Annotated in this window: 47 protein-coding genes (2 of these 47 only partly in view); 26 read left to right on the top strand and 21 right to left on the bottom strand. The window is 71.6% G+C overall.

What is annotated here, in order from left to right; genetic code table 11:
• A protein-coding gene (locus tag ACWEQG_RS07715; RefSeq protein WP_452282694.1) for a serine/threonine protein kinase crosses the window boundary here: on the bottom strand, positions 1 to 1,132 show its 5' portion. Its footprint begins 407 nt before the window's first position; 1,132 of the gene's 1,539 nt are visible here — the first part of the coding sequence; the start codon lies at positions 1,130 to 1,132; its stop codon lies off the left edge, out of view.
• A gap of 36 nt (positions 1,133 to 1,168) precedes the next feature.
• Positions 1,169 to 2,482 carry an SGNH/GDSL hydrolase family protein gene (locus tag ACWEQG_RS07710; RefSeq protein WP_452282692.1) on the bottom strand — a complete coding sequence of 438 codons (1,314 nt, stop codon included), beginning with the start codon at positions 2,480 to 2,482 and terminating at the stop codon, positions 1,169 to 1,171.
• A gap of 280 nt (positions 2,483 to 2,762) precedes the next feature.
• Between ACWEQG_RS07710 and ACWEQG_RS07705 the strand changes: the two genes are divergently transcribed.
• From ACWEQG_RS07705 to ACWEQG_RS07680, 6 genes are all read left to right on the top strand, one after another.
• Entirely contained in the window at positions 2,763 to 3,062 is a 300-nt protein-coding gene (locus ACWEQG_RS07705) for a hypothetical protein (RefSeq protein ID WP_363470621.1), read from the top strand.
• A 450-nt stretch (positions 3,063 to 3,512) separates the two neighbouring features.
• Complete coding sequence (locus tag ACWEQG_RS07700) at positions 3,513 to 4,043, top strand: MauE/DoxX family redox-associated membrane protein (RefSeq protein ID WP_452282690.1); 531 nt, start codon at positions 3,513 to 3,515, stop codon at positions 4,041 to 4,043.
• A 46-nt stretch (positions 4,044 to 4,089) separates the two neighbouring features.
• Positions 4,090 to 4,653, top strand: coding sequence for a hypothetical protein (locus ACWEQG_RS07695; RefSeq protein WP_452282688.1), 564 nt, complete (start codon positions 4,090 to 4,092; stop codon positions 4,651 to 4,653).
• Between the two features lie 3 nt (positions 4,654 to 4,656).
• Positions 4,657 to 6,477, top strand: coding sequence for an ABC transporter ATP-binding protein (locus ACWEQG_RS07690; protein ID WP_452282686.1), 1,821 nt, complete (start codon positions 4,657 to 4,659; stop codon positions 6,475 to 6,477).
• A complete protein-coding gene (locus tag ACWEQG_RS07685) occupies positions 6,474 to 7,040 on the top strand; it encodes a S26 family signal peptidase (protein ID WP_452282684.1) in 567 nt (188 codons plus the stop codon). Before ACWEQG_RS07690 ends, ACWEQG_RS07685 begins: the two co-directional genes overlap by 4 nt.
• 137 nt (positions 7,041 to 7,177) lie before the next feature.
• Positions 7,178 to 7,975 (top strand): tyrosine-protein phosphatase, encoded by a 798-nt coding sequence (locus tag ACWEQG_RS07680; RefSeq protein WP_452282682.1) that lies wholly within the window; start codon positions 7,178 to 7,180, stop codon positions 7,973 to 7,975.
• An 88-nt stretch (positions 7,976 to 8,063) separates the two neighbouring features.
• On the opposite strand, the gene ACWEQG_RS07675 is transcribed toward ACWEQG_RS07680, so the two are convergent.
• Both ACWEQG_RS07675 and ACWEQG_RS07670 read right to left on the bottom strand, forming a co-directional pair.
• Positions 8,064 to 9,143 carry a Gfo/Idh/MocA family oxidoreductase gene (locus ACWEQG_RS07675; protein WP_452282680.1) on the bottom strand — a complete coding sequence of 360 codons (1,080 nt, stop codon included), beginning with the start codon at positions 9,141 to 9,143 and terminating at the stop codon, positions 8,064 to 8,066.
• Between the two features lie 119 nt (positions 9,144 to 9,262).
• Positions 9,263 to 10,168 (bottom strand): proteasome assembly chaperone family protein, encoded by a 906-nt coding sequence (locus ACWEQG_RS07670; protein ID WP_363470640.1) that lies wholly within the window; start codon positions 10,166 to 10,168, stop codon positions 9,263 to 9,265.
• Positions 10,169 to 10,310: 142 nt separating this feature from the next.
• On the opposite strand from ACWEQG_RS07670, the gene ACWEQG_RS07665 reads away from it, so the two are divergent.
• Complete coding sequence (locus ACWEQG_RS07665; RefSeq protein WP_452282678.1) at positions 10,311 to 10,703, top strand: ankyrin repeat domain-containing protein; 393 nt, start codon at positions 10,311 to 10,313, stop codon at positions 10,701 to 10,703.
• 163 nt (positions 10,704 to 10,866) lie between these two features.
• Positions 10,867 to 11,754, top strand: coding sequence for a 4-epi-cubebol synthase (locus ACWEQG_RS07660; protein ID WP_363470646.1), 888 nt, complete (start codon positions 10,867 to 10,869; stop codon positions 11,752 to 11,754).
• Positions 11,755 to 11,802: 48 nt separating this feature from the next.
• Here the strand turns inward: ACWEQG_RS07660 and ACWEQG_RS07655 are convergent, their stop codons facing one another.
• Positions 11,803 to 13,911 carry an ATP-binding protein gene (locus tag ACWEQG_RS07655; protein WP_452282676.1) on the bottom strand — a complete coding sequence of 703 codons (2,109 nt, stop codon included), beginning with the start codon at positions 13,909 to 13,911 and terminating at the stop codon, positions 11,803 to 11,805.
• A 205-nt stretch (positions 13,912 to 14,116) separates the two neighbouring features.
• On the opposite strand from ACWEQG_RS07655, the gene ACWEQG_RS07650 reads away from it, so the two are divergent.
• Complete coding sequence (locus ACWEQG_RS07650; protein ID WP_363470658.1) at positions 14,117 to 14,284, top strand: hypothetical protein; 168 nt, start codon at positions 14,117 to 14,119, stop codon at positions 14,282 to 14,284.
• Between the two features lie 16 nt (positions 14,285 to 14,300).
• On the opposite strand, the gene ACWEQG_RS07645 is transcribed toward ACWEQG_RS07650, so the two are convergent.
• Both ACWEQG_RS07645 and ACWEQG_RS07640 read right to left on the bottom strand, forming a co-directional pair.
• Positions 14,301 to 14,495 (bottom strand): DUF5999 family protein, encoded by a 195-nt coding sequence (locus tag ACWEQG_RS07645; protein ID WP_452282674.1) that lies wholly within the window; start codon positions 14,493 to 14,495, stop codon positions 14,301 to 14,303.
• Between the two features lie 39 nt (positions 14,496 to 14,534).
• Positions 14,535 to 15,677, bottom strand: a complete 1,143-nt coding sequence (locus ACWEQG_RS07640) for an alpha/beta fold hydrolase (protein WP_452282672.1) — start codon at positions 15,675 to 15,677, stop codon at positions 14,535 to 14,537.
• 173 nt (positions 15,678 to 15,850) lie between these two features.
• Between ACWEQG_RS07640 and ACWEQG_RS07635 the strand changes: the two genes are divergently transcribed.
• Positions 15,851 to 16,216 carry a LytR/AlgR family response regulator transcription factor gene (locus ACWEQG_RS07635; RefSeq protein ID WP_452282670.1) on the top strand — a complete coding sequence of 122 codons (366 nt, stop codon included), beginning with the start codon at positions 15,851 to 15,853 and terminating at the stop codon, positions 16,214 to 16,216.
• 38 nt (positions 16,217 to 16,254) lie between these two features.
• Here ACWEQG_RS07635 and ACWEQG_RS07630 read toward each other — a convergent pair whose 3' ends face one another.
• The gene (locus ACWEQG_RS07630; protein ID WP_452282668.1) at positions 16,255 to 16,899 is read right to left on the bottom strand and encodes a response regulator transcription factor; all 645 of its coding nucleotides are present in this window, start codon (positions 16,897 to 16,899) and stop codon (positions 16,255 to 16,257) included.
• A gap of 220 nt (positions 16,900 to 17,119) precedes the next feature.
• On the opposite strand from ACWEQG_RS07630, the gene ACWEQG_RS07625 reads away from it, so the two are divergent.
• Complete coding sequence (locus tag ACWEQG_RS07625) at positions 17,120 to 18,979, top strand: sensor histidine kinase (protein ID WP_452282666.1); 1,860 nt, start codon at positions 17,120 to 17,122, stop codon at positions 18,977 to 18,979.
• A gap of 25 nt (positions 18,980 to 19,004) precedes the next feature.
• On the opposite strand, the gene ACWEQG_RS07620 is transcribed toward ACWEQG_RS07625, so the two are convergent.
• The 3 genes from ACWEQG_RS07620 to ACWEQG_RS07610 all read right to left on the bottom strand — a co-directional run bounded on the left by ACWEQG_RS07620 (position 19,005) and on the right by ACWEQG_RS07610 (position 23,830).
• A complete protein-coding gene (locus ACWEQG_RS07620) occupies positions 19,005 to 19,991 on the bottom strand; it encodes a sensor histidine kinase (RefSeq protein WP_452282664.1) in 987 nt (328 codons plus the stop codon).
• A 255-nt stretch (positions 19,992 to 20,246) separates the two neighbouring features.
• A complete protein-coding gene (locus tag ACWEQG_RS07615) occupies positions 20,247 to 21,194 on the bottom strand; it encodes an ABC transporter permease (RefSeq protein WP_452282662.1) in 948 nt (315 codons plus the stop codon).
• A complete protein-coding gene (locus ACWEQG_RS07610) occupies positions 21,191 to 23,830 on the bottom strand; it encodes an alpha/beta fold hydrolase (RefSeq protein WP_452282660.1) in 2,640 nt (879 codons plus the stop codon). The genes ACWEQG_RS07615 and ACWEQG_RS07610 overlap by 4 nt, the downstream gene beginning before the upstream one ends.
• A gap of 163 nt (positions 23,831 to 23,993) precedes the next feature.
• Here ACWEQG_RS07610 and ACWEQG_RS07605 point away from each other — a divergent pair, with 163 nt between their 5' ends.
• A complete protein-coding gene (locus ACWEQG_RS07605) occupies positions 23,994 to 25,289 on the top strand; it encodes a hypothetical protein (protein WP_452282658.1) in 1,296 nt (431 codons plus the stop codon).
• A gap of 252 nt (positions 25,290 to 25,541) precedes the next feature.
• Here ACWEQG_RS07605 and ACWEQG_RS07600 read toward each other — a convergent pair whose 3' ends face one another.
• Together ACWEQG_RS07600 and ACWEQG_RS07595 are read right to left on the bottom strand one after the other, a co-directional pair.
• Positions 25,542 to 26,588 carry a copper resistance D family protein gene (locus tag ACWEQG_RS07600; protein ID WP_452282656.1) on the bottom strand — a complete coding sequence of 349 codons (1,047 nt, stop codon included), beginning with the start codon at positions 26,586 to 26,588 and terminating at the stop codon, positions 25,542 to 25,544.
• Positions 26,585 to 27,391, bottom strand: coding sequence for a copper resistance CopC family protein (locus ACWEQG_RS07595; RefSeq protein WP_452282654.1), 807 nt, complete (start codon positions 27,389 to 27,391; stop codon positions 26,585 to 26,587). Before ACWEQG_RS07595 ends, ACWEQG_RS07600 begins: the two co-directional genes overlap by 4 nt.
• A 221-nt stretch (positions 27,392 to 27,612) precedes the next feature.
• On the opposite strand from ACWEQG_RS07595, the gene ACWEQG_RS07590 reads away from it, so the two are divergent.
• Positions 27,613 to 28,842, top strand: coding sequence for an MFS transporter (locus ACWEQG_RS07590; protein ID WP_452282652.1), 1,230 nt, complete (start codon positions 27,613 to 27,615; stop codon positions 28,840 to 28,842).
• A 162-nt stretch (positions 28,843 to 29,004) separates the two neighbouring features.
• Here the strand turns inward: ACWEQG_RS07590 and ACWEQG_RS07585 are convergent, their stop codons facing one another.
• From ACWEQG_RS07585 to ACWEQG_RS07575, 3 genes are all read right to left on the bottom strand, one after another.
• A complete protein-coding gene (locus ACWEQG_RS07585) occupies positions 29,005 to 31,569 on the bottom strand; it encodes a chitinase C-terminal domain-containing protein (RefSeq protein WP_452282650.1) in 2,565 nt (854 codons plus the stop codon).
• A gap of 143 nt (positions 31,570 to 31,712) precedes the next feature.
• Positions 31,713 to 33,551: an alpha/beta fold hydrolase gene (locus tag ACWEQG_RS07580; RefSeq protein ID WP_452282648.1), complete on the bottom strand. Its 1,839-nt coding sequence runs from the start codon at positions 33,549 to 33,551 to the stop codon at positions 31,713 to 31,715.
• A 320-nt stretch (positions 33,552 to 33,871) separates the two neighbouring features.
• Positions 33,872 to 34,882, bottom strand: coding sequence for a LacI family DNA-binding transcriptional regulator (locus ACWEQG_RS07575; RefSeq protein ID WP_169980060.1), 1,011 nt, complete (start codon positions 34,880 to 34,882; stop codon positions 33,872 to 33,874).
• A gap of 244 nt (positions 34,883 to 35,126) precedes the next feature.
• Between ACWEQG_RS07575 and ACWEQG_RS07570 the strand changes: the two genes are divergently transcribed.
• From ACWEQG_RS07570 to ACWEQG_RS07560, 3 genes are all read left to right on the top strand, one after another.
• On the top strand, positions 35,127 to 36,503 hold the full coding sequence (locus tag ACWEQG_RS07570; RefSeq protein ID WP_452282646.1) for a glycoside hydrolase family 5 protein: 1,377 nt from the start codon (positions 35,127 to 35,129) through the stop codon (positions 36,501 to 36,503).
• A 109-nt stretch (positions 36,504 to 36,612) separates the two neighbouring features.
• Positions 36,613 to 39,558 carry an endo-1,4-beta-xylanase gene (locus ACWEQG_RS07565; protein ID WP_452282644.1) on the top strand — a complete coding sequence of 982 codons (2,946 nt, stop codon included), beginning with the start codon at positions 36,613 to 36,615 and terminating at the stop codon, positions 39,556 to 39,558.
• 165 nt (positions 39,559 to 39,723) lie between these two features.
• Positions 39,724 to 41,292, top strand: coding sequence for a glycoside hydrolase family 43 protein (locus ACWEQG_RS07560; RefSeq protein WP_452282642.1), 1,569 nt, complete (start codon positions 39,724 to 39,726; stop codon positions 41,290 to 41,292).
• Positions 41,293 to 41,304: 12 nt separating this feature from the next.
• On the opposite strand, the gene ACWEQG_RS07555 is transcribed toward ACWEQG_RS07560, so the two are convergent.
• The 3 genes from ACWEQG_RS07555 to ACWEQG_RS07545 form a co-directional block, all read right to left on the bottom strand.
• Positions 41,305 to 42,096: an SDR family NAD(P)-dependent oxidoreductase gene (locus ACWEQG_RS07555; RefSeq protein WP_452282640.1), complete on the bottom strand. Its 792-nt coding sequence runs from the start codon at positions 42,094 to 42,096 to the stop codon at positions 41,305 to 41,307.
• On the bottom strand, positions 42,093 to 42,512 hold the full coding sequence (locus ACWEQG_RS07550) for a diiron oxygenase (protein ID WP_452282638.1): 420 nt from the start codon (positions 42,510 to 42,512) through the stop codon (positions 42,093 to 42,095). Before ACWEQG_RS07550 ends, ACWEQG_RS07555 begins: the two co-directional genes overlap by 4 nt.
• Positions 42,513 to 43,012: 500 nt before the next feature.
• Positions 43,013 to 43,690, bottom strand: coding sequence for a DUF998 domain-containing protein (locus tag ACWEQG_RS07545; RefSeq protein ID WP_452282636.1), 678 nt, complete (start codon positions 43,688 to 43,690; stop codon positions 43,013 to 43,015).
• Positions 43,691 to 43,999: 309 nt separating this feature from the next.
• On the opposite strand from ACWEQG_RS07545, the gene ACWEQG_RS07540 reads away from it, so the two are divergent.
• Entirely contained in the window at positions 44,000 to 44,593 is a 594-nt protein-coding gene (locus ACWEQG_RS07540; RefSeq protein WP_452282634.1) for a TetR/AcrR family transcriptional regulator, read from the top strand.
• Positions 44,594 to 45,004: 411 nt separating this feature from the next.
• Here the strand turns inward: ACWEQG_RS07540 and ACWEQG_RS07535 are convergent, their stop codons facing one another.
• The gene (locus ACWEQG_RS07535; protein ID WP_452282632.1) at positions 45,005 to 45,508 is read right to left on the bottom strand and encodes a MarR family winged helix-turn-helix transcriptional regulator; all 504 of its coding nucleotides are present in this window, start codon (positions 45,506 to 45,508) and stop codon (positions 45,005 to 45,007) included.
• A gap of 109 nt (positions 45,509 to 45,617) precedes the next feature.
• Between ACWEQG_RS07535 and ACWEQG_RS07530 the strand changes: the two genes are divergently transcribed.
• The 6 genes from ACWEQG_RS07530 (at position 45,618) to ACWEQG_RS07505 (ending at position 53,735) form a co-directional block, all read left to right on the top strand.
• Positions 45,618 to 46,058 carry a MarR family winged helix-turn-helix transcriptional regulator gene (locus ACWEQG_RS07530; protein WP_452282630.1) on the top strand — a complete coding sequence of 147 codons (441 nt, stop codon included), beginning with the start codon at positions 45,618 to 45,620 and terminating at the stop codon, positions 46,056 to 46,058.
• A 74-nt stretch (positions 46,059 to 46,132) separates the two neighbouring features.
• Entirely contained in the window at positions 46,133 to 46,546 is a 414-nt protein-coding gene (locus tag ACWEQG_RS07525; protein WP_452282628.1) for a nuclear transport factor 2 family protein, read from the top strand.
• Between the two features lie 69 nt (positions 46,547 to 46,615).
• Entirely contained in the window at positions 46,616 to 47,275 is a 660-nt protein-coding gene (locus ACWEQG_RS07520) for a recombinase family protein (RefSeq protein WP_452282888.1), read from the top strand.
• Positions 47,276 to 47,372: 97 nt separating this feature from the next.
• A complete protein-coding gene (locus ACWEQG_RS07515) occupies positions 47,373 to 48,248 on the top strand; it encodes an SDR family NAD(P)-dependent oxidoreductase (RefSeq protein ID WP_452282626.1) in 876 nt (291 codons plus the stop codon).
• Between the two features lie 9 nt (positions 48,249 to 48,257).
• Positions 48,258 to 48,743 (top strand): MerR family transcriptional regulator, encoded by a 486-nt coding sequence (locus ACWEQG_RS07510; protein WP_363464395.1) that lies wholly within the window; start codon positions 48,258 to 48,260, stop codon positions 48,741 to 48,743.
• Between the two features lie 891 nt (positions 48,744 to 49,634).
• Complete coding sequence (locus ACWEQG_RS07505) at positions 49,635 to 53,735, top strand: hypothetical protein (RefSeq protein WP_452282624.1); 4,101 nt, start codon at positions 49,635 to 49,637, stop codon at positions 53,733 to 53,735.
• A gap of 303 nt (positions 53,736 to 54,038) precedes the next feature.
• Here the strand turns inward: ACWEQG_RS07505 and ACWEQG_RS07500 are convergent, their stop codons facing one another.
• Entirely contained in the window at positions 54,039 to 54,383 is a 345-nt protein-coding gene (locus tag ACWEQG_RS07500; RefSeq protein WP_452282622.1) for a hypothetical protein, read from the bottom strand.
• A 630-nt stretch (positions 54,384 to 55,013) separates the two neighbouring features.
• On the opposite strand from ACWEQG_RS07500, the gene ACWEQG_RS07495 reads away from it, so the two are divergent.
• The 3 genes in view from ACWEQG_RS07495 to ACWEQG_RS07485 are tightly spaced (at most 55 nt apart) and all read left to right on the top strand, a layout consistent with a single transcriptional unit that may run on beyond the window.
• Positions 55,014 to 55,262, top strand: coding sequence for a hypothetical protein (locus tag ACWEQG_RS07495; RefSeq protein ID WP_452282621.1), 249 nt, complete (start codon positions 55,014 to 55,016; stop codon positions 55,260 to 55,262).
• A gap of 55 nt (positions 55,263 to 55,317) precedes the next feature.
• Positions 55,318 to 56,286 carry a hypothetical protein gene (locus ACWEQG_RS07490; RefSeq protein WP_452282619.1) on the top strand — a complete coding sequence of 323 codons (969 nt, stop codon included), beginning with the start codon at positions 55,318 to 55,320 and terminating at the stop codon, positions 56,284 to 56,286.
• Positions 56,286 to 57,201, top strand: the 5' portion of a protein-coding gene (locus ACWEQG_RS07485) for a hypothetical protein (RefSeq protein WP_452282617.1). Its footprint extends 83 nt past the window's final position; 916 of the gene's 999 nt are visible here — the first part of the coding sequence; its start codon is at positions 56,286 to 56,288; its stop codon lies beyond the right edge, outside the window. Before ACWEQG_RS07490 ends, ACWEQG_RS07485 begins: the two co-directional genes overlap by 1 nt.

The following is a 57,201-nucleotide window of genomic DNA, read 5'->3' as shown; positions in this document are numbered from 1 at the left end:
CCGCGGCGTACGTGCTCCGCGCGGGGGCGCTCGCCGTAGGCGCCGGGGACGGGCCGGCCGACAGCGCGGCCAGGCGCGGGACCAGCAGCGCCGCGGTGATCCCGAGGGCCGCCACTACCGCGCCGGCCCCGGCCAGGACGCGGGCGCGGGATCTCCCGCGGCCGCCTCCGGGAACGGTCTCCTCTCCACCCCGGCCCGCCGACGGCGACGTCACCGGCGACAGGGACGGGCCGTGCGGCGGCGCGGGCGCGGCGGGCGGACCGACGTGCGCGCTCGCGCCCGCAGGCGCCGGCCCGGGCGGGACGCCGTACGCGCTCGCGCCGGCAGGCAGCGGCCCGGGCGCGGTGCCGACCAGTTCGAGCAGCAGGTCGCGGGCGGCCGGGCGGGCGGCGGGGTCCTTGGCGAGGCAGCGGCCGACCAGCGCGCGCAGGGGCGGGGGCAGCGGTGTCAGGTCCGGGAAGGTCGTCATGATCCGGTGCAGCACGGCGGCGACGTTGTCGGCGCCGAACGCCGCCCGGCCGGTCGCGGCGAAGACGATCGTCGCCCCCCACGCGAACACGTCGGAGGCGGGTGTGGCCGGATGACCCGCGATGTGCTCGGGCGCCAGGTAGGCCGGGGTGCCCACCGGGCCCGCGGTGATCGTCTCGCTCTCGCCCTGGCGGGCGATGCCGAAGTCGACCACGCGGGGACCGTCCGGCCCCAGCAGCACGTTGCCCGGTTTGAAGTCGCGGTGCACGATGCCCGCGCCGTGGATCGCCGCCAGCGCGGTCGCCGTTCCCACCGCGAGCCGTTCCAGCTCGCCTCCGCGCAGCGGCCCCGACGCGCTCACCCGCTGCTGGAGCGAGGGGCCGTCGACGAACTCGCTCACGACGTACGGCTCGCGCCCGTCCACCATCGCCGTGATCACCCGGGCGGTGCAGAAGGGAGCGACGCCGCGCAGGGCGTCGAGTTCACGCGACAGCCGGGCCCGGACGACGGGATCAAGCCCGGTCTTGAGCACCTTCACCGCGACCGGTGCGCCGTCGGGCGCGTGGCCCAGGTAGACGACGCCTTGGCCGCCCTCGCCGAGCCGTCCGCTGATACGGAACCCGCCGAGCGTTCGCGGGTCGTCTGGCTCAAGGGGGGCGACCATGGGTCACACCGTAGCGATCCCGCGGCCGGTCCGAAATTAGAGGAGGCGCAGGTTCACCGCGTCGGCGAGCGCACGCCGCCCGGCGTCGCTCAGGTGCAGATGATCACCCGAGTCGTACGACAGGGCCAGCTGCTCGGGGAACTCGGGGTCGCGCACGGCCCGGTCGAAGTCGAGGACCCCGTCGAACGCCTTGCTCGTGCGGATCCAGGCGTTCAGCCGCTGCCTGACCTCCTCGCGCTCCGGAGTCCAGGTGCTCCAGCCGTAGAAGGGGGTGAGCGTGGCGCCCAGCACCTTGACCTTGCGGGCGTGCGCCTCGCGGATCAGCCGCTTGTACCCGTACACGATCGGCTTGATCGAGGTGTACTCGCCCCGGGCGATGTCGTTGATCCCCTCGTAGACCACCACCGTGCGCACCCCCGGCTGGGACAGCGCGTCGCGGTAGAACCGGGTGACGCCGCTCGGGCCGACGTTGGGCCGCAGCAGCCGGTTTCCGGAGATGCCGGCGTTGAGCACCCCCAGCCGCCGCGACGGCGCCTCATGGGCCAGCCGCTGCCGCAGATAATCGGTCCACCGGCGGTTGGCGTCGACGGCCTGGCCGGCGCCGTCGGTGATCGAGTCGCCGAACGCGACCACGGAACCGACGGTGGCCGCGCCCGCCTCCACCGCGAGGCGGTCGAGGAAGTACCACTGCGTGCTGGTGTAGGTGAAGCCCTCACCGCTCTCCTCGGCCGCGTGGTCACCCGGGTCGGACAGATACGTGGTGCTGTAGGCGCGTTCGTGCCCGGTGACCCCGTTGACCGTGCCGGGGAGGTGGAGGCTGACGACGACGGCGGAGCCGCCGGCGACGCGGCCCGGGATCGGGTCGCTCCAGACGGCCTGGCGCGGCGCCACCTTCACCGAGGCGCGCCCGCGGAAGGTCACCGGCCGGTTGGTGCCTGTGAGGATCTCCGCGCCGTACGCCTGGACGCCCACGTGGACGTTCGCGAACGTCACCGGGGCCGCGCCGAAGAGGTTGGACAGGCGCAGGCGCATGCCGCTGCCGCCGATGCTGGCGCGCACGACCATCCGCACGGTCTGTCCGCCGAGTGCCGCCGGGACCCGGTCGGTCGAGGTGGTCCACGCGCCGACCAGGCGCCGCCGTACGGGCGCCTCGCCGCCCGGCCCCGGCGCGGCCTTCCGGTGCCCGCCGGCCGCCGCGGGCTTCGGCGCGGCGGAGGACGCGGGGTGCCGCAGGGCGGTCGCGGACGTGGAGGACTCCGCCTGGACGGGCGCCGTGGCAAGCGCCATGGTCGTGCCGCTGACGGCGAGGGCGAGAGCGGCCATGGTCAACCGGTGAGCCGGCCGTGCCATCCGGGTCCTCCATGTGGGGTGTCGCTGCCTGGTGCGGGGTCCGTGGCGGCGGCGCTCCCGATCGTCGCACCGGATCCGATGATCGAGAAGCGCCCGCGACGCCATACATTACGGCTCTTTGCCGCGCACTGGGTGTGAACTTGACCGTCAAGTGACATCGGCCGGGGTGCTCTGGTCATGTTCTCGCACCATGCCGGTTCCATGCACATGATCCCTACGTTGGCCGTGTCGCAGCACTTCGGCTCCCGTGAGGGGCCGCCGGAAGAGAGAAGGCCATGTGATGATCGGAACTGTTCGGTCGCTCGCCGACCGACTGCTGGAGCGCCTGGTGCCCGCCACGCAGGCTGGGGCGGCGCCGTGCACCGAGTACTGGACGGTGGAGCCGTGCTACACCAACAGCAGCCTCCCCTACGCCACGTCGAGCAGCATGAAGAAGTTCAGGAAGTGCGGTAGCACGGTGACCCTGCTGGAGACCCGGCCGTGTGGCACGTCGGTCTGCGGTGGATACAACCAGTACGGAGACTTCACTCCCTGGTACCCGTGCCCGTGCGTGCCCGGACCGTACAACACCTGCCCCTGATCGGGTCCGCCCCGGTCGATTCCGTCCGGGGCCGGTTCCCGTCGGGCAGACCGGGTCACAGGGTGTTCCGCAGGGTGACCGCCGCAGACCTGTCCGTCTCCTGGTCCGGTCGGTGCGTGCCGGACGCCTCCGGGCGCGCGCCGTACTGATCGGTTGAGGAGCCGGCCGGATGACCTGACGGTCCGGGGCTGACCGGGTTCGGGAGCCTTCCGACGCGCAGAGGGCGCCGTGACCGTTGAAACGGTCACGGCGCCTTCCTCGTTTCCCGCGCATTCCGTCGATCTCCGTGATCGAGGGGGCGGGGTCCGGGATCCCGGCGTTTCGGTAGCAGCCGCCGGACACGAGGGGTGACTGTCCCCTATGCGATCGGTCATGGTCTCGGGCCATGCCGTTTCCATGCGCGAGGTTTCTAGATTGACCGAAAAGTCGCGGCACCTATTAGGGGTTTTCATGGAGTATGTCCTGGTCTGCTGCCGTCTTCTGATCGGCGCGGTCTTCGTGGCGTCGGCGGTGAGCAAGGTGCGCAGCCGCAGCGCGTACACCTCCTTCCGCATCGCCGCCGGGGAACTGACGCCCAAGGCGCCGCTGATCCCGCGGGCACTCGTGCCGCCCGCGGTCATCGCCGGTGAGCTCACCGCGGCCCTCCTGCTCGCCGTTCCGGCGACGGTCGGCGTCGGGTTCGTGATCGCGATGGTGCTGCTGGCCGCGTTCACGGCCGCCATCACGATGGCGGTGCGCTCTCGGCGGCGGGTGGCCTGCAACTGCTTCGGCACCTCGTCCACGCCGGTGGGACCGGCTCAGCTCATCCGGAACGGCGTGCTGCTGGCCGCCTCGTCGACCGGGGCGGTACTCGCCTTCAGCACCACCTCGCTGACCCTGGAGCCGATCGGTGTCTTCACGGCGACGGTCGCCGGCCTGCTGGGAGCCGGCCTGGTGCTGCTCACCGAGGACATCGCCGAACTGTTCCAGCCGTTCGCCTGATCCGTCGCCGAGAGCGGCGACATGACCGTTGAATCTGGGGGTTGTCGTGTTGAACATCGTGGCGGTGCTCGTCGTCGTCGTCGGCGTGCTGTGCGTCCTTAACACCGTCCTCACCCTGGGCATGGCCCGGCGGTTGAGGACCCAGAACGAGCTGTTGGCGAACCCCTCCGGGTTCATGCAGGGAAATCACTTCCCGCCGGTGATGCGGGTGGCGGGGGAGCGGACGAGCGCGTTCAGCACCACCACCGTGGACGGCGCGCCGGTCGATGAGACGTTCTTCGATGAGACCTCCACGCTGGTGGCGGCGTTCTCGATCGGCTGCTCCGCGTGTGAGGATCGGTTTCCCGAGTTCCTCCGGTTCGCCGAGGCCTTCCCCGGAGGGCGGGAGCGCGTCCTGGCCCTGGTGATCGGCGCCGAAGGCACCGAGGAGAAGGCCGAGTTGCTGAAGCCGGTCGCCACCGTGGTGGTGGAGGACACCTACGGCGGTCCGCTCTGCACGTCGCTGGGGGCCAAGGCATACCCGGCGCTGGGAATCATCGAGCCCGGCGGTGTGGTGCGCGCCTCGGGCACGCTGATCCAGGACGTGGCGATCGCCCTGGAAAAGGTCTGATCGATGCGCGGAATCGTCGAAGCGCTGCGGCTGACCTGGCGCGCCAGCCCGTGGTTCACCATGGTGTTCGTCGCGCTCACCCTGCTGACCGCGCCGATGCCGGTGGTGACGGCGTGGCTGACCAAACTGGTGCTGGACGACATCATCGCCGGAGCCGGGCCCGGCGCGGTGCTCGGCAAAGCCGTCGGACTCGCCGCCGCCGGCCTGGTGACCGGTCTGATCCCGAATCTCACCCAGTACGCCTCCCGCGAGACCGAACGCCGCGTCGGACTCCTGGCCCAGGAACGCCTGTTCACGGCGACCGAGCGGTTCGTGGGGATGGCCAGGTTCGAGGACCCGGTCTTCCTCAACCGGATCCAGATGGCCATGCAGCACGGAGGCACCACCCCCGGCGTGCTGGTCTCGGCCATCCTCTCGACGGTCAGCTCCGTCGTCACCGGCCTGGGCTTCCTCGGCTCGCTGCTGGTCATCTCCCCCTGGATGCCGGTGGTGATCCTGGCCTCGGCCGTCCCGGTGCTGGCCACCGAGTTGTGGCTGGCCCGCAGCCGGGCGAACCTGTCGTGGCGGTTGAGCCCGATCGAACGCCGGGAGATGTTCTTCCGCGACCTGCTCACCAGCACCCAGGCCGCCAAGGAGATCCGGCTGTTCGGCATCGGCGCCTACCTGCGCGAGCGCATGACGACCCAGCGGCGCAGGTCCAACGTCGAGAACCGGCGGATGGACCTGCGCCAGATCAGCGCCCAGGCGCTGATCGGCCTGCTCGGCACCGCGGTGGCGAGCGGGACGCTGTTCTGGTCGGTGCTGGCCGCAGCCGGCGGCGACATCAGCATCGGTGACATCTCTTTACTGGTGGCCTCGGTCGGCGGCGTGCAGAGCGCGGCCACGTCGCTGGTGCACACCATCGCCGGTTTCCACCAGCAGTTGATCCTGTTCGACCACTACCTCCAGGTCGTCGCCGCCGGGCCCGACCTGCCCGTCGCCTCCCCGCCCACGGCCATCACTCCGCTGGAGCAGGGCATCGTCTTCAAGGACGTGTGGTTCCGCTACTCTCCCGACCACCCCTGGGTGCTGCGCGGCCTGAACCTCACCATCCCGAACGGACGGACCGTGGGGCTGATCGGCCGCAACGGCGCGGGCAAGAGCACCCTGATCAAGCTGCTGTGCCGGATGTACGATCCCGAGCGCGGCGCCGTACTGTGGAACGGCGTGGACCTGCGCGACCTCGATCCCGCCGAGCTGCGCGCCCGCATCGGCGCGGTTTTCCAGGACTACATGGAGTACGACCTGACCGCCGCGGAGAACATCGGCCTGGGCGACCTGGCGTACGTGACCGACCGCGACCGCATCGCCGCCGCCGCCGAGCGGTCCGGGGCGCACACGTTCGTCGAGCGGCTGCCCCGCTCCTACGACACCCTGCTGTCCCGGCTGTTCTTCCAAGGGGACGACGTCAACGGCGCCGACGACGGTGCCGGCGTGGTCCTGTCCGGAGGCCAGTGGCAACGGCTGGCGCTGGCCCGCGCGCACCTGCGGTCCGGGCGCGACCTGATGATCCTGGACGAGCCCAGCTCCGGTCTGGACGCCGAGGCCGAGTACGAGATCCACCACAAGCTGCGGCAGTTCCGGACGGGCCGCACCAACGTGCTCATCTCGCACCGGCTCAACACGGTGCGCGACGCCGACATGCTGGTCGTGCTCGACGAGGGGGTCGTGGCCGAGCGAGGCACCCACGAGGAGCTGATGGCGTTGCGCGGCGTCTACGCGAGCCTGTTCTCCATGCAGGCCGAGGGTTACCTGGACGCCCTTCCCGAGCGGGCCTCGCGGTGACCGGTCCGCTCCTCCTGGTCCTCGTGCCGCTCGCGGCCGTCGCCGCCGCGACGGTCTGGGCGCGCAGGACCCTGCTGGCGGCGGACGTCCTGGGCTCCAGCATGCACCCCACCTACCGGCCCGGCGACAAGGTGCTGGTGCGGCGCGTGCCCGGCAACCGGGTGCGCCCGGGGGACATCGTGGTGGCCGACATCGCGGTCGTCCCGGACGACGGACCGGCGCTCCCACCGGGGGAGATCGCCCGGCAGCCGGGGGAGACCGTCTGGGAGGAGCACCGCGAACCGCGGCTCCGCCTGGCCGACATGGGCGGCCGGTCCGCGTGGCCCCCGGGCGCCGAGGACACCGTCAGCCGGATCGTCAAGCGGGTCGCCGCCGTCCCCGGGGATCCGGTCCCCGACGCGGTGCCCCGGCGGGCGGGGGAGACCCTGGTCCCGGCGGGGTGCCTGGTCCTCCTCGGCGACAACCCCGATGAAAGCGTGGACTCCCGCCATTTCGGCTATGTTCCGGCGAACAGCATGGTCGGGAAGGTGATCCGTCCCCTCTCCGGGGCGATCGGGCGCTGAGCCGCCGCCGGGCACTTCCCCGGGTCGGCGGCGTCCGCCGGTCGGCACCAGGAGCAACGGGATCGATACGACAGCGGGTGCGTGGCTTCACCCTGCACTCATCTTTCCGTCATAGAGGGACGGATAGGCTCGGCACGATGAATGCAAACGAGCGTTGGATTGTTCTGCGAGGCGCCGCTAACGTACGCGACCTCGGGGGCCTGCCGACCGAGGACGGCGGGACCACGGTGTCCGGCCGGATCCTGCGGTCCGACAACCTGCAGGGCCTGACCGAGGATGACGTCGCGCTGCTCGTAAGCGACCTCAAGCTGCGGCACGTGGTCGACCTGCGGTCGGAGACCGAGGTGCGCCTGGAGGGGCCCGGACCGCTGACCCTGCTGCCGGAGGTGGGCATCCACCACCACAGCCTGTTCGCGGAGGGCGGGCGCCTCACCGACGTCGAGGCCGACACCGTCGACGACAGGGCGCTGCCCTGGCAGGGGGAGCGCGACGAGAAGGACCTGGCCGAGCTCCGTGTGACCGGCTACTACTACGGCTACCTGCGCGATCGGCCCGACTCCGTGGTGTCGGCCCTGCGGGTGCTCGCCCGCGACGACGGCATGGCCGTGGTGCACTGCGCGGCGGGCAAGGACCGCACCGGCGTGGTCTGCGCCCTGGCGCTCGCCGTGGCGGGCGTGACGCGGGAGGCGATCATCGAGGACTACGTCGCCACCGGCGAACGACTGGAGGGCATCCTCGCCCGGCTGCGCGCCAGCCGCACCTACCGTGCGGACCTCGACGCTAAGCCGGCCGACAGCCACCTTCCACGGCCCGAGTACATGGACCAGTTCCTGACGACGCTGGACGCCCGGTTCGGCGGCGCCCTCGGCTGGCTGCACACCCACGGCTGGACCGACGCCGACACCGAGGCCCTGCGCGGCCGCCTCCGCGACTGACGTCGTTGACGTGGACGGGCCCCGGGGGTCTCCACCGCCCCGGGGGTTCCGCGGTGACAGCGGCCGGCGGCCCCGGAATCCTCGGTGGTTACCCCGTGCGCTCGGGGAGGGCCACCACCTGGCCGCGGGTGGCCGACAGGACCGCGGCCTCGAGGACGGCGATGGTCTCGGCGGCGTCGTCCGGCTCGACCGGGGGCGCCGCGCCGTCCCGCAGACAGGCCACGACGCCCTCGTAGAACCGCTGGTACGCCCCGGGTTCGGTGCGGACCGGGCGGGCGTCGCCCTCCACCCCGAGCGTGCCCCAGCGCTCGGAGGGCTCGGCGCCCCAGCCCGACTCCTCGCCGGAACCCCCGCCCGGGCGCCCGCCCGCGCGCAGGCGCTCCTCCTGCGGGTCCAGCCCCCACTTGACGTACGACGCGCGGGAGCCGAGCACCCGGAACCTCGGGCCGAGGTTCGCGGCGACCGCGCTCATCCACAGGTGGGACCGGGTCCCGTTCCGGTGGGTCAGCGCGACGAACGCGTCGTCGTCGTTGCGCACCCCGGTCCGCCTGACGTCGGTCTCCGCGTACACGTGGGAGACCGGCCCGAACAGCCGCAGCGCCTGATCCACCAGATGACTGCCGAGGTCGTAGAGGGTGCCGCCGATCTCCTCGGGGCCGCCCGACTCGCGCCAGCCGCCCTTGGGCACCGGCCGCCACCGCTCGAACCGCGACTCGAACCGGTGGACCTCGCCCAGCTCGGGCAGCAACCGGCGCAGCGTCAGGAAGTCGCCGTCCCAGCGCCTGTTCTGGAAGACCGTCAGCATCAGCCCGCGGTCGCGCGCGAGCCGTACGAGGTCGCGGGCCTCGGCGGCGGTGCCGGCCAGCGGCTTGTCGACGACCACGGGGAGTCCGGCCTTGAGCGCCTCGGCCGCCAGGGGCACGTGGGTGCGGTTCGGCGTCGCGATCGCCACGAGATCGCAGCGGTCCCACAGGGCCTCCGCGGCCGGGACGACGTCCACGCCGGGATAGCCGGCGCGGACGAGCTCGGCTCTCGCCGGGTCGCGGGTGACGACGGCGGTCAGGCGCAGTCCCGGCGTGGCGGCGATCAACGGCGCGTGGAAGAAGGATCCGGCCGGACCGAAACCGGCCAGCCCGACACGGATGGCGGGGGCGTCGGAGAGCGACATGGAGGGAGGGTGGTCCTTTTCGTGCGGATTATTGCTCAGGCGTCGATCGGGCACTCGAGCGACGATCGGGCACTCAGGCGTCGATCGGGAAGGGCGCCGCAGTCGCGGTTTCCCGGCGCTCAGCCGTCGCGGTCGTCCCGCTCGGCGAGGAACGCCTCGAACTGGGCGGCGAGCTCGTCACCGGTGGGCATCTGCGTCTCCTCGGCCAGCAGGCTCTCCCGCTCGGCGCCCGACTGGAACGCGTCGTACTGCTGCTCCAGGCCGCGGATCGCGCCGGCCAGCTCCTCGGACGCCGCGATCTGCTCCTCGATCTCGACGTTGGTCTTGTCGGCCGCGTCCCTGAGGGTGTCCATGGGGAACACCAGTCCGGTGCCCCGGGTGACGGCCTCCAGCGCGGTCACCGCGGCCTGCGGATACTCCGCCTGGGCGAGGTAGTGGGGCACGTGGATCGCGTAGCCGAGCGCGTCGTGGCCCTTGGCCCCGAGCCGGAACTCGATGAGCGCGGCGAGGCTCCCCGGCACGCGGACCTTGCCGAAGGGGCTGGTCTGCCCGTGGACGAGGTCGGGACGCGTGGCGTGGGCCGTCAGGCCGAGGGGCCTGGTGTGCGGGACGCCCATCGGGATCCCGTGCACGGTCACCAGCCTGCCGGCGTTGAGCCGGGTCACCAGCATGCCGACGGCCTCGGTGAACAGCTCCCACTCCCGGTCCGGCTCCGGGCCGCTCATGATGAGGAACGGCGTGCCGGTGACGTCCTTGGTCAGGTAGACGGCCAGCTCGGGAGTGTCGTAGTCACTCCAGTGATCGGTGTCGAAGGTCATCGGCGGGCGGCGTGACCGGTAGTCGATCAGCCGGTCCACGTCGAAGGTCGCGATGACCCGGTGCTCCAGTTCGGCGAGGAGGTGCCCCAGGGCCAGCCGCCCGGCGGAGCCGGCGTCGACGAACCCCTCGAAGTGGTAGAGCAGCACCGGATCGGTCAGCTCGGGCAGGTCCCCGTCGAGCCGATAGAGATCCGTGGGGTCGGACACGTGTCCCAGCCTTTCTCACGAAGTCTTTACCTACTGAACCTACGGGACCCCCGGTCGATTCCGTGCTCGGCACCTTGCTCAGCACCGCGTTCGGCACCGTGCTCGCTACAGGGGGCGGTAGCGGCGACCTTACCGTTGGACTATGGGGAACATGGAGCCGGACCCGGAGCTGGAGGAGTTCGCCACCAGGCTTTTCGACCTCGCGAGGTCGGGTCGGACCGAGGCGCTGTGCGCCTACGTCGACGCGGGCGTGCCGGTGAACCTGCGCAACCAGAAGGGCGACACCCTGCTGATGCTGGCGGCCTATCACGGGCACGCCGCCACGGTGCGCGCCCTGGGCGAGCGGGGCGCGGACCCGGACCTCGCCAACGACCGCGGGCAGACGCCGCTCGCCGGGGCGGTGTTCAAGAAGGAGCCCGAGGTGGTGCGGGCGTTGCTGGAGCTGGGTGCCGACCGCTACGCCGGGACCCCGTCGGCCGTCGACGCCGCACGCATGTTCGGGGACGCGGAGATCGTCACGCTCCTGGAGGGCTGAACTCGCCGAGCCGACCCGGCTGACTGGTGTGTCCGTAATTGGGGGAGGTCTGGCGTCGTTCAACCACTAGGACCATGCTTGTCGGATGGCTACTGCGAAAGCGGATTCCCTCAACGGGCGCCCCCTCCGCCTTCCCTCCCTCACCTGCCCCTTCCCGAGTGCGGTGAATCCGCACGTCGACGAGGTGAACCGGGACACGCTGGCCTGGCTGGCCGCCTCCGGCATGATCGCCGATGACGACCAGCTCGAGCGTTTCCGGCTCGCCCACTACGGATGGCTCGGCGCCCGGACCTACCCGTACGCCTCCCGGGAGCTGTGCCAGCTCGTCACCGACTGGTGCGTGTGGCTGTTCGCGTTCGACGACGCCTACTGCGAGTCGGACCGGCGGGCGGCCGAGATCGCCCGGGCCCTGCCTCAGCTCTACGGCGTCGTCGAGGAGCACGCGGAACCGGTCGACAACGTCTTCGCCCGGGCGCTCCTCGACATCAGGACCAGGATCGCCGCCCACGCCACCGCCGACCAGCTCGACCGCTGGTGCGCGATGACCAAGGACTACCTGTTCGCGCAGGTGTGGGAGGCCGCCAACCGGGAGGACGACGTCGTCCCCACGATCGACGACTACATCTTCATGCGCCGCAGGACCGGCGCGATGCTGACCGTCTTCGCCCTGATCGACGTGGCCGCCGAGGTCCGCCTCACCGTGGACGAGTGGCGTCACCCGGTCGTGCACGAGATGACCGAGCACGCCAACGACGTGGTCGTCTGGGACAACGACCTCATCTCGTACGCCAAGGAGCGGAGTGAGGCGAACATCCGCAACAACCTCGTCAGCGTGCTCGTCGGGCACACCGGCTGCACGGTCCAGGAGGCGATGGACCGCATCGGCGCGATGCGCGACGAGGCGGTGGCCGCGATGGCGGCGCTCACCCCCGCGACCGAGGCGCTCGGCTCGCCCGCGGTCGACGCGTACGTGAACGGCCTGAAGTACTGGATCAGCGGCAGCGTGGACTACTCGCTGACCAGCTCACGGTACGTCGGCGCGTGGCAGTGATCTCCGCCGGTTCTCTGCCGTGATCTCTGCCGGTGCTCCGGGGCCCGGTCAGTCGAGGTCGAAGCCGTCGAGGTCGTCCAGCGCGTACTCGACGAGGTCGCCCAGGCTGTACCGGGTCCCGACGGTGTACGCCTCCTCGTAGGCGGCGTCGCCGATCAGCTTCTTGCACTCCTTGACGCACTGCTCGTGCTCGGTCGTGAAGAACGGCGACCCGAACTGCGGCAGCCCGAAGGTCCGCCAGTTGGCCTGTGCCGCCCCGAGAAGGACCGCGGTCCGCTCCGGGTCGCCGGCCTCCAGGCTCAGCGTGGCGAGGTTGTCCACGCACAGGACGATGCCGAGCACGTCGTGGAAGTGCCTCTTGATGCGCAGCGACTCCTTGCAGGCCACCAGCGCCTCGTCGCGCCGGCCGGTGGCCCGGTGGACCAGCGAGGAGACGTACCAGGCGTAAGAGCGCAGCCACAGCTCACCGCGTTCCTGGCAGACCTGCAGGCAGTCGACCAGCAGCGTCTCCGCCTCCGTGAAATCGCCCTGCGCGAGCAGCACCATGGACAGCTCGACGATCGCCGGCAGCAGGCCCGGGTTCAGCTCACGGCCGCCGCGGTGGAACTCGATCGCGACGCCGAGCAGCGCGGTGGCCTTCTTCGCGTCGCCCTGCAGCATGGCCGCGGTGCCCTGCATCTTGGTCGCGAGCAGCACCGCGCCCGAGTCGCCGACGCGTACCGCGTCGGTGCTGCACTGCTCGGCCGCGGCGAGCGCGCCCGCCATGTCGCCCTGGGCGCTGCGGATGTAGGCCAGCACCCACAGGGCCTTGCAGCGCTCCTTGCTCGGCGAGGGGCTGGCCTTGAGCGCGCGGTCCAGGTAGACCACGCCCTCGCGGGCGAAACCGCAGGCGACCCACAGGAACCACAGGGCCGACAGCAGTTCGAGGCCGACGCGCTCCTCGCCCGGGGTCGACAGGCAGTAGTCGAGCGCGACGCGGATGTTGTCGTGCTCCTGGCGCATCCGGGTGTACCAGTGGACCTGGCGCGGGCCCGACCACGAGTGCTCGCTGCGCTCGGCGAGCTGGAGGTAGTAGTCGCGGTGACGGCGCCGCAGGTCCTGCGTCTCGCCGAGCTTGTCCAGCCACTCGCCGCCGTACTGCCGCAGCGTGTCGATCAGCCGATAGCGCTGGCCGGCCGGAGTGGGGAAGCTCAGCAGGACCGACTTGTCGACCAGGCCGCCGATCACGTCGAGGATCCGCTCGGAGGGCAGGGCGTCGCCGGCGCAGACATGGCGGGCCCCGTCCAGCTCGAAGTCGCCGGCGAACACCGACAGCCGCGCCCACAGCAGCCGCTCGGCCGGCTCGCACAGCTCGTGGCTCCAGCCGATCGCCGCGCGGAGCGTCTGGTGCCGCGGCAGCGCCGTACGGCTGGCCCCGGCGAGCAGGCTGAACCGGTCGGCGAGCAGGGCGAGGATCTGCTCGACCGACAGCGTGCGCAGGCGGACGGCGGCCAGCTCGATGGCCAGGGGGATCCCGTCGAGGCGGCGGCACAGCTCGGCGACGGCCGTGACGTTGTCCTCGTCCACCACGAAGTCGGGCACGACGGCGGAGGCCCGCGTGCCGAACAGTTCGACGGCCTCGTTGGTGAACGGGCTCTCCGAGGGGTTGTCGCCGGGCACCGACAGCGGTGGCACGGCGGCCGTGTACTCGCCCGGCGCGTTCAGCGACCGCCGGCTCGTCGCGAGGATGCGCAGGTGCGGCGCCGTGTCGAGCAGGTCCTGCGTGAGCCGGGCGCACGCGTCGACCAGGTGCTCGCAGGTGTCCAGGATGAGCAGGAGCTCCCGGTCGGCGAGCCACTCGGTGAGGGTGTCGGAGCCCTCGCGCGGCGACTGGTCGGCGATGCCGAGCGCGGCGGTGATCGTGTGGTACACCATCGCCGGGTCCTGCAGCCGGGCCAGGTCGACGTACCAGACGCCGTCCCGGAACTGCCGCCGCACCTGGTGGGCGAGACGCAGCGCCGTGCGGGATTTGCCGACCCCGCCGATGCCCGTGACGGTGACCAGCCGGTGCTCCTGCAGTTTCTGCCTGAGCGACGCGAGCAGTCGCGTCCGCCCGACGAAGCTGGTCAGCTCCACGGGCAGGTTGCCCTCTTGCCGCCATCCTGCTGGCGTTGCCATGCCGCCTCACGGGGGGTTCGTCCGGCGTGCTCCCTGCTCCCGCATCGTACCTTTGGGTGTGGTTGGCTGTCTGGTGGTACGGGCGTGACCTTTGCCCGGCGGCGAGACGGGGCGAATCTCCCCTTCCGGGAAGGGGGACCGGCGCGCCGCCCCCGGCGGCCGCACCGGCTCCACGGGACGCGGCGATGCCAGTAGCATTGGGCGCGTGAGTGCGCAGCATCCGGATGACATGCGTCCGGTGGACCTCTTCGACGAGGGGCTGCCGGTGCTGCCTGACCAGACGAGCGACGACACCGACCTGGGGTGGGGCGAATGGCGCTCCGACTCCAATGTCTCCCGCCTGCTCGAGGAACGCCCCCCTCACTGGGAATAGGTCGCGACCACCCGGCTCACGCGGCCTGCGCGCAGCAGCCCCGGTGCGCGGGGAGACTCCGGCCGTCGGGCAGCAGTTCGCCGGTGTCCTCGAACACCACGACGCCGTTGCAGAGCAGTCCCCATCCCTGCTCGGGATGGAAGGCCACCAGACGGGCCGCGTCGTGATCGCGAGCGTACGCCGACGGGCACGGCGGGTCGTGCGGGCACATGCGGGTCACCTCGATCCTCGTGGCACGGGAACTGTCAGCTCAGCAGGCGACGGCCGCGTCGCGGGCGGCCGGTTCCCGGGCGGACCGCTCCGGCCGGGCGCCCCGGCGCGGCACCCGGCGCACCAGGCGGCCGAGTGCGGCGTTCACGCTGAGCGGGCGTTCGAGCATCGCGGCATGTCCGGTGCCGGGGAGGACGGCGAACTCGGCCGACGGCAGTGCCGCGGCGATCGCCGCGCTGTGCGGGGCGGGGGTGACCAGGTCGTCCCCGCCGACCATGATCAGTGTGGGCACCGCGCGCAGGACGGCGAGCGCCGCGAACTCGTCGTGGGCCATCAGGGCGGGGTAGAAGTCCCGCACCACCCCGACCGAGGCGGAGCTGATGATCCGGGTGGCGGCGAGGCGCACATCGGCGGGAACCGCCGACGCGAAGGAGTAGTGCAGCACCATCGCGCGGAGGAGAGCGTCGACGATGTGACGCCCGCGGCCGGCGGCCGCGCCACGGTGGAGACCGCAGAAGCCGAACAGGCCTCCCCACAGGCCGCCGGAACCGCCCGCGCACAGCAGCCGGAGCGCCGTGGGAACGAAGGGCCGCAGGAGGCTCGCGCCGTACGCCGGCAGCCCGAAGGTGAGCCCGGCGAGGCCGCCCGCCGCGGTCGACAGCAGCGCCACCCCGGCGATCCGGCGGCCGAACAGCTCCGGGTGCCGCCGGGCCAGCGCCATGATCGCCATGCCGCCCATCGAGTGCCCGACCAGAATCACCTGTCCCGGGGGGACGACCTCCTCCAGGACCAGCCGGAGGTCCTCGCCGAGCCTGCGCATGGTGGCGGTCCCGGGGAGGCATCGGCCCGAGCGGCCGTGCCCGCGCTGGTCGTACAGGACGACCCCGGCCCGGCTGACGAAGGCCCTCCGCTGGTTCTCCCAGCAGTCGAGGCTGAGGGACAGGCCGTGGCAGAACACCAGTGTGAGGCCTGTGCCGACGGGGCCGTCCACGACGACGTGCAGTTCCTGGCCGTCGTCGGCGATGAGGATGGAGGAGGTGCCGGCAGCCTTCCGCGGACGCGGATCCGTCAGATCGGCGCGAGAGCTCGTGGCGGTGCCGGAGACGGTCTCCCAGGCCGGAGCGAGGTACCGGGCGCCGGCGCGCCCTCCTGCCGGTGGATCCTGGCGAAGACTGCCGGGCATCTCGTCTCCTCTCCCTCCCAGGGCGGGCTCCACGCCCCCTTGCTCTACCAGGATCCCGGGCGCGACGGCGCGCGTCTGCGCGGGCAGCCGCCATCTCAGCCGGCGGGTTCCACGCCCCGCACATGCCCGCTAGCTGCAATGACGGAGCGGCCCCCGGTTGCGATGCTGGGTCCGTGCCCCTGAGATGCCTCATCGTCGACGACAGCGATCACTTCAAGGAAGCGGCGCGGCTGCTGCTGGAGGCGGACGGGCTCGCGGTCGTCGGCACGGCCTCGGGGAGCGCGGAGGCGTTGCGCCGCCTGGAGGAGTCGCGGCCCGACGTGGTGCTGGTCGACATCGATCTCGGCGTGGAGAGCGGGTTCGACCTGGCCCGGCTGGTGGTGCGGGTGACCGATCCGCCGCACGTGATCCTGATCTCGGCCTACGAGGAGAGCGACTTCTCCGAGATGATCGCGGCGAGCCCGGCCGCGGCCTTCCTGCCGAAGCCGGCGCTCTCGGGCAGGGCGATCGCCGAGATCGTGGCCGCAGGCCCGCGCTGAGCGCCCGCGCCGGCCGCGCGTGGCGGATGCGTGCCGCCTCAGCGGGCGTCGAGATAGGCCAGTACCGCGAGCACGCGACGGTGGTCGTCCTCCGATTCGGGCAGCCGCAGCCTGGACATGATGCTGCGCACGTGCTTTTCGACCGTGCCCTCGGTGATCCAGAGTTTGTGCGCGATCCCGGAGTTCGACCGGCCCTCGGCCATCAGCGCGAGCACCTCCCGCTCGCGTTCGGTGAGGTGCTCCAGCGGGTCGTGCCGGTGACGCGCCGAGAACAGCTCGGTGACGAGGCTGGGATCGACCACGGACCCGCCGTGCGCGATCCGCTCCAGCGCCTCGACGAGGTCGGCCACGCTGGTCACCCGGCGTTTCAGCAGGTAGCCGATCCCGTGACCGGTGGCGAGCAGTTCCAGCGCCTCCTCCACCTCCACGTGCGCCGACAGCAGGAGAACGCCCGTCTCCGGGAACTCGGCGCGGATCGCCGACGCGGCCTCGACGCCCTCGGCGTCGTACGTGGGAGGCATCCGTATGTCCACGACGGCGAGATCCGGACGATGCCGGCGGACCAGGGCGAGCAGCTCGTCCGCGGCGCCCGCCTGACCGGCGATCTCGAACCCCTCCTGCCGCAGCAGGCTCGCCAGTCCTTCGCGCAGCAGGACGTCGTCGTCGGCGATCACCACTCGCATCCGGGCCTCGTCCACCAGTCACGCCGCCCTTTCGCTTCGGTCGCGCGCCTCGCCCCTCACGCGTGGGCGGCGGCCCCGGGTGAGGGGCGGTGAGGCATGCCGCCGGCCGCCCGTGTGGCGCGGAGGCCACCGGCTCCGTATGGTCGGCGTCCCGTGGATCCTCCGAGGGGCCGTGGTCCGGACGCGGGTGTCCGGGGCGTTCGTGGCGTAGCCTGGAGATATGCGCATGCGGCTGTTGCCGCTGCTACCCGCGAGGCGCCCGCCATGGCCGCTGGGCATCCTCGTCAGCGCCCTGTGCGTAGTGGCGGAGACCCTGCTGACCTTGTGGCTGAGACACGTGGCGCCCGGCAGCCCTTTCGGCGTAGTCTACCTGCTCGGCGTTCTGGCGGTCTCGTACGGCTGGGGGCCGGTCCTCGGGGTGGCCACGGCGCTGGCGAGCGGTCTCGCCTACGACTTCTTTCAGGTGCCTCCTTTTCACAGGGTGACGCCGCTCAACGACCTGTCCTGGGCGCGCATCCTGGTTTTCCTGGTCGTCGCACTGCTGGTGAGCGCCGCCGCGTCGTTGCTGCGATCCCTCGTGATCGAGGCGGAGGAACGCCTCGGGGAAGCGGATCTCGGCGCCGCCGTGGCACGGGCCCTGCTCGGCGCCGCGCACCTGAGCTCGGCGCTGCCCACCGTGACGCGACGCCTGGCCGAGGGACTGGGACTGCCCGGGCTGTCGATCGAGGCCGGGGAGGTGGCCGGCGACGGGGACCACATCGCCCTGCCGCTCGGGAAGGACGGCGAGCGGCTCGGCACCCTCGTCGTGCCCGCCGGGGTCGACGAGTCCGTGACCCGCCGTCTCAGGCGCCACGTCGTGCCCTCCCTGGAGGCGCTGCTGCTCGCCGCGGCCGAGCGCGAGAGAGTCGGGCGGGCGCTGGAGGCGAGCCGCGACGAGCTGTGCCGGGTCGTCACGGAGCAGGCCGCCCTGCGGCGCGTCGCGACGCTCGTCGCCCGCGGGCTCTCGTCGGTCGGGGTCTTCGACGCCGTGACCGAGGAGATGGGCCGCATGCTGAACGCGGACTACGCGCTCATCGAGCGATACTCACCCGACGGCACGATGATCCTGGTCAGCTCCTGGAGCGAACGCCGCTCGGACCCGAGGCCGGACAGGGACGCGGCGCGGCCGATGCGCGAGGGCAGCATCTCCGACCTGGTGCTCCGGACCGGGCGGCCGTGCCGTCTGGAGGCCGGTCACGGGTCGCCTCCAGGGCTCGCGGCGTGGGCCCCGGACCCGGGCATCTCCTGCGCCCTGGGCGCGCCGATCACCGTCGAGGGCCGTCTGTGGGGCGTGATGGTCGCGCTCTCCCGCACAAGCTTCGCCGCCGTCAACGGCGTCGAGAGGCGCATGACGAACTTCACCGAGCTGCTCGCGACGGCGATCTCCAACGCCCAGGCCCGCGACGATCTCGCCGCCTCCCGGGCCCGCGTCGTCGTGGCCTCCGACGAGGTCAGGCACCGCATCGAACGCGATCTGCACGACGGCGTCCAGCAGCGTCTCGTCTCGCTCGGGCTGGAGCTGCGCAGCGCGCGGGCCGCCGTGCCGCCGGACCTCACGGAGGTGAGATGGCGGCTGTCCCGCACGGCCGACGACCTCAACGTCGTCCTCGACGACCTGCGGGAGCTGTCCCGCGGCATCCACCCCGCCGTCCTGTCCAAGGGAGGCCTGGGACCCGCACTGAAGATGCTGGCCCGCCGCTCCGCCGTGCCCGTGGAACTGCGGATACGGACCGACCGGCGCCTGCCCGAGCGCGTCGAGGTCGCGGCCTACTACGTCGTGTCCGAGGCGCTGACCAACGTCGCCAAGCACGCCGGGGCCGGCGTGGTGCGGGTCGAGGCCGGGACGGACGACGGGTGCCTGCGCATATCGGTCCAGGACGACGGAATCGGCGGCGCCGACTGCCGGCGAGGGTCGGGTCTCATCGGCCTGCGGGACCGCGTCGAGGCGCTCGGCGGCAGGATGGAGCTCGACAGCCCTGTCGGCGGCGGCACGAGGCTGACGGCCGTCATCCCCGTGCCGGCCCGGGCCGAGGCGGCCTGACCCTGATCCTGACCCCGGGGCTCGCTCAGGCGATCAGCGCCTGCTCGGCGAGGGGAAGGCGGAGGAGGAAACGTGCCCCGCCCGCCGCCGAGTCGGTGACCCCGACGCTTCCGCCGTACGACTCGGCGATGTCGTGCACGATCGCGAGGCCGAGCCCGGTGCCCCCGTGGACGCGGCTGCGGGCGCCGTCCGCCCTGGTGAACCACCCGAAGACCCGCTCGCGGTCGGCCGGCGCGACGCCGTCGCCGTCGTCGTCGACGCTCAGCTCGGCGAACTCGCCGTCCCGGTGCGTCTCCACGAGCACCAGGTCGATCGCGTGGCACTGCGCGTTGTCCAGGAGGTTGCGGACCAGGCGGCGGACCTCGTGGTCGGCCGCGCCGACCGGCAGGTTCGCGGCGAGCCGTGTCGTGATGCACGGCCGCGGGCGGCGGCCGGCGACCTCGGCCAGAACCACCTCGGCGAGATCCGTCCCGACCGGCGCGCCCGGCGGACCACTCCCGATCCTCGCGAGGACGAGCAGATCGGCGACGATCGCCTGGAGGCGGTCGAGATCCTCCAGCGAGTCGCGGAGCAGCTCCTGCAGCACCGTCTTGTCGGGGTGCAGCCGGGCCTCCTCCAACTGCAGCCGCAGTGCCGCTATCGGCGTGAGCAGCTCGTGCGAGGCGTCGGAGGCGAACCGGCGCTGCGTTTGGAGCAGGTGATCGAGGCGGACGCGGTGGGCCTTCAGCTGCCGCAGCGCGCCGGCCAGGGCCCGGGAGAGCCACTCGGCGTCGACACCCGGCTCCCGCCCGGCCTCCTCAACCGGCCCTCGGTCCTGGGGAAGGGCGGGCCGGTGGAGGACGTGCGGCGCGTCCGCCGGCGCTCCGGGCGGAAGGATCTCCGCGACGCCGGGCGCGGCGTGCTCCTCGGCGGGAGGGAGACCCTGCCGCTCGGGCGACGTCACCGGAGCGGCCACCAGGGAGAGGGGATGGGCGGGCCCCATGCCCGCCCCGTTCCCGGGGATGCCTGACATGCCTTCACCTCCGCCCGGCCGAGGCCGCGTCGCGCCGTGGAGCAGATCGTGGACCGGGCCGGAGCGGCCCCGGTCACCGTGTGCGGGCCGGAGGCCGGTGTCGACGTCTCGGCTTCGCGCACCGGCATACATCACTGTCGCCCGGCCGCGCCGGCCCCGTCTGCGCCGCCAGCCTCCATTCCGCCACCATGCCACCGGATATCCGGCCTACCGGTTAACCGGCACGGCGGGCGCCGCCCACGGCCGTACGGACGGTCAGGACACGACGTCCCGGCGCCGGAAACGGCGGAAGGCCAGGGCGACGAGGATCACCGAGTAGGTCACGGAGACCGCGACGCCCTTCACCATGCCGCTGTAGTCGGGCTCGGGCGCGAGCGCGTCGAGCCACGCGGTGTTCCAGAAGGTGGGCAGGAACTCGCGCAGCGAGCCCAGCGCCTCGACCGCCTGCAGGATGGTGCTGACGATCACCAGGCCGACCGCCCCGCCGACCGCGCCGAGCGGGGAGTCGGTGCCGACCGACAACAGGAAGGCGACCGAGGCCACCACCAGCTGGCTGACCAGGGCGTACCCGATCACGACGGCGAACTTGGGCAGCACGTCGGCGGCGGGGATCACCTCGCCGGTCCCCGGCACGGTGATGTCGTTCCATCCGAAGGCCAGCGTGCCGGCGAGCAGGGCCATCAGCGGGAGCACGGTCACCGCGGCGGCCGAGTACGCCAGCGCCACCACCAGCTTCTGGCGCAGCAGCCGGTCGCGGGGCACCGGCGCCGCGAGCAGGTAGCGCAGCGACGACCAGTTCGCCTCGCTCGCCACCGTGTCGCCGCAGAACAGGGCCACGGCGACGACCAGCAGGAAGTTGGCCGACACCGACAGGGCGAACGCCGCGAAGTTGAGCCCGCCCGCCGTGGCGAGGTCCGACAGCCGCAGGCTGCTCTGGCCCCGCCCCGCCGGCCCGAACTGGAACGCCACCACCAGGACCCACGGCAGGGCGAGGAGCACGGCGAACATCCCCATGGTCCGGCGCCGCCGCAACTGCCGCACGAACTCCACCCGGAGCGGCAGCGTGCGCCCCGGCGCGTAGCCGGGCGCCCGGCCTCCCGCCTCGCCCCCGCGCGTGTCCGGTCCGTCCTGGGCGACCGGCGCGGCGCGCCCACCGGCGGGAACGTCTCCGGTCAGGTCCGGGGCCGGTCGATTCGGGCTCAACGGCTCTCTCCGATCAGGTCGAGGAACACGTCCTCCAGGCGTGGCCCGCCGCCGTTGACGGCCGTCGCGGTGCCGAGCAGGTCGCCGACCGGCCCGGCCGACACCAGCCGCCCGCGGTGCATGACGACGACGTGGCTGCAGGTCTGCTCGACCTCGGCGAGCAGGTGGCTGGAGACGATGACGGTGCGCCCCCGCTCGGCGTACGCCCTGAGCACCCGGCGCATCTCGGCGATCTGCGGCGGGTCGAGGCCGTTCGTCGGCTCGTCCAGCACGAGCAGGTCGGGGAGGCCGAGCATGGCCTGCGCGATGGCCAGGCGCTGGCGCATGCCCTGGGAATAGGTGCGCACCGCGCGCTCCAGGGCCGCGCCGAGCCCGGCGATCTCCAGCGCCTCCTCCATGTGGGCGTCCTGCGGTGGTCGTCCCGTCGCCTGCCAGTACAGCTCCAGGTTGGCCCGGCCGGACAGGTGCGGCAGGAAACCGGGCCCCTCGACGAACGAACCCAGTCGCGACAGGACCGGAGCGCCCGGGCGCACGCGGTGGCCGAAGATCCGGATCTCGCCCTCGTCGGGGTGGATGAGGCCCATGAGCATGCGCATCGTGGTGGTCTTGCCCGCGCCGTTCGGCCCGAGCAGGCCGAGCACCTGGCCCTTCTCCACGCGGAACGACAGGCTGTCGACCGCCTTCTCGCCGTTGCGGTAGCGCTTGCCCAGCCCGCTGATCACCAGGGGCACCTCGGCCGACTCCGCGTCGGGGACGTCGCCCGCGTGCGTGCCGCGCCTGGTCCTGCCGGTCAGCAGGAGCACGGCGGCGACCACGATCGCGGCGAGCGGCAGGGCCCACGTCCACCACGCCGGGCCGGTGGCGGGCGTCCGCAGCGCCGCGTCCCCGGGCAGCTCCAGCGCGGGGGCGTCCAGCGCGACCCGGTAGACCGCGGGGGCGGCGGGCGTCGCGTACCCGAGGTCGGTGGTGGACACCACCAGCCGCATCCTGTGCCCGGCGTCGAAACGCCGGTCGATGGCCGGAAGCGTCACGGTGACCGGCGTGCCCGCCTCGCTCGCGGTGACCCGCAGCGGTGCGACCAGGCTCGACGGGAGCACCGGCAGCGATCCTCCGGAGACGTCGTAGAGCTTGGCGAACAGCGTGGCCTCGCCCGTGCCGTACACCTTGATCGTGACGGTCGGGCTGCCGGTGACCTGCGTGGGCCTGGCCAGCGGGGCGGACTCGAAGACGGCCGCCTGGCCGGGCATGTCCAGTGCGATCGACGCGCCGCCGTTGCCGCCGAGCAGTCCGCCGAGGCCGGGGACGGCCGAGATCGACGCGGGCGACCCGCCCGCCGGGTTGGCGATCGTCTGCTGGGGGCCGTCAAGGGCGACGGTGGTCCGTTCCGCGCCCGTCAGGCCCGGGTAGCGGTCCCCGGTCGCGTGCAGGAGCACGGGCCGGCGCGTGCCCGGGTCGCGCCCGCCGTCCCTGGTCACGGTGAACGCCGCGGAGCCGCCGTCGCCTGCGGGGGAGCCCGTCCCCTTCAGATAGCGGTCGAACCAGCCGGTCGTACGGCCGGACAGCCAGTCGGCCTCGCCGTCGCCGCCGTCGTGGCCGCCGTTGAACCAGGCGACCTCGACCGGAGCGCCGGTGGCGGCGATCGCGCGGGCGTTGGCGTCGGCGTGCGAGAGCGGGAACAGCGAGTCGCGCTGGCCCTGGAGCAGCAGCGTCGGCACCCTGATCCTGCCGGGCACCGAGACCGGGCTCGACCGCCGCAGGAGGTCGACCGCCTCCTGGGTGGCCCGGCCGGTCTCGGCCACCTTCTGGTACATCTCGCAGATCTGCGGCAGGAACCGCCCGCACCGCACCTGGTCGGGCCCGGGCGCCGCCGCGGCCGCCTGCCCGGACCCCTGCCCGGCCTCCCTGCCCCCGGATCCGCCGGGCGGCTGCGCGGCCGCGCCGGCGAGGCCGGCGAGACCGCCCGCGCCGGAGCCGCCGCCCGGGGCCAGCCGGTCGGCCGCGGAGGTGAAGAAGATACCGGCCCACATCTTCTTGAACACGCCGTTCACCGGCCCCTTGCCGGAGGCGTCGGGGAAGAGCGCGTCGGCGAGGTCGTGCCAGGTGATCTGGGGGACGATCGCGTCGACCCGGCTGTCGTAGGCCGCGGTCATGAGCGCGATCGCGCCGCCGTAGGAGCCGCCGGCGATCCCGACGCGCGGGTCGCCCGGGCCGTCGAGACGCACCTCGGGCCGCCCGGCCAGCCAGTCGATCAGCCCCCGCACGTCCTTGACCTCGTAGTCGGGGGAGTTGAGCGCGATCTGCCCGGTCGAGCGGCCGAACCCGCGCGCCGACCAGGTGAGCACGGCGTAGCCCTGCCCCGCGAGCCGCCCCGCCTGCTCACGCACGCTCTCCTTGCTGCCGCCGAAGCCGTGGGCGAGCAGCACGGCGGGAGCCCTGCCGCCGGAGGCCGGGGGATAGAAGGTGGCGTCGAGGTCGACGCGCTGGTCGTCCGCCGGTCCGTCCATGACGGGGATGACCAGGTCACGACCCTTCACCACGGGGTCGGAGGGCCACAGAGCCCACGTCACGCCCGCGGCCATCAGGATGACCAGCGAGACCACGATCGCGAGGGCACGCCGCCCACCCGGAAAAGCCATGTCGAGATGCTACTCGTCACTCCTGAGAGACAGCTGAGGAGCCCGCCGCGCCTGTGGACGACCGTGCCTCGCCGTCCATACCCGATCACCGGTACGAATCGTGATGATGGATCGGGGTAATCCCTGATTGCGCCCCACCATGGGGAGCGGCATCATTTCGCGCGTGAATGGAACGCCGCTCAAGCAAGTCCCCGCTCGCGCGATCGAGTGGGCCCTTCCCTACTGGACGAGAGGGGAGGCGGGCAGGCGGACGCCGGAGGACCTCTTCCGGGTGCTCTACCTGGGCTGGCTCGCGGCGTTCGTCCTCAAGGTGCTCGGGTCGAGCTGGGACGTGTCGTGGCACTTCAAGTGGCTGCGCGACGACCTGGCCCCGCCGCACCTGCTCAACACGGCCGGCACGGTGATCGCCGTGGCGCTGACCATCGTCCACTGGTACACCGGCTACGGGGTGGACCGCACGGCCTCCCGCCTGATCGTCTGGGGCACCGGGGTCTTCCTCATCGCGATCCCGCTCGACCTGATCAACCACCGGGTCAACGGCATCGACATCACCGCCTGGAGCCCGTCCCACGCGCTGCTGTACATCGGCACCGCGCTGATGCTCGCCGGGGTGATCCGCGGCTGGTACATCGGCTCGGGCCGCTACGCGGCGATCTCGGGCAGGCGGCGCGTGCTCGTGCTGGGCGGCCTGTTCGCGTTCTTCCTGGAGAACGCGCACTTCCCCGAGCTGCAGCAGGAGTACGGCGTGCTGGAGCTGGCCTCCTGGGACCGGGGGCAGCCGTACGCCGAGCCGACGTTGCTCAACTTCGCGGCCGACCAGATGGGGCAGGCCGTGGACCGCGCCATGGTCCTCCAGTTCTCGCTGCCGGTGCCGGACGTCGTCTACGCCGTGTACGCGGGCGTGGTGGGCATCGGAATCCTGGTCTTCGCCCGCGTCATGATCGGCCGGCGCTTCACCGCCACCGCCGTCGCCGCGTCGTACGTGGCCTACCGATGCCTGATCTGGCCGCTGCTCGTCGGCGGCGGGTTCCCCCCGTCGACCATCCCGTTCTTCTTCCTGCTCGCGGGCCTCTGCGTCGACCTGGCCTTCCTGGTCCCGGTCAGGCTGCTGCGGCCGCTCGCGGGCGCGGTGCTCGCCACCGCGGGCGTGTACGGCGGGCTGCTGGCGCAGGACCGGATGCTGGAGGCCCCGCCGTACGCGCCGGAGTTCTGGCCGGCGGCGCTCGCCGCGCTGGCCGTCGTGTGGTACGCGCTGGAGTGGTTCGCCGGCCGCCAGGGCCTGACGGCCGCCGCGGCGGAGGACAGGATCGCTCAGGAGGGGCGGGCCGGGGAGAGGGAGATCGCGGCCGAGCCGGACGCGCCGCTCGATGCCGCGTCGACGGCGGTGCCGGAGGCGGTGTCGGGGGCGGCGCCCGAGTCGGTGTCCGCGCCCGCCGCCGGGTCCGCGCCCACGGCCTGACGGCTGCCCGCTGTGCCGGACCCGGCCGCTTGACGGCCGCCGGGTCCGCGCTGGCGGGTTCTGCCGGGCCTGATGCCAAGGGGCCGCTCCCTCGCGGGGCGGCCCCTTTTTCGGCGTCCTGGTGTCCGTGTTCTGAAAGTGAGTCGCGGCAGGTGCCCGGCCTTGGCGCGCGCCGGATAGGTCCGGGCGCCGGGGCAGCACCGGCCGGGCAGCACCGGCCGGGCAGGGCCGCTGGTCAGGCAGGGCCGTGGGTCAGGCCACGGGAGCCTTGGTCAGTGCGACCGCGACGCCGTACGCGAGGCCCATCACGGTCAGCTCCAGGGCCGCCCAGGCGGCGAACGCCGCCGGGGCCTGACGCGTGACCGCGGGCAGCAGCCGCCAGCGGATGTTGGCCCCCAGCATCGCGATCACTGCGGTGAACACCGTCTTGGCGACCACGAGCCGGCCGTAGCCCGTGGTGAACAGTGACGCGGGGAAGCTCTCGCCGGGCGTGAGCAGAAGCTCCACCAGGCCGTTGAAGAGCCCGGACAGCCCCACGACGATCAGCGCGTACGTCGCCAGCCGGGAGAACCGGGGCAACGTGCGGGCGAGCAGGTCGCGGTGGCGGGGCAACAGGACGGCGAGCGCGACCAGGCCGCCCACCCAGGCGCAGGCGCCGATGACGTGCAACTCCATCGAGACCATGCTGAGGTCGTGCCAGTACCAGTTCGAGGCGTGACCGGTGACCGGGAGCGGCAGCAGCCCGAACCCGGCGACGAGCACCCGCAACTCGGCCGGGACCTTCTCACCGAACCGCACCGCGAGCATCCCCACGGCGGCGCTGGCCAGGGCGCACGACGCGCTCACGATCATGCCCTGCCCGGCGCCGATGCCGTCGACGTACGTCGCCACGTCGGGAAGGCTGCCCGGAGTGATCTCGGCCGCGCTGAGGACGGCCGACGTCAGCGCCGCCGCACACCAGACCAGCGAGAACAGCACGGCCCAGTGCCGGGCCCTGACGGCGACCGGCTCGGTCCTGTCCGGGTCGTCGAAGCCGAGGAGTTTGGGGAGCAGGCTGAGCCCGACGGTCGCGGTGGCGGCCAGGTCGAGCACGAGGCGGACGACCGGCAGGCCGTACTGCACGATCGTGCCCGGCATGGGGAGCCCCGGCACGGACCCGGGCACCGTGAGCCATGTCGCGATCACGACCGCGAGGACGCCGCCGGCGGTCAGCCCGGCCGCCGGGACCCGGGCACGGGCCCGCTCCGCTCCGGGCTCGGACCGGCGTGCCGGGACGCGGCGCTCCGAGGTCGCGGTCATGCCGTGCCACCCGTCGCCGTGCCGCTTGTCTTCGTGCCGCCCGCCGTGCCGGCAGGAGAGGCCGCCCGAGTCGGCCCCGCCGCCGTGTCCGCCGCCGTGTCCGCTGCCGTGTCCGCCGCCGGGGGAGCCGAGGGAGCCGGCACCGTCCCCTCGCGCAGCCGGCGGTCGTGCTTGACGAGCACGCGCGCGCACAGCGCCAGCAGGGCGGCGGTGACGGCCAGCAGCCCCCAGACCCAGCTTCCGCCGCCCTGACCTGACGACGCGCCGGAGCCGGTCGTCGCGCCGGCCGCCGGCGGATCCGTCGGCTGGGAGGGCGTCCCGGGAGCCGCGCCCGCACCGGTCACGCTGAACTTCACGGTGCCGGTGACCGGGTGACCGTCGTTCGACACGATGCGGTAGCCGATCACGTAGGCCCCCGCAGGGGTGCCCGTCCGTACGCCGATGGACACACGCGGGCCGTCCACCCTGACCTCGCCCTGCTCGTAGTGGGCGCCGTCCGGGCCGGTGACGGCGATCCTCGCGTAGTCGCGGCGCACGACCTGGTTGAACGTGAGCGTCACGGCGGCGGGCATCGCGCCGAGAGCCGCGCCGTCCTTGGGGTCGCTGGCGACGAGCACGTCGTGGGCCCGTGCGGGCGTCGCGACCAGCAGCACCGCGAGCAGGGCCAGCAGCGGCGCGGCGAGCAGCCGCAGACGGTTACGCGGCGCGACGGCGCGTGACGCCGCCGGAGCGGTCCGTCCGGTCGTTCGCCGGCCGATGCGCGGGGCCGGGGCGTCGTTGCACATCCGGGCGACCTGGTCCACCTGCCTTGCCTTCCTTTTCACCGGGCGCAGACCCAGCCATGGTCCCACTGATCGGAGCCTCCCACGCCACCGCGGACCGGCGACGGCTGCGGACGGTGCCGTGGTGATCGGTTCCGGTGATGCGCCAGGCGGCGTACGCATTCTCCTGATTGAGTGAACAACAAGCCGAATTCGCCGATGGGCCCGTACGTCCGCGGTGACGACCGCCACGAAGGAGAGCCATGACCCCTCAGCCGACGGTAGGCGGATCCGAGCGGAACGCGGCGCCGGTGCGGCGCTCGCCATGGCTGACGATCCTCCTCGTCTACCTCGCCGGCGTCGTGGCGGCGATGAGCTACGGCAAGTTCTCCTCGGTCGGGCCGTCGATGGCCGAGCAACTCGGGCTGTCGCTGTCGCAACTGGGCTGGGTGATCTCGGCGGTGGTCGGGGTGGGGGCCGTCGCCGGGCTGCCCGCCGGATATCTGGTCCACCGGTCCGGCACGGGCAGGGCGCTGGTCGCCGCCCTGGCGCTGATGGCGGCGGCGAGCGCGCTGAGCGCGGCCGCGGGGAGCTTCGCCTGGCTGCTGGCCGCCCGCGTCGCCGAGGGCGCCGGATATCTCGTGGTCACCATCGCCTGCCCGGCGCTGATCCTCCATCTCGCCGAGGAGCGGGACCGGGGGCTCGCCCTGTCCGTCTGGGCGACGTTCGTCCCCGTCGGCATCGGAGTGAGCACGCTCGCCGGCGGCGCCACCGGGGAGGCCCTCGGCTGGCGCGGCTGGGTGCTGCTGATCGCGGGGCTGACGCTGCTGACGACGGTGGCCGTCCGGATGCGGCTGCCGCGGCCGTCCGCCTCCGGCGCTGCCGCCGGGCCCGTGCCCGGCGCGCGGGCGCTGGCGTGGCCCGCGCTGCTCACCGCGTCCTTCTGCCTGATGGTGCTGGTGACGATGCCGGTGGTCGTGCTGCTGCCCACGCTGTTGATCGACAGGCACGCGACTTCGGCCGGCGCCGCCGGGGCCCTGACCTCCGCCATCTCGTTCGCCGGCGTTCTCGGCGGGCTGTCCGTGGGAGTCCTGCTCCGGCGGGGCGTGCCGCTCGCGGCGCTCGCCGCGTCGGGGCTGCTGGTCGTGCCGGCCGCCTGGCTGACCTACGTCGCCGACGGGCCCCTGGCCGCCGCGGCGGCCGGCGCGGGGGTCGTCTCCCTGGAGAACGGCCTGCTGGGAGCCCTCGGCTTCGCCGCCCTGCCCCTGGTGCTTGAGCGTCTCGACCACGCCGACGTGGGCACCGGGATGGTGGCCCAGATGGGCAGCGTGGGCGCGCTCCTCGGCCCCCCGCTGTTCGGTCTCGTCGCCGGCGCCTACGGGTTCGGGGCCGTCGTGCCGGTCATCGTCGCCGGCATGCTGGCCTCGGTCGGGGCGATGCTGCTGGTCACCCGGCACGTGGCGCGCCGTGCCCGAAGCGCCGGGGCGGCATGAGCAAGACAGTGTGACGCCCGGCGGTCTCCCGCCCTGGTGAGGGGCTGGAGACCGCCGGGCATCGGCTCCGGGCCGTGCCGGTGTCACCGGTCCGGCCCGGCCCGGAGGCTTGGCCGTACGTCCGGGCGGACGCCGCCGCGGGACGTGCGGGCACGGGTGGGGTCAGATCCTGGTCCAGAGGGCGGGAACGTTCGGCGGCTCCCAGCCCGCCAGCGCGGTGTGCGGCTGCCGGCACTGGTAGACCACGCCGCCGTAGGTCACCCGTACGCCCGCCGCGTACGCCGTGCCGGCCGTCCAGGCTGGAGGACCCGGGCTCGCCGAGGGCGAGGCCGAAGGCGAAACGGACGGTGAGGCGCTGGGCGACGCGCTGGGGGACGCGGAGGGCGAGGCCGAAGGGGACGCCGACGCGCAGGGGCCCTGGTCCAGCCACACCTGCGCGGTGCCCGGCGTCTCGCCCAGGGTCCACCACTGCGCCTTCCAGGTGTGCCCGGCGTACGAGACGAGGCCGCTCGTGTAGACGGTCGTGGACGACCATGCGGGCGCCGTGCACGCGCCGGCCGACGGGGACACCGACGGGGACGCCGACGGGGACGCGGACGGCGACGCCGAGGGGGACACCGGGGGAGACACGGAGGGGGAGGCCGTCACGCCGCCCCTGGCCAGGTCCTGGGTGATCCCGTACGTCGTGCCGCCGAAGGAGACCGTCCAGTTGGAGGGGGTGGAGGTGGGCAGGTAGTAGACGAAGGCGACGTCCACCGAGGCGCCCGGCGCGAGGGACTGCCAGCTCGGCAGCTTCAGCGACACCCTGTTGTAGTCGCCCTTCAGGCCGCCCACGTTGTTCGGCGCGGTGTGGTCCCTGCGGACGATCGTCGAGCCGAAGCCCGACTGGTCGGCCGCGTTGCCCGGCGCCGAGGTCGCGTAGTCGAACTGGAACTCCGTCCCGCCCGGCAGCGTCAGACCCGAGTTGTTGGTTATGTGGATCTTCGGGTTGATCGGGTAGTTGTTGTCGCCCAGAGCGAAGTCGCGGAACTCCACCGAGACGTCCAGCTTCTGCGCCGGGATCGGGGTGGTCGCCCGCACGTTCCCGTACGGCGCGGCGGTCCTGAACCTGTCGTACATCAGCGTGGTCAGCGTGGACCCCGGCTCGTACTGGCCCTTGGCGGCGTTCCAGCCGTAGTCGCCCGCCAGCTCCCAGACCATCGTGCCGCCGAGGCCCCTGGAGATCACGTAGTCGGCCTTGGCCCCCACCGACTGCTCGTCCTCCGTCGACAGGAACACCTTCTTGGCGGAGTTCCAGAGCCACGGCGCGACCAGGGTGGAGTCGTAGTGACGCGTGTAGGCGCCGGTCAGCGACGTGTCGGTGACGCCGTAGGAGGCCAGGTAGTCGCCGAGGACGCCCTTCTCCAGGTTCTTGGCGTGCCACATCGGGTTGGACCCCGCGGGCGACTCCTTGCCGGCCGTGTCGAGGTCGTGCCACAGGTTGTCGATGCCGACCGCGCCGTCACCGCAGCTCGTCAGGCCGGCCCCGGCCGGGCAGGTGGACGAGGGGGCCGTGCCCCACAGGCCGTTCGTGCCGCCCTGCACGTTCCTGAAGCCCCGGGTGTAGTACGGCAGGCCGATGTTGACGCGGCCCGGCGGCAGGGCGCCGCGGAAGTAGTGGTAGGCCCAGTCGGTGTTCAGGTAGCCGATGCCGCCGTACTGCGCGGTGCCGTACACGCCGGCGGCGGCGAGTTCGGCGTCCCTGCCGTCGTCGAACAGCGAGGCGTTGGGGCCGACGTACTTGTTCCACGCGCCGTGCAGGTCGTAGGACATGATGTTCACGTAGTCGAGGTACTGCGTGACCTGGTAGGTCTCCATACCGCGCAGCAGGTAGCCGCTGGACGGCGCGGCGACCGTCAGCATGTAGTACCTGCCGTCGGCGGCGGAGGCGGCGTCCAGCCTCTCCCGCAGCGTCTTCATCAGCGCGGCGTAGCCCTTCATGAGGGTGGCGCGCCTGGCGTTGGCGGCCGGCCAGTCCAGCGGGTTGCCCGCGTCCTTCATGGACGTGGGGTACTCGTAGTCGACGTCCACCCCGTTGAAGCCGTACGTCCGCAGGAACGACACGACGGAGTCCGCGAACGTGTCGATACCCGCCTGGGTCGACGTCATCGTGTAGAAGCCGCCGCTCGCCTGCCGGTTCCCCGCGTCGTCGAAGTAACCGCCCGTCTCGGCCCAGCCGCCCACGCTGATCAGCGTCTTGGTGTCCGGGTGCTGCTTCTTGAACTTGGCGAGGAGGTTGAAGTGGCCCTTGAAGGAGTAGGCGGGGTCCATCTCCGCGCCGGCGACGCCCGGCCAGGTCATCCCGACGGCGGGGTTCTTCGGGGTGCCGGAGCCGACGGAGATCTTGTTGTCCGGCCCCACGTGGGCGAACGCGTAGTTGATGTGGGTGACCTTGCCCCACGGGATGTCCGTCACGAGGTAGCGGGTCTGCCCGTTGGATCCGTCGCGCCAGCCGGTGAAGTAGCCGATGATACGGCGCGGATGGCCGGCGCCCATCTTCTCCCGGCCGTTCTCGTCGTAGGCGAGGCAGTAGGGGACGTCCACCCCGGGCGTCCGGTAGAGCCCGTCGGGCCGGCACGCCTCGTCGCCGGCGGCGGCCCCGGCGGTGCCGCCGCCGAGCACCGCGGCCCCGGCGGCGAGCGTGAGGCAGACCGCGAGTGCGGTCCGGGAGAACAGGGACAGGCGCACAGCCACACCTCCGACAGGCGAAGTGCCGACGTTCCACACCCCGCCCCCAGGGGATTGATCGGAAGGTAAGCCGGTGTGAGCTGCTCCGTCAATGCTCTCTAATAAGAAACTTTCCTTTTAACTCTCTCTTGAGGCCTGCTTGATCAGGCGAGCAGCCAGCCGTACAGCCAGGCGAGGAACGCCAGGCCTGTCAGGGCGGGGACGATCCGGGCGGCGGCGGCGTTCAGCCGGAACGCCTCGACGACCGACAGTCCCGTGGAGACGAGGGCCAGCAGGCCGTACCACGCCAGGGCGTGCGGCACCCCGATCGCCAGCGTCGTCCAATCCTCCACGGCCGACAGGCTGAGCGCCGACAGCCCGCCCAGTGCGACCCCCGTCAGCCCCGCGAGCGCGCTCAGCGCGCCGCCGCGCCTGCGGATCAGGGAGACCAGCGCAGCGAGGAGCTGGACGGCCGACACGAGCAGGAAGGCGGCGGGGACCACGAGCGGGATCGGCGACCGGAGCATCCGGTAGACCGAGGAGGTGAGGGCGAGGTCGCCCGGCCGCACGAGCGCGTGCGGCGCGGCGCCGGGGTCACACGCGGGCGCAGTCGCGGCCGGGTCGTCGAGGAACGCGGCGATCATCCGCCGTGCGCAGCCGTTCGACAGGAACACGGCGTGCCCGGTCCCGGCGAACTCGGCGAACCGCGCGCCCGGCACGGCCGACACCGCCTCACGCGCGGCCTCGGGCGGGGTGGTGGGGTCGTACCGGCCGCCCAGGACCAGGATCGGCGGGACCCCGCTCCCGGCGGCCGTGCTCCCGGCCACCGTGCTTTCCGCCGTGCCCCCGGCCGCCGTGCCTCCCGTCTCGCCTTGCGCGGAGGCGGGGGCGACGGTCGCGCCGGTCGCGCCGGGCGTCAGCGCGTCGGCCTCGGCCCGCGCGGCGGGCAGTCCCCAGGCGTCGCAGATCGCCGCGTCGACGACCCCGGTGAACAGGCGGGGGCCCCGCGATTCGGGGAAGGTGTTGTCCGGCACCTCGTCCTGGCACTGGACGGCGTAGTACAGCCCCCACTCGTGCGAGGTCAGCCCGTCGCCCGCCGCGTCGACCAGGGGCTGCAGCAGTTCGGCGCGGCCGGAGGCCAGCCCGTCCACGAGGGCCGGCACGATCGGGATCACGTCGGTCTCGTGCAGCGCCTCGGCGAGGATCGTCGCCACGTCGTCCCCGTTGAGCCGCACGGTCAGCCGCTCCCGGGTGAGCGGGTCCCGGGTCTCGTACGTCGCGGGGCGGGCGTCGAGCGCTTTCACCATGGCGTCGAACCGGGCGGCGATCCCCAGCTTGGTCATCGTCGCCGCGAGCGTGCCGGCCGCCTCGTCGTACCAGTGGGCGCGCGCGGGCAGCAGGGAGTCCAGCACGACCCCCCGGGTGCCCTCCGGGTCGCGCGCCGCCGCCAGCAGCATCGGGCGGGTGGAGTAGCTGACGCCGAACAGGTGCCACCCCGGGTAGCCGAGCGCGGCCCGCAGGTCCACGACGTCGGCCGCGATCTCGGCGGTCCGGTAGCCGCGCAGGTCGACGTGCTCCGCCTCCAGGCGCGACTGGCAGGCCTCCGCCTGCCGGGCGAGCGCGACGTTCTCGGCCGCCCCCGGCCCGGGCGTGCGCAGGGTGTCGACGATCCCGCGGGCGATCTCGGGGCAGCTCAGCCTGGGCTCGGAGTAGCGTCCGCCGCGCTGTTCGAGGACGACCACGTCACGGCCGGGGAGCATCTGCGTGAGGAATCCGGTGAGCTGGAGCGAGGCCGATCCCGGGCCGCCGCTCATGTAGACGACCGGGTCGGCGGCCTGCCCCTGGGCTTCCGGCGCGCGGTGCACCGCGTAGCCGACCTTGATGGTCCTGCTGTTCGGGACGTCGCGCCGCTCGGGGACGAGCAGGTAGCCGCAGGTCGTGCCGGACGGCACGGCGACCGGGCAGGGCCGCTCCTCGACGGACGGCGCCGCCGCCCAGGTCATGCGGGGAACCAATGACTCCGAGGAGGTCACCGCGTGCGTTCCGCTCGCCCCGTGGGCCGTGGTCCGCACCGTCCCGGCCTCGTCACGCGCCGGCGCCGCAAGGGCCGCCGACCCGGAACCTCCCAGGAGCATGAGTGCCGCGGCGAATGCCGTGACGGCCGCTCCACCCCAACTCCGCAACCGTCAGCCCCGTCCCGCGAACCCGGCGATATCCGCAGAAACCTTAGCGTGTCCGTCGGCCATCGCGCCCCCGTTCGTCCATGCGCTCCCATTTTGGACGATCATGGGACCGGTCCCGGTTTCATCGTTCCACCGGGCTTTCACCGGGGACTCGCGGTGCTCTCCCTTATCACCAGATCGGTGGACAGCTCGACACGGCGGGCCTCGGTGTTCTCGCCCCGGCCCATGGCCAGCACCATGCGCGCGGCCAGCGCGGCCATCTCCTCCAGCGGCTGGCGCACGGTGGTCAGCGGTGGCCACGCGGACCGGGACAGCGGCAGGTCGTCGAAGCCGACCACGCTGAGGTCCTCGGGCACCCGCAGGCCCCGCTGCCTGGCCGCCTCGAACACGCCGAACGCCTGCATGTCGCTGCCGGCGAAGATGGCGGTCGGGGGGTTGTCCAGCGAGAGCAGCGCGTGACCGGCGTCGTGGCCCGAGTTGACCAGGAAGTCGCCGTACCGGATCAGCTCGGGGTCGATGGACACCCCGGCGGTCTCCAGCGCGGCGCGGTAGCCGTCGATCCTGGCCCGGCTGCAGAGCATGTCGGGCGGACCGCCGATCATGCCGATCCGGGTGTGGCCGAGGTCGAGGAGGTGGCGCGTGGCCGCCAGGCCGCCGTGCCAGTTGGTCGCGCCGACCGACGCCACGCCGGGCGGCGGCTCGCCCTCGGGGTCGACGACGACGAACGGGATCGAGCGGGCGCTGAGCTGGCCCTGCTGCCGCACCGAGAGCCGGGAGCTGACGATGATCACGCCGTCCGTGCGCCGCGCCGCGATGCGCTCGAGCCAGTCACGGCCGGGGCCCGCATGGGTGTGCAGCACGGATATCACGACGCTCGCGGCGGCCTCGTGCGCCGCCTGCTCGGCCCCGCGCACCAGTTCCATGGCCCACGGGCTCTCGATCTCGGCGAACACCAGGTCCAGTAAACCGACCGGGCCGTCGCCCTGTCCCGTCCTGCGCTGGTAGCCGTGCTTCTGCAGGAGGCGCTCCACCCGCTGACGGGTCTCCGGCGCCACCTCGGGACGGCCGTTGATCACCTTGGACACGGTCGGAACGGAGACTCCGGCCTCCTCCGCTATCTGGGCGATGGTCACCCGCCTTTTCACTGGCATGAAGCAGATCGTAGCCGAAACTTTCGGGATACCTGAACCGGTTCCTCCTGATGGGACGGTTGACCGTCGTGATCAAGCCGACAGCGCCCTTGACGCTCAACGTCAGCTTTACTTATCCTCCGGACCACGAAACATTCGGATACTGGCCGAAACTTTTCAGCAGCGGGTCGCCGTGGAGAAGCGGGGCCGTCGCCCTCCGGCCACGCCGCCGGTTTCGAGGATTTTCGGAGATTGAGGAGAGTCGATGACGCTGCTGCGTGTGTCCGGATCCCGGCTGGTAGACGAGACGGGCGGCACGGTCCGGCTGCGGGGGGTCGGCCTGGGCGGCTGGCTCAACATGGAGAACTTCATCACCGGCTACGCGGCCGACGAGTCCTCCATGCGCGCGGCGGTGCGAGAAGCGCTCGGCGAGGAACGCTACGAGCTGTTCTTCGAGCGCTTCCTCACCTCGTTCTTCACCGAGGCCGACGCCGACCTGCTGCGGGACACAGGCGTCAACTGCGTGCGGATCCCGGTGAACTACCGCCACTTCGAGACGGACGACCGGCCGATGGAGATCACCGAGCGCGGCTTCCGCCATCTCGACCGTGTGATCGGGATGCTGGGTGAGCGCGGCATCTACAGCGTCATCGACCTGCACGCGCTCCCGGGGGCGCAGAACCAGCACTGGCACTCCGACAACCCCACCCACATCGCCTCCTTCTGGCAGCACCGGCACTTCCAGGACCGGGCGGTGCACCTGTGGGAGGCGCTGGCCGACCACTACAAGGACAACCCGTGGGTGGCGGGCTACAACCCGATCAACGAGCCGGGCGACCCCAGCGGCAGGGTGGTCGGGCCCTTCTACGACCGTCTGGTCAAGGCGCTGCGCGCGGTGGACCCCGCCCACGTGCTGTTCCTCGACGGCAACACCTACTCGACCGACTTCTCGGTCTTCCACGAGGTCTACGAGAACACCGTTTTCGTCTGCCACGACTACGCGCTGGCCGGATTCGCCCACGGCGGCCCCTACCCGGGCTTCACCCGAGGCGAGTGGTGCGATCGCGACGAGCTGGAGCGCACCTTCGCCCGCCGCACCACCTTCCAGCGGGAGACCGGCACGCCGATCTGGGTCGGGGAGTTCGGGCCCGTCTACACCGGTGACCCCACGGTGGACGAGCAGCGCTACCAGATCCTGCGCGACCAGCTGGAGATCTTCGACGCGTACGAGGCCGGCTGGTCCATCTGGACCTACAAGGACGTCGGCCTGCAGGGCCTGGTCTGCGCCGGCGGGTCGTACATGGAGCGGTTCGGGCCGTTCATGGCGAAGAAGAAGCGGCTCGGCGCCGACCGGTGGGGCTCGACGATGGAGGAGACGGCGGGCGAGCTCGCGCCGCTGCACCGGCTGATCGACACCGAGTTCCCGAGCTGGGACCCTTACCCGTGGGGCGCCCGCTACCAGACCGACGACCTCATCCGGCACATCCTGATCGCACAGGCGCTGCTCCCCGAGTACGCCGATCTGTTCCGCGGGCTGACCGACGACGAACTGCTCGCGCTCGCCGACTCGTTCGCCCTGTCCCACTGCACCCGGCGCGAGCCTCTGATCCGGCTTCTCGCCGACAACCTGTCCGCGCGCTAGCGCGGCACGAGGAGACCCCCCGATGCGCAGCCTCCTTTCCCGGACGGCCGCGGTAGTTACGCGTTTGCTGCCAGTTCGGCCCGCAGCCGTGGCCGTCTTGTGCGCACTCATGGGACTGCCGGCGGTCGCGGTGAACGCGAATCCCGCCGCCGCCGCGGCCGTACAGGTCGCGAAGTACGACTTCGAAGACGGCACCACCCAGGGATGGGGGCCCAGAGGCGACGGGGTCGAGGTCGGTGCGACCTCCGACGCCGCGCACTCGGGGTCACGCTCCCTGCTCACCTCCGGCCGCACCGCCACCTGGCACGGGGCGTCCATCAGCCCGCCTTTCGAGAAGGGCGTCACCTACCAGGTGACCGCGTACGCGCGGATGGTGAGCGGGGAGCCGTCCAGCACGATCGCGCTGACCATGCAGCGCACCCCCGACGGCGGTGAGACCACCTACGAGCGGGTCGCCGCGGCCACCGTGACCGACGGCGGCTGGGCCGAGCTGTCGGGCACCTACTCCTTCGGAGCCGACTCCACCGGCCTGCAGCTCTACGCCGAGAGCTCCGACGCCACCGCGAAGTACTACATCGACGACATCGTGGTCACCTCCGACAGCGACCCCTCGCGCTCCGGGCTCACCACCGACTTCGAGACCGGCACGGCGCAGGGCTGGTCGCCGCGCGCCTCGGCGTCCCTGACGGCGAGCACCGAGGCGGCGCACGGAGGCACGCGCAGCCTCGCCGTCACCGGCCGCTCGGCCTCGTGGGACGGCCCGGCGATCAGCGTGCTGGGCAAGATGGCCAAGGGGTCGAAGTACACCCTGTCGGCCTGGGTGCGCCTCGGCCCGGACACGACCTCGGGCAACCTCGGCCTGTCGATCGAGCGCCGGACCGGCGGCACGCCCAGCTACGAGCGGGTGGCCGCGCCGAAGGCGGTCCCGGCGGGGCAGTGGGTCCAGCTCACCGGCACCTACACCCTCGCCCACGACGTGGACTTCCTCAGCGTCTACCTGGAGTCCGACGACGGGACGTTCCCCTTCTACCTGGACGACTTCACGCTGACGTACGTCGAGCCCAAGCCGATCCAGACCGGCATCCCCTCGCTGAAGGACGAGGTGCCGTTCACCCTGGGGGCGGCGATCTCCCGCGCCCAGACGCTCGGCGAGCACGGCGACCTGCTGCTCAAGCACTTCGGCGGCGTCACCCCCGGCAACGACCTCAAGTGGGACGCGACCGAGCCGCGTGAGGGCGAGTTCAGCTTCGCCGAGGGCGACTACCTGGTGGACTACGCCGTCCAGCACGGGCTGACCTTCCGCGGGCACACGCTCGCCTGGCACAGCCAGACGCCCGACTGGGTGTTCAAGGACGGCGACCGCGACCTCACCTCCTCCGCGCAGGACAAGGCGCTGCTGCTGAAGCGGCTGGAGAACCACGTCAAGACCCTGGTCGGCCGGTACAAGGGCAAGATCGCGGTCTGGGACGTGGTCAACGAGGTGATCGACGAGAACCAGCCCGACGGGCTGCGCCGGTCGAAGTGGTTCCAGATCACCGGTCTCGACTTCATCCGCACGGCCTTCCGGGTCGCGCGCGAGACCGACCCGGCGGCCAAGCTGTTCATCAACGACTACAACACCGAGTTCCCGCGCAAGCGGCAGGCGTTGTTCGCCCTGGTAAAGAAGCTGAAGGCCGAGGGCGTGCCGATCGACGGCGTCGGCCACCAGCTCCACCTGAACATCGAGCAGCCGCCGGCCGCCGAGGTCGAGGCCACCGTCGAGACGTTCGCGACGCTCCGCGTGGACCAGCAGATCACCGAGCTGGACGTGAGCGTCTACCCCGACTTCGTCTCCACGTGGGACACCATCCCCGCGGAGGTGCTCGCCGAGCAGGGCTACCGCTACAAGGAGCTGTTCGACGTCTTCCGCAGGCACAAGAGCGAGATCAGCTCGGTCACCGTCTGGGGCCTGGCCGACGACGACACGTGGCTGTCGACCTTCCCGATCACGCGGCTGAACGCGCCGCTGCTCTTCGACGACGAGCTCCAGGCCAAGCCGGCGTACTGGGGGATCGCCGACCCGGCGAAGCTGCCGCCGCTGGTGCGCAGGCTGGAGGCCCCCGCCGCGACGCCGAAGGTGGACGGCGGCCGGGACCTCGAATGGGACCTGCTGCCCGACGTCCCCATCGCCCGTGTGGGCCAGGTGTCGGCCGGGTTCCAGGCGCGCTCGTCGGCCAAGTGGCTGTACGTCCTGGCCGAGGTGCGCGACCCGGACGACGACCGGGGCGACCGGGTGACGTTCACCGTCGGCGGCAGGCCGTACGCGGTCGGGCGTGACGGCGGCCACCCGCACGGCGTGGACGCGGCCGTGAAGAAGACGCCCGGCGGCTACCGGGTGGAGGCGCGGCTTCCCCTCGGCACCGACGTCGGCGTGGTGGTCAGGGACGCCTCCGGCGGATCGGAGACCACGTGGACCGGCACGGTGACGGCCGTGCCGGCGGTGAAGCTCACCACGGCGCCCCGGCGGCAGCCCGTGGTCGACGGCGCCGTCGACCGGGTCTGGTCGGAGGCGCCGGAGATCCGCACCGCCACGTGGATCCAGGGCACGTCCGGGGCGACCGCGCGGGCCCGGGCCCTGTGGAGCGGCGGGACGCTCTACCTGCTGGCGCAGGTCTCCGACCCCACGCTCAGCGAGCAGTCGGCCAACCCCTGGGAGCAGGACTCGGTCGAGTTCTTCGTCGACCCCGGCAACGGCAAGACCAGAGGCTACGGCGACGACGACGGCCAGTACCGGATCAGCTTCTCCGGGAGGACCAGCGTCGGCGGCACCTTCGACGCCGCGGGCGTGAAGGACAACCTGACGGCCGCCGCGAAGGTCGTCCCCGGCGGATACGTGGTCGAGGCGGCCGTGAAGCTGCCCACGATCCCCCTGGAGGACGGCACGCTGCTCGGCTTCGACGTCCAGGTCAACGACGCCGCCGGGACCGCCCGTACGAGCGCGGTGACCTGGAGCGACGCCACCGGCCAGAGCTACCGGGACACCAGCCACTGGGGCGTGCTCCGGCTTCGGCGCTGAGCCCCGGCATCCTGCCGGACACCGATGACCGGAGCCGGATCCGCCGCGGGGGCCTGGCGCAGGGAGGCCCCGCGCTGGGAGGCTCTGGCGCACCGTGTCCGCGCCGGACGGCCCGGTTCCCCCGGAAGGGGGAACCGGGCCGGTCACGCTTGAGAGAGGGGACGAATGATCGACGCAGTCGACGGGTGGGAGTTCCGGAATCCGGTCATCCCCGGGTTCCACCCCGATCCATCGGTGTGCCGGGTGGGTGAGGACTACTACCTGGTGACCTCCAGCTTCGAGTGGTTCCCCGGGGTGCCGATCTTCCACAGCCGCGACCTGGTCAACTGGCGGCAGCTCGGGCACGTGCTCGACCGCCCGTCTCAGCTCGACCTTGACGGTGTGCGGCCCTCGGGCGGCGTCTACGCCGCCACCATCCGCCATCACAGGGGCGTCTTCTATGTCGTGACCACGGTGGTGGACGGGCCGGGCAACTTCATCGTCACCGCCGCCGACCCCGCGGGCCCCTGGAGCGAGCCCCGATGGCTGCCGGGCACCCGCGGCATGGATCCGTCGCTGCTGTTCGACGACGACGGCCGCGTCTGGTTCACCGCCACGAGGGAGAAGGAGGCGGCCCGCTACCCCGGCGAGACCGAGGTCTACCTCCTGGAGCTCGACCCGGTCACGCTGGAGCCGCGAGGCGAGGAGCGGGTCGTCTGGGAGGCCGTCCAGCGGGGCGCCGTGTGGGCCGAGGGCCCCCACCTGTACAAGATCGGCGGCAGGTACTACCTGCTGAGCTCGGAGGGCGGCACGTCGTATGACCACGCGGTCGTGGTGGCCAGGGCCGACCACGTGACCGGGCCCTACGAGCCGAACCCGCGCAACCCGATCCTCACCCACCGGCATCTCGGCCTCGGTCACCCCATCGCCTGCACGGGCCACGCCGACCTGGTGGAGACCCAGGACGGCGAGTGGTGGATGGTGCTGCTGGCCACGCGCCCGTACGGCACCCCCGGCGACCTGGGCGCCGGCAACGTGCGGGGCGACAACCTGGGCAGGGAGACCTTCCTCACCCGGGTCACCTGGGAGGACGGCTGGCCGGTCGCCGCTCAGGTCGAGCCCGTGGCCGCGGGGCCCGCGCTGCCCGAGCACCGCTGGCCCGCCGTGCCCGCCTGCGACCACTTCGACGCCGGCCGGCTCTCCCCGGTCTGGAACCACCTGCGCACCCCGCGCGCGCCCTACTGGAGCCTCGGCGACAGCCGGCTGCGGCTGCGGCTGCGGCCCGAGACGCTGGCCCAGCGGGTCAACCCGAGCCTGGTCGCCCGCCGGCAGCAGCACGTGGACTTCGCCGTCCACGCCGCGCTCGACTTCACGCCCGCGGCCGGGGAGTGCGCCGGGCTCGCGCTGGTGCAGAACGACGACCACCACGTGCTGCTCGTGCGGACCCAGCGCGGCCTCGAACTCGTCCGCAGGAAAGGGGGCGGCGACGACCTGCTCGCCTCCGTACGGGTGCCGGGCCAGCGGCGGCTGTACCTCGGCGTCGAGGCGCGCGGGCAGGCCTACCAGGCCAGGTACGCCGTGACGGCGGGGGAGTGGACCGACCTCGGCGATCCGGTGGACGGCAGGATCCTCAGCACCGCGGTCGCCGGCGGCTTCACCGGGGCCTACGTCGGCATGTACGCCAGCTCCAACGGCCGCCCGAGCTCCAACGTCGCCGCGTTCGACTGGTTCGAGTACCTGCCGCTCAGCCCGTGATCCGGCCGTGTATCAGCGCATGATCCGGCGGAAGGCCGTGCCGGCCGCCCGCACCGCCAGGGCGGGCGAGAGCCGTACGGCCCGCCAGGTGGCCCGGGCGGACGCGGGCGCCACGATGAGCGCCCGGTTCGCGGCCACGCCGCGCAGCACGTCGCGGGCGAGCGACTCCACGGGATACAGGCGCCCCTGGGCCCGCACGGCCGACGTGCGGGCGCGCAGGCCGATCTCGGTCTGCGGCAGCCCGGGGTTGGCGTTGTCCAGCAGCGGCGTGTCGGTGAACCCGGGGCAGACCACGCTGACCCGCACGCCGTGCGCCGCCGCCTCGGCCCGCAGCGCGAGCGACAGCCCGACGACGGCGTGCTTGGTCGTCGTGTACGGCAGCATCATGGGCGCGGGGGTCAGCCCGGCCAGCGACGCGGTGTTGACGATGTGCCCGAAGCCCTGCTCGATCATGAGCGGGTACGCCGCGTGCACACCGTGGACCACCCCGCGCAGGTTCACGTCGATCGTCCGGTTCCAGTGGTCGAGGGTGAACTCCTCGGCACGGCCGCCCACCGCGATGCCGGCGTTGTTGAACAGGAAGTCGAGCCGCCCGTGCTCGGCGGCCACCCCGGTGACCAGTTCCCGTACGGCCTCCGCGTCGGAGACGTCGCACACGACGCCCGCGCAGCCGAGCTCCTTGGCGGCGTCGTCGGTCCCCCGGACGTCGGCGATCGTGACGTGGACGCCGCGCCGTACGAGCTCGGCGGCGACGGCCCGCCCGATCCCCGACGCCCCGCCCGTGACGACGGCGGTCTTGCTCACGCGTTGCTCCTCGCCCGAACCCTCGGCTCGTCCCAGATGCCCATGACCCGCCACAGACGGCGGCTGACCGGGTTCATCATGCCCAGATCGGCGCACAGCTCCCTCGTTCTGGCCACCGAGTCGCGCGGGTCTGCGCGGCCGTCTCGGGGTTGTCCACGTAGACCTCGCGCACGACGTCGCCGGGAATGCGGAACGCCCTGATCACGGAGCCGGGCCGGGGACAGCATGATCCGCGCCATCAGGCCGATGATCAGCGGTGTGAGCACGCTCAGCGCGAAGCGGCGGTGGCGGGGCATGCGCGGCATCCGCCGCGTCGTGGTGTTGCGGGCGTAGGCGATCGCGGTGCAGGTGTTGTCGGAGGCCGTGCTCGTGTCGCCGTAGTCGTTGACCTTGGCCGGCAGACCGTCGCTCGGCACGCACCTTGCCCCCGGCGGGAGGACTGACGACGGCCCTGGAGCCTGCCGACACGCTCCGGGGCCCGTCCGCCCGGCCCTCGGCGACTGCGAATACCGGGGTGGCAGGGCCGCACCTCAACAGGTCTGCACGTAGGGCACCTCGCCTCCCACGTGCTCCTGCCACTCGGCCGGCGTCAGTGGCCGGCCCGCTCGCCGGCATACCTCGGGTACAACGCCTTCGGCGACTGGGAGCTGGTGGGGAACAAGACAGGCGCGACGCGGCTGGGCTTCGGTCTGTTGCTCAAGTTCTTCGAGCAGGAGGGCCGGTTCCCGCGGCATTCGGAGGAGGTCCCGAAGGCCGCTGTCGACGTTGAAGATCGAGCCGCCGGGGCGAGTGGACCGGATCGTGGGCGCGGGCCGGGCGCGGTTCGAGCGGGAGTTCTGCCTGCGTGTGCTGGGTGCTCGAAGAGTTCGGCGTCAGGCTGCCATTTCCGTGGTGACGGAGGACGCAAGGGGTTCGTTCACGTCTTCCGCTTCCAGATCGATGCTCCAGCGCAGATGAGGCCGATCAGGAACGGGTGAACGGCGCCGCGTTCGATCAGGCCGATGATGCCGATGGGGGTGTCGCCAGTGGTAAAGATCATCGCGAGGTAGAGCACCATCGAGAGCAGACCGATCACGCCGACCGTGATCAGTGCTCGCCCCATTTGCGGAGAGATGCCGATGCGCCGCCACCTGCTTCCGAGCACGATGGCCAGCGCGTTCCCACCGACGAAGCCGGCGAAGGCTCCCATGCTGTGGTACTCGCCGGTGCCGTTGTTGAGTGCCTCGCCAGATCCGGGAAACAGCGCGAGCAGGACGCCGCCGACGGCCAGCAGCGTCGCGGGGGCGAGCATGGCCCAACGGCGGCCGTCCGACAGATCGCGCAGCGTGGCCACTCCGGCCAGGATCGTGATCCCGAAGAGGAGGAATCCGGCATTCATTACCCAGGCTAGGGGCGAGTACATGTACTGCCCGAACAGGGTCGAGGGCCCATGGACTCCGAGGTTGCTGATGAAATGGTGCGTGTAGCTGTAGGCGGGGTCGGTCCACGCTGCGGCGGCGACAAACTCCCCGAGCAGGAAGATCGCCGGCCCGGCGACGAGCAACGCTCCCGCCACTCGGCGCTGCGCAGGCAAGCGCACGTGGGAGGCAGGCATCTCGCGACTTTTAGACCGTGAGTCAATTGCTTCGGACATGGTCGGGTCCCTTTCCGATAGCCGGGTTGGCGGGAGGGCCCGCCGGAGATCGACGCGGCTCGCTTGTGCCTGCGACTCCGATCGGCGGCGGCGATTTTCGGGCGCGCCGAGGAGGCCGAGCGGCTGGGCTGAGACCTCATTGGCCAGGAGCCCGGCAACCCGTCAACGAGTACGCCATGAGCGAGAACCGTTCACTTCACTCACTCACTTACTATATCGAGACTACTTTTACTGTCAATATGCTTAGTGTTCGGGTGTAGAGTATGCGCCATGGTGGATGCGGCGACGGCGGGCCGACGTGAGCGCAAGAAGGCGGCGACGCGGGCGGCGATATTGGAGGCGGCGACGACGCTTTTCCTTGCACGCGGCTTCGATGCGGTGACTGTGCGCGAGATCGCAGATGCGGCCGATGTGTCGCCCAAGACGGTCTTCACACACTTCCCACACAAGGAGGCGCTTGTCTTCAGTGACGAAGGTGAGCGGCATGAACGCCTGATTGCTGCGGTGAGTGGCCGCATGGCGGGGACCTCGATCTCCGACGCGCTGAAGGCCCACTACCTCTCCGAAATCGCCGCGCTCAGATCCGAGCCGCAGAGTCAAATACTCGCTCTCATGGAGGAGACGCCGGCTCTGGTCGACTACGCGGAGAAGATGTGGTTGCGCCACGAGGATGCCTTGGTCGCGGCGATCACCGAGGAATTCGGGCTGGAGGAGCCAAGCGAAGAGATCCGCTTCTACGTCCGGTTTGCCCTGCAGATTCAGCTCATGGCCATCCGTGAGCCCGATCCAGCGGCGGCCATCGATGCGGGGTTCCACCTTCTCGATAAGGGGTGGGCGCCCTACGTCGAGGCCGGAGGGGGATAAGCGCAGCCGCAAGGGGTCGTGAGCCGCCGCCATCCGGGCAGCTGAGGAGAGTCTCTAGGCCATGGCCTCACGTCGCGGCGGCGCCCCATCGGGCCCGCCGCTCCGGCATCGTGGCCAGGGCGCCGAGGGCCTCTTTCTCAGGGCCGTAGATGCGGCGGATGTTGGCGAGTCGCTGGTCGCGAGACTGGCCGGATTAACCTTCTCTGGACCTCAAGTGCCCGAAAGGGCCGATAATCTCGCCCGACGAGCAACGGCGCGAAAGTGAGCGGGTCGGTCGTCGGTGGCGAGCTTGCCCCTACGCGTCCGACGTGGCCGCGGCCGCAGGCATGATGATCTCGCACCTGGTGCTGCGGCAGGCCCGCCACCGTGCTGCGCGAGCGTCGCGGCGCCGGGCACGTGGCTGGTTTCGTGTCAGGAGATCGGGGGGTGCGGTGCCTGCCGGGTGTGGTGGTCCAGCAGGCGGGTGAGCAGGTGCACGAACTGGTCGCGTTCGGCGGGGGTCAGCGGGGCGAGCAGTTCGTCGTGGAGGTCGTCCAGGACCTTGTCCAGGCGGCGCAGGTGCCGGCGGCCTTGGGCGGTGATCGTGATGACGTTGCGGCGGCGGTCGTCGGGGTCCGGTGCCCGGCCGACGAGGCCGCGCTCGGTCAGTTCGTTGAGGACGCCGACCATGTCGCTGCGGTAGATGCCGGTGCGCCGGCTCAGCGTCGCCTGGCTGCCCGGGCCGTGCTCATGCAGCGAGGCCAGCACGGCGTAGTGCCACTTGCGGGCGTCGGCCTGGGCCAGTCCCTCGTTGATCAGCCGGTCCGACTGCGCGGTCATGCCCGACAGCAGGCGACTGGCCCGTCGGCGCAGTCTGTCCGGCGTCTGCGTCTCGCCGTCGTGTGGCATGTCGGTGGCTTCGGCTCCGCTGTTCATGACGCCGATCCTACCCTGTTGCGTTAGTCGGACTAACGATGTAGGTTCGTTCGTGGCATAAACGTTCGTCTAATAAACGTTAGTTGATGAAACGGCTTGGAAGGTCATCATGACGACCGCAGCCCAGACCTTCGGCACCGCGCTCATCGGCCAGACCGAGAAGGCGCTCAACGCGATCCTGGACCGGCAGCTCGCCGGGACCGGCATCACCGAACCCCAGTGGGTGACCCTCACGCTGACCGTGGTCAGCGGCGGGACCATCGACCGGGCCGAGCTCATCCAGCGGGTCGGCGGCGCCACCCAGTTCAGCCAGGCGTCGGTGGCCGAACGCATCGCCGAACTGACCGCCGCGGGATTCCTGCGCGACGGCGGCGAGGGCCGCGTCCAGGTCACCGACGAAGGGCGCGAGCGCTGGACGCAGGTCCGCGCCGCCATCGGCCCGATCACTCAGGGGCTGTGGGGCGACCTGCCGGCCGAGGACCTGGCCACCGCGGGCCGCGTCCTGAGCACCGTCCTGGGCAGGGCCAACGCGGTGCTGGCCACCCCCTGAACCCTGACTCCCCGAAACCCGCCACCCCCGGCGCGAAGACAACATCTCTGCCCTGCAGCACGAAAGAGGAAGTCATGTCCACGCACACTCTGATCGCCGACCGTATCGAGATCGCCGACCTGCTCACCCGCTTCGCGCTCCTGCTCGACGAGAAGCGATGGCAAGACGCGGGCACCGTCTTCGCCGACGATGTGGCCGTGCACTCGCCCCGCGGGGGCGAACTCCGCGGCATCGACAACGTCGTCGGCTTCATGCGCCAGAGCGAGGTCGAAGGGCAGGAGGCCCAGCACACGACCACCGATCTCCTGGTGGACGTCGACGGCGACCAGGCGGCCGGCTCGGCGAACTCGCTCGTGTTCTACTACCGCCCCGGCCAGGCGCCCCACTTCACCGGCGGCCTGCGACAGCACTTCACCGCGGCCCGCACGCCGGCAGGCTGGCGGTTGCGTGAGGTGCGGATCACGCCCGCCTGGACACGCGAGAGCTGACCTCCGCGAGGCCGGGACACACTCAGCTCATCCGGCACGAACCCAGCCAGGGCAACGTGGCGAGGGGACCTGCTCGCCACCGAACCCGCCGTCTCGGCCCGAATCAAGATCGGCTACGCGCGGGTGCCGACCGGCGGGCAGAACCTCGAACGCCAACTCGACGCCCTGAAGGCGGCCGGGTGCCGGCGCATCTTCGCCGAGAAGAAGTCCAGCAAGGACACCGACAGGCCCGAGCTCGCCGCCGCGCTGGCCTTCATGCAGCCCGGTGACACCCTCGTCGTCCCCTCCCTGGACAGGCTGTCGCGCTCCATCCAAGACTTGATCACAACGGTGGCCGACCTGCGCCGACGCGAGGTCGGCTTCACCTTGCTGCACGAGAACCTCGACACCACCCCTGGCGGGCGCCTGGTCTTCCACGTCTTCGCCGCCCTGGCCGAGTTCATCCGCGAACTCGTCTCCGGCACCCGCGAGGGCCTGGCCGCCGCCCGCGGCCGCGTCGGCGGCCAGCCCACCGTCGTCACCCCGGACCTCATCCGGGCAGCACGGGATCTGCTGCCCAACCCCGAGCACTCGATCACGTCAATCGCCAAGCTGCTGGGGGTGAGTCCGGGGACGCTGTACAACCACATCCCCGACCTGCGCGAGCTACGGGCCGGCCAAAAGCCCATGAACGCGCGCGCTCAGCGTTGGGTTCGGGAACAGGGGACGACGTGCGGCTCGGCAGGCTGACCGGGGACGGTGAACGCATCGACAGACAGACCGTCGACGAGCAGCGGCGGACGCCGCGCTTGCGTTCGAGCGCGCTCGAACTCCTAGCGTCGCTGGCATGACATCTCAACCAGGGACTCAGCAAACATGGATCATCACTGGCGCGTCGGCGGGCTTCGGCCGTGCCATCGCCGAGTGCGCGCTCGGGCGGGGCGACAACGTGGTGCTGGCCGTGCGGCGGCCCGGGTCGGTGGCCGACCTCGCAGACGCCCACCGCGACCAGGTGCTGGTCGCCGAGCTCGACGTGCGTGACACCGGACGCGCCGGGGACGTCGTACGGTCAGCGGCCGACCGATTCGATCGGGTGGACGTACTGGTGAACAACGCCGGCCGCGGGGTCATCGGCGCGGCCGAGGAGGTCAGCGAGGAGGAGCTTCGCGCGTCTTTGGAACTGCATCTGCTGGGTCCGGCGGCGCTCGTGCGGGCCGTCCTGCCATACTTTCGCGAGCAGAGGTCGGGCACGATCGTGCAGATGAGCAGCCAGGGCGGGCGCATCTCCTTCCCCGGTGTCGGCGCGTACTCGGCCGGCAAGTTCGCGCTCGAAGGCTGGTCGGAGGCGCTGGCCGGCGAGGTCGCGCCATTCGGAGTCCGGGTGATGATCGTCGAGCCGAGCCGGTTCCGCACCTCGTTCAACGCGCCCGGCGTGCTCGGGGTCGCCGACGCCAGCGCCGCGTACGCCGGGCTGCTAGGAGCCGTCCGCAACGACTTGGCGAGCGCCGACGGGATTCAGGAGGGCGATCCAGTACGGGCCGCGGAGATCATCGTGAACCTGGTCGCCGGTGATGAGCTGCCGCTGCGCCTTCCGCTCGGGCGTGAGGCGGTCGAGCGCATCGGCAGGTCCTACCGGCAGAACCTGGATGAGCTCGAACGCTGGGCCCCTGCCGCGCGCGCGGCCGACTTCCCCGGCGCCACCGCGTCCGCCCGGCCGATCTAGAGTGTCGCCATGGCCACGGACGATTTGATGTCGAGGGCGCTCGCCGCCCTCGACGAGGTCGACGGCCCGATGTCGGTCGAGGTAATCCACCGCCTCGTCGATGTCAGCGCCGTCACCGACCCCATGACCATCACGGAGGTCGCCGACCTGCTTGACATGTCGCCGCACACGCTGCGCTACTACGAGCGGATCGGGCTGGTCGAGGTGGCCCGCGACGCCAGCGGCCACCGCAGCTACGACGCGGAGGCGGTACGGAGACTGGTGTTCCTGACCCGCATGCGCCTGTCTGGGATGGCCATGCGCGACCTTCAGCATTACATGCGGCTGGCCGACGAAGGCGACGGCACCGTCCCCGAGCGCCTTGACCTGCTGCTCGAACACCGCGACACGATCCGCCGGCAGCTCAAGGAGCTGACCCTGTCGCTGGCGGCGACCGAATACAAGATCGCCACCTACGGCGGCCACACCGGCCCGTCGTCAGCGGGGAAGGCCTGACCCGTCGGCACCGAACCGCGCCGAATGGGTCCACCGCGCCCAGTCGGCACAGTCACCCTCGTCCTCATGACTTGGGCGAAGACATCGGCTCGACGCGGACGGCATGATCGGTGCCGACGGCATCCACTAGCGGACCCGGCAGAGCATCGACCCGGACGCACCGAAGGTCCGGTACCTGGGCATCATGGGGCGGCGACGAACGGCCTGGCCCGACTGGTCGTACGGCTCCTCGCCCCGTACTTTTGCGGAGGGCAGCCAAGGGCGGGATCGGATCCCTCGATTGGATGTCTAAGCACCGGATCGACTGGGCTGGGCGGGTTGACCACGCCCGTGCGTGAACGTCTCCCAGGGCACCCGGAAAGGGCCCGCTGCGGTAATCCCGGCAGGAATTCGTCTCAGGATCGCCTTGCCACCCGATGTAGACATTTGCAACCTGCTGCGAGTGGTCGACCCGGTCCACGACCCCGTCAGATGAACCGCCAGTCACCGTGCAGGGGGTCTCGTTCTACCGAGCACAATCGGTCCGCCCGACAGGCCCATGCTCACACGCAGGGGGGCAGACGACATCCGCCGGGCACGTACTTCCCCAGATCGCCGTGACCCTCCGGCCGCCGTCCCGAGCCCGTGCCGGAGGAGCGGTCGAGACGACCGCCTCTCTCGCCTGATCGCCCGCCGATCTGCTCACCCGCCTCATCGCAGCTATGCGGCTTTTACTCATATTCGAGAGGATTTCTACATATATTCGGCTGATCATTCCTATATGTGTGCTTCGAGCGACCTCTGCATTCACAAGGGGTTGCCGCCGAGCGCGCGAATTCCTACGGTCGGTGTCATGGCTTCACACATCCTCGAAATCCAGAAATAACCGTAAACCTGACCCGGGAGGTTCTGATGGAACCAGCGGTTGGTGGGCCGATCGGCGAGCGGTGGGGCCGGACCGGAGGGGTGGACGGTCCCCTGGGCCGCCCGGCTGCCGCCGAGTCCGATACCGACTCAGGAAGCCGCCGTCAGACCTTCGAGCACTGCGAGATCGTCTGGTCCGTCCCTCAGGAGATGGTCACCACGGTCTACCGAATACGGGACATCATCGCCTTCGAGTGGAGCGTGCTGCCCACCTCCGACTTCAACTACGAGTATTGGCAGTACGAACTCACCTACAGCAGGGCCGGGGCCCCGCCGGAGCGTACGAGCAGCGTCATCAGTTTCACCGACGAACGGAAGGGCGGCCGAATCAAGGTTCGTTCGCAGGGTTTCGGGGAGTACGGTTTCACGGTCCGCGGCTGCGACGACCCCGGTGCAGACCAGTGCCGGCAGGGCTGGACTGCGCCCGTCCGCGTATCGGTCGGGGTTGAGCCGGGGGAGGAGCCCCCGTTCCCAGTGGAGGGCCTGATCGGGGAGCGGTGGCACGAGCTGGGCGGGGCGGCGGGCCCGCTCGGCCGGCCGGCACGCGCCGCGGTGGCGGGGAGTGACCCGGGCCAGCTGATCCAGGAGTTCCAGTACGGCCAGGCCGCGGTCGATACCCGGCTCGGCCCGCAGATGGCGATGGTGGCATACCAGCAGGGCGGGACCATCGTGCTGGACTGGGGCCAGGCCAAGGATCCCGGCTCGGGCCTGACATACACGGTCTTCCGGGTCGATGTGTTCTACGAGGGCACCAAGATCTCCGAGCATCTCGTGACCGAGGACGATCCATTGCCGCCAGGAAACGCGCCGCATTTCCGGAGCGGATGCGGCCATCTGCGGTACTCGCCCGCCAAGGGTGACGGCTGGTACATGTTCTGGGTGTATCCGGGGGTGGCCGGCGCGGCCGTCGGGTTCGGCGACCCTATGCTCCCGGGCACGAGCGTGCGCTTCACGGCGCCGGCCTTCGGCTTCCCGCTGCCGGTTGATGCGCTGGGCGGCACACCGGCGGGAGCGGTGGCGAGCGAGCACGCGAGAGCCCGGGCCCTCGGCGAATACCTGGTGCGGCACCGGACCCTGCCGCTCGGAGAGCTGATTGAGCAGAACGAGGATCTCGGCAGCACGATGGTCGCCCACCTGCAGGCTGTCCACCGGCAGGCCGACTTCCGCAACCCGGGCGAGCCGCCCAGTCGCCTTCTGGTCAACGAAACGTTGCTCGACCTGTGGCCCTCACCGGTGGGGACCAGCACGGACGCAGACGAGACGTTCGCCGCCCTGTTCCGCTGCCGGCGTCTGCCGGGCGAGTACGACACCCTGCTCAAGCACCTGGTGGTGATCGCCTACCGGTACGCCGACCTGCTTCAGCCGCGGGTCTACGATCACTTGGTCGACAGGCTGTTGTCAGTGCGCGGGCCGCACGACACCTCCGCGGAGACGAAGCAGATCGACTGCGACTGGTCCCACCCGGTGCTGGCCACCCTCCCGGACCCGTTCGCCGTCGCGGTGACCATCTTCACCAGCACGACCGACATCGTGCTTCCGGAGACGGAGAACCACCAGCTGCTGATCGAGTCGGCCCGGTTCCTGGCAAACCAGCTCCTGTTCGAGCGGACAGGCGACCCCCGGTACAACAGCCTCGACAACGGTCTCACCGACTGGCTGCTGAAGTTCATGCACACCATCGCGTGTCACGACTTCCTCGAGTTCAACGCGCGCCCATACCAGCGTTACTCACTCAATGCCCTGCTCAACCTGTATGACTTCGCCAAGGACCACTCCATCCGTACCGCCGCGCAGATCCTGCTCGACTACGCCACGGTGAAGTTCGCCGTTTCCAGTAGCGCGCTGCGACGGATCGGCCCCTACCGGCGGCTGCCGAGAAACATCAACAGGCCACCCTTCCCCGACACCCGGCCCGACGGCACCCCGTTTACCAACACTTCGAATAACGAGCTGTACTCGGCGGCGAACGACCCCCTCACCGGACTGTTCTTCCTGTGGGCTGGGCAGCCACGGGTGCACCCGAACGAACCGACCGTCTGGTATCCCGACCATTGGAGCCAGGAAGGGCAACTCGCCGCGCTGACCGACTACCGGCCGCCTCCCGCAGCGTACGTACTGGCCCTGGGTGGCTGGTCCGGCCAGCACCGCTTCTACCACGGCCGACGACCCTCTCTACCCGGCACAGAGGGCAGCGAGCAGGCGGCCGGCGGGGTGGAGATCTACTACCGGACGCCGTCCTTCCTGTTGTCCGCAGGCGGCATTTTCCTCAACAGCGGATATGGCCACGACGAGCGGACCAACTACGCGCAGGTCGCCGTCCCGCAGGCTACGACGCTGCTGCCGACCCGGGCGCCCGCGCTCAACTTCGACGAACTGATCCGCTTCGAGCAATGGCCGAACGACGACCGGTCAGCGAACAACCTCGGCGTCCACAAGGGATTCGCCTGCGGCGCCAATCTGCGGCTGCCGAGCCGGTGGACCACCGGCGCCATCGTCGACGGAAACTGGACGTTCCTGCACCTGTCCACTGCGGAGGACGGCGACCTCAACGTGTACGTAGCCGCGTTCACGGCACGACTACAAGCGCATCCGGATGAAATATACGACCTTCCCGAGAACGTCGGACTTATCTATGCCATGGAGCCGACGAAGGGGATGACGCTCGAATCGTTCGCCACCGCCACCAGCACGGGCAATCACCTGCCGGATACCTGGGGCTACCTTCAGCAGTACATCTTCCGCTCGCCGGACAACCACACCTTCACCTTCGTCGTGGCGCCGCGGAACTCGCTATGGGCCTTCGGCGCCCCCTACCGGCCGCGGGTCACCAAGATGGACGACGACGACCTTGATCACGACTTCAGCGGGTTGCCACTCGCCGAGGGGCCGTTCTTGAAGGCTCAGCACGACGGCCGCATCAAGATCACGTACCCGAGCTGCGATATTCCGCTCGAGCTCGACTTCCACAATCCGGTCTACCCCTTCCGGCGCGACAACCAGGCCGCCTGCCCGCAGTGGGCCATCGACGTCATCCAAGCCTTTCGAGACCGGGCGAAGGCGCTGTTCGACGCTGGCAGGCGTGAGGAGGCGCTGACCACCGTCGAGGCGGCCGTCGCGTACTTCCAGCGAGCGCTGAAAGTGAACCCCGACCTCCGCGACGAGCCGCTGCGCAAGATCGCCGAGGAGTGGCTCGCCACCGCGCGCGCCGCGCACCCCCACGATGTGCCGGTCCAGCTCGCTGCCGCCCGCAACAGCTGGGAGGTGGCGCGCTACCTGGCCGTACGGCCCGGCACGGGCGAGGCGAATCACCCGCTGCTGGCACAGCATCTGCATGCTCTGGCGGGGTTCCTCGCGTTTGGATCGCCCACGACCGACCTGGCGACGCAGGCGGCCGCGCTGGCCCGGCAGCTGTTCGCGAACCTGCGCGACGGCGACCACCGGCTCGACATCGCCGCCTCATGGAGCGCCGAGGCCCTCTTCCACCACGAGGTGTCGTTCAACTCTGGCAACCCGGACCCGAAGCGTGAGCAGGAACTGCAACGCGCTGCGGCCGCCGAGGCGATGGCCATTCTGGACCCCATCGTCCAGTCTCTGCCCGGCTCCCGTCCCAGCAGTGCGGATCTCACCCGTACGGCCGATATGTTGCGTCAACTCATCGGCCTGCTGACCTTCGGTGCGCCAGACTCGACTCCCAGCGTCCGCGCCGCCGAACTGGCGCGGCGCGTCTACACCGCCATGACCGACGGCGACCATCGCGTCGACGTCGCCGCGATCTGGACCGCTCTGTCACTCCGTCACCACGAGACATCGTTCCATCCCGACAACGCCGACCCCGATCAGGAGCGGGTCCTGCAGCGACGCGCTGCCGGGGAGGCGGCGCGGATCCTCATCCCCATCGCCGAGGCGCTGCCCGATCCGGATCTCCCCGCGGACGAGCTGCTGCGGATCGCCGACATGCTCGACCGGCTGACCGGCCTGCTCACCTTCGGCGCGCCCGCCCCGCCCACTGCGGAGGACGCCGAGCTGCTACGCCTCGCCGACCATGCGGCAGCTCTCCGCGACGAGATACACAGTCAGATCGGCACCTAAGCTGATCGTTACGCCACGATTCGTGTTTCCGCTCCCAGATGGATCAGCGATGCCCGTTCAAGTGCATCACGCTGGGCCGCGTCAGCGTCGGGCCGTCCCTCGACGAGCTCGCCGAGGGTTGCGCTGCGTCACCTCCTCGCCGTCCCGCACGTCCGCCAGGCGCAACAGCAGATCGCGCGCCACCTCCCTTTCGGCCACCGGCAGCGCCGCGTAGACCCGCTCGGGCGGATCGTCCCCCTGGTCCCGGGGGTCTCGTCCCCGGACCGGGTGTGGGATCGCCTCGCCGGGATCCGGCGGTGGTCGTCAGCGCCTTCTCGGTGACGGAGGGAGGAGGGCGACCTGGTAGCGGTCGCGGTAGGCCACCCGGGAGCCGGGGGCGTTCTTGACGCGGATCACCCGTACGGTGTGACCCGCCTCGCGCAGCTCGGCCCAGTGGGCCCGGCCGTACACGCGCCAGCCCTCCTCGGTGTACCAGAACCGGACCCGGCGGTTGTTCAGCGGCGGCAGGCGCAGCCCGTCCAGCGAGGAGCACGGACCGCCCGACGCCCACGCCCCGCGCAGCCGCGTGCCCGAGGGCCGCTCGCCGTCGCGGGGGATGTCCGCGTCCACCCAGCTCGTGATCGTATCCGCCAGGATCCGGTAGAGCATGCCGGCACCTCCCACCCCAAGGATGGGCCGGATCGTCGGCGGTGACCAGGGTGCGGAGCCTCAGGCGGAGTACGGGCACTCGCGGTGAGCCTGGCACACCAGCCTCTGGCGATCTCGGGCGCCTGGAGGCCCACCGCGCAGCCGGTGCCCGGGATGGAGCTATCCTCGCCTGCCGGACCGATGCTCATGCTCGGGCCGACGCCGCCGGCAGTCGCCAGCATGGCGTGGGCGAGCAGCCCTTCGACCAACGCGTAGGGTCCCTGGGGGTAGGCGTCCCACGCGGCCGGCGCGGGCCATCGGTCGCCGCATAGCGCCAGATGTGGCACCCGGGGTCGGTTCGAGGCTGCTGAAGAAGGTCGGTCGTTCGACGCTGGCCGGCCGCACGGCACCTCGGCGCTCGCCCCGTAGACCCTCTACCGACCCGCGGCCGCCATTCGCATCGGCTACGCCCGCTGTATCGAGGCAGCGCCTCGCCAACCTTGGGGCAGGGCGCGAAGCGACAGCGCTAGGATCATCGGCCCCGCAGGGAGCCGCCAGGGCGCCGCATGTGCCCCGGTCCGCCGCTGGGCAGCAGCGGTGGTGCCTCATGCGGAAAGGTCACGAGTCGACTCCGGCATGTCGTGGCCCGCCATGATCCGCGACGGCCTGGCCATGAAGCACGGCAAGGAGCTGAGCTGGTCGCAGGTGCTGATGGCCGCCAGCACTCCGGTGCTGCTCAAGCCGGCCATGGTGGACGGCCGCCCGGACCTCGGCGTCATGGCGTCCGGCCAGGTCGTCGCGCTCATCGACGACCTGCCCACGTGCGAGGAGCTGATCGACTCCATCGTCACCCAGGCCGCCGCCGTCCTACGCGGCCTCGGCCGCTTTGTCTCTGACTGATTCCGTTTCCGGTAGGGATCTTGAGGCCGGTCTGGTGCAGACACAGGATGGACACGTGCCGGAACCGATCATCGATCCCGAGGTGCCCGAGCGTCAGCGCAGGCTCCTGATGAGCGACGCCGGCGTGCTGTGTCCGCCCGGTGCTCCGCCGGGAAATCCGCCGTTCGGCGGGCGCACCCTCCGAGACGCCGGGCTCTGCCTGTCGTACGCACCGGTGTGGACGCTCCTGCCCGCTGCGATGGGCCGGTTCTACGGCGGCGCCGTCATGTGGGCGGGGCTGGCCGCGCAGGCCGTGCTGGCGGGTCTGGCCGTGGGCTCGATCGCATGGGGCCCGGGGCTGGGGGCGTTCCTTCTGCTGTGCGGGTGTCTCATGCCGGTCGTCTTCGGCGTGCTGCTGTGGCGGTGCGGGGAAGGGCCCGCCGCGCGGCTCGCCCGGACTCTGCACGGGCGGTACGTACGCCCGCAGGACCTCGGCGACGCGTCGGCCGATCTGCTGGAGCGGGCGCGGGAAGCGGTCGGGGCGGTGCTCGGATCGGAGGTGAACCGGTCCGGGCTGCTCGACGACGTCCGCAACGCGGTCACGCTGCCCGCCCAGCTCTGGGAGATTGCCCTCACGCTCGCCCAGGTGGAGGCGTTGCGGGCCGAGCACGAGGCCGTGCCGCACCGGGAGGACGGCAGGATCGCCGACATGCTCGGCGCACAGGCACAGGCCCTCGACCTGGCGACCGAGGCGGTGAGCCGGCGCGTCGCCGCGCTGGAGGAGTACGCCGCCCAGGCCGCCGCCGCCGACGAGGCGCTGCGGCAGTGGGAGACGGCGCGCCGGCTGTCGGCGCGCAGTGAGGCGTACCGGGAGCTCCTCGCGCGGACCGTCAGGGACGAGCTGGCCGTCGCCCAGTTAGCCGGGCTTACGGAGGAGGCGCGCAGGGTGGAGGAGGTGCTGCGCGCCAGCGTACGCCGTGCGCGCAGAGCGGGGCTCGCCCTGGCCCCGGGGTCCGCGGCCGACGGGCTGGCGGAGGCGAGCTGATGCCGTACTCGCGTGAAGGCCACCGGATGCGCGCCCCCATGCCCGGCTGGGTGAGCGGCCTGGGCGCCGCCATCTTGCTCTGCTACGGCGCCATGTTCGCTGTCGGTTCGGCGGCCCGCGTGGCGCCTCCGGTCACCGTGAGCTATCTGATCGACGGCGACGGGCGTGCCGACGTCGCCCTGGAACTGTCTGGAGATCGTCGGGAGGAGCTGAAGGACGTCAGTCTGCCGCTCCGCCGGGACGTCGACGTCCATCCCGGCCAACCGGTGTCCGTGATCGCCACGGGCGTGGGCGGCCTCCTGGTCCGCTGCGAGATGCAGATCAAGGGCGAGACCGTCTCTGCGGACATCAACCACATCGCGTCGTGCGGCGCGACGCCCGGCGATCCGTCGACCTACCGGCCGGCCCCCCTGGGACCGGCGATGGAACTCGCGCAGAGCGACGACATCATGAAGCTGCCGCGCTATCCGGGCAAGTCGTCCCCGGTGATCGGACGGCTAACCGATCGCGCGGCGGGGCTGTCCTACGCCCGGCTGGGCGGCGGGTGGGCGTCGCCGAGCCGGGAGCAGCAGCAGGGCGTCGCCGGGCGGACGCTCAGCCTGTGGGTGGAGTCCCGGCCGGAGCGGGGCTGGTTCGCCCTGTACGGCTCCGACCGGCTGAGCCCGGAGCTGCTTGCCCGCTACCAAGGCGAGCGCAGGCTCTTCCAGGCGGCCATGGCCCAGATGGAAGCCTTCACCTGGATCTACTCGCCCGACACCATCTTCGTGGACCTGGTCTCGCAGCCGCTGACCGTGGACGGCCATGAAGCATGGGTGCTCGTCCGGCAGACCAGGATGGGCGCCAAGGCGGACACGACGATCCGAAGCGAGCTGCAGATCCTGGTCCTGATCGACACCGGGAAGGAACGGCCCGCCT

It is taken from the genome of Microbispora sp. NPDC004025 (assembly GCF_053604425.1).
The sequence above is the reverse complement of the archived record's forward strand: the minus strand, read 5'-3'. Positions and strand labels throughout refer to the sequence as shown.

Coding starts and splice junctions, on each gene's coding strand:
- ACWEQG_RS07710 (WP_452282692.1), bottom strand. CDS start 2,482: ATGGCACGGCCGGCTCACCGGTTGACCATGGCCGCTCTCGCCCTCGCC.
- ACWEQG_RS07705 (WP_363470621.1), top strand. CDS start 2,763: ATGATCGGAACTGTTCGGTCGCTCGCCGACCGACTGCTGGAGCGCCTG.
- ACWEQG_RS07700 (WP_452282690.1), top strand. CDS start 3,513: ATGGAGTATGTCCTGGTCTGCTGCCGTCTTCTGATCGGCGCGGTCTTC.
- ACWEQG_RS07690 (WP_452282686.1), top strand. CDS start 4,657: ATGCGCGGAATCGTCGAAGCGCTGCGGCTGACCTGGCGCGCCAGCCCG.
- ACWEQG_RS07680 (WP_452282682.1), top strand. CDS start 7,178: ATGAATGCAAACGAGCGTTGGATTGTTCTGCGAGGCGCCGCTAACGTA.
- ACWEQG_RS07675 (WP_452282680.1), bottom strand. CDS start 9,143: ATGTCGCTCTCCGACGCCCCCGCCATCCGTGTCGGGCTGGCCGGTTTC.
- ACWEQG_RS07665 (WP_452282678.1), top strand. CDS start 10,311: ATGGGGAACATGGAGCCGGACCCGGAGCTGGAGGAGTTCGCCACCAGG.
- ACWEQG_RS07655 (WP_452282676.1), bottom strand. CDS start 13,911: ATGGCAACGCCAGCAGGATGGCGGCAAGAGGGCAACCTGCCCGTGGAG.
- ACWEQG_RS07645 (WP_452282674.1), bottom strand. CDS start 14,495: ATGTGCCCGCACGACCCGCCGTGCCCGTCGGCGTACGCTCGCGATCAC.
- ACWEQG_RS07640 (WP_452282672.1), bottom strand. CDS start 15,677: ATGCCCGGCAGTCTTCGCCAGGATCCACCGGCAGGAGGGCGCGCCGGC.
- ACWEQG_RS07630 (WP_452282668.1), bottom strand. CDS start 16,899: ATGCGAGTGGTGATCGCCGACGACGACGTCCTGCTGCGCGAAGGACTG.
- ACWEQG_RS07625 (WP_452282666.1), top strand. CDS start 17,120: ATGCGCATGCGGCTGTTGCCGCTGCTACCCGCGAGGCGCCCGCCATGG.
- ACWEQG_RS07620 (WP_452282664.1), bottom strand. CDS start 19,991: ATGTCAGGCATCCCCGGGAACGGGGCGGGCATGGGGCCCGCCCATCCC.
- ACWEQG_RS07610 (WP_452282660.1), bottom strand. CDS start 23,830: ATGGCTTTTCCGGGTGGGCGGCGTGCCCTCGCGATCGTGGTCTCGCTG.
- ACWEQG_RS07600 (WP_452282656.1), bottom strand. CDS start 26,588: ATGACCGCGACCTCGGAGCGCCGCGTCCCGGCACGCCGGTCCGAGCCC.
- ACWEQG_RS07590 (WP_452282652.1), top strand. CDS start 27,613: ATGACCCCTCAGCCGACGGTAGGCGGATCCGAGCGGAACGCGGCGCCG.
- ACWEQG_RS07580 (WP_452282648.1), bottom strand. CDS start 33,551: ATGACCTGGGCGGCGGCGCCGTCCGTCGAGGAGCGGCCCTGCCCGGTC.
- ACWEQG_RS07575 (WP_169980060.1), bottom strand. CDS start 34,882: ATGCCAGTGAAAAGGCGGGTGACCATCGCCCAGATAGCGGAGGAGGCC.
- ACWEQG_RS07570 (WP_452282646.1), top strand. CDS start 35,127: ATGACGCTGCTGCGTGTGTCCGGATCCCGGCTGGTAGACGAGACGGGC.
- ACWEQG_RS07565 (WP_452282644.1), top strand. CDS start 36,613: ATGGGACTGCCGGCGGTCGCGGTGAACGCGAATCCCGCCGCCGCCGCG.
- ACWEQG_RS07560 (WP_452282642.1), top strand. CDS start 39,724: ATGATCGACGCAGTCGACGGGTGGGAGTTCCGGAATCCGGTCATCCCC.
- ACWEQG_RS07545 (WP_452282636.1), bottom strand. CDS start 43,690: ATGCCTGCCTCCCACGTGCGCTTGCCTGCGCAGCGCCGAGTGGCGGGA.
- ACWEQG_RS07540 (WP_452282634.1), top strand. CDS start 44,000: ATGGTGGATGCGGCGACGGCGGGCCGACGTGAGCGCAAGAAGGCGGCG.
- ACWEQG_RS07535 (WP_452282632.1), bottom strand. CDS start 45,508: ATGAACAGCGGAGCCGAAGCCACCGACATGCCACACGACGGCGAGACG.
- ACWEQG_RS07530 (WP_452282630.1), top strand. CDS start 45,618: ATGACGACCGCAGCCCAGACCTTCGGCACCGCGCTCATCGGCCAGACC.
- ACWEQG_RS07525 (WP_452282628.1), top strand. CDS start 46,133: ATGTCCACGCACACTCTGATCGCCGACCGTATCGAGATCGCCGACCTG.
- ACWEQG_RS07515 (WP_452282626.1), top strand. CDS start 47,373: ATGACATCTCAACCAGGGACTCAGCAAACATGGATCATCACTGGCGCG.
- ACWEQG_RS07510 (WP_363464395.1), top strand. CDS start 48,258: ATGGCCACGGACGATTTGATGTCGAGGGCGCTCGCCGCCCTCGACGAG.
- ACWEQG_RS07505 (WP_452282624.1), top strand. CDS start 49,635: ATGGAACCAGCGGTTGGTGGGCCGATCGGCGAGCGGTGGGGCCGGACC.
- ACWEQG_RS07500 (WP_452282622.1), bottom strand. CDS start 54,383: ATGCTCTACCGGATCCTGGCGGATACGATCACGAGCTGGGTGGACGCG.
- ACWEQG_RS07495 (WP_452282621.1), top strand. CDS start 55,014: ATGATCCGCGACGGCCTGGCCATGAAGCACGGCAAGGAGCTGAGCTGG.